This window comes from Paludibacterium paludis, assembly GCF_018802605.1.
Classification (GTDB): domain Bacteria; phylum Pseudomonadota; class Gammaproteobacteria; order Burkholderiales; family Chromobacteriaceae; genus Paludibacterium; species Paludibacterium paludis.
On record NZ_CP069161.1, the window covers coordinates 741,429 to 797,842 of the forward strand.

Here is a 56,414-nt window from a genome sequence, read left to right on the forward strand (position 1 = left end):
GACCATGGACGACGTGGCGAACGAAGCGGGGGTTTCCAAACCCAGTCTGTACAAGCATTTCAAATCCAAAGAGGAATTGGCGACCGAGGTGATGATCCGCTTGCTGGATGACGCTCTGGATTATTTGACGGGGCAGGATCCGGCGCTCGGTCCGATCGACCGCCTGCGCGACCTGTTGGCGTGGGCGTTGCGGGTCCGTCTTGACGGGGGCTTGCCGTTTCTGCCCTCGACCAGCCCGCAGGTGAGAGGCATGCTGACCCGCAACCTGCGCTACCTCAGCCGCGCGATAAAGCTGCACAAAACATTGCAGCGCATTGTCGAGCAGGCGAAACAGCAAGGCGAACTGAACGCCGACATGCCGACGGATGTGATTCTCTACAGCTACTATTCCCGGACTTGCGATCCCGCGGTCGAGTACCTGCGGGTGTATGGCAAATATGCAGATGAAGACATCATCCGGCATATGCTGAAAGTCAGTTTCGACGGTTTGTCCGCCGGATCCCGCGACGGGTGACGCCGTCGCCGGGCGGGTCAGCCGGCGCGATCGATGTCATCGGAGCGCAAGGGTTTGGTCGCGCAGACCAGAACCTGCCCGCGCCTGGAAGAATGGCGTATGAGCAAACCGCTTCTTCCCCTGCCCCTGCCCCACTACTGACGGGAAAGCCTCTCTGTTCTGGCCAGAGCCTGCCAGGCTTCTTTCGTTGACCGGTCAGGAAGGGGGCGTCCATTCCATTAACACAGCCCACCATTAAACACTGACTCCTTCAAGATGGGGCGTTTGTACCCAATGGTTAATCATCGCCCTTCCGCTCGCATGTTCGGGCCAAACCGTTGCGCTGAGGGCTCCTGCCTGGCTGCCGGACTGCTCGCGTACTCTTCGTGGGGTAACATCGGATCGATCTGAAGAGAATCTTGCCTGCGCGCTTGACCCCTGCTTGGGCTGGATAGGATAATTCTCCGTTTTTTCAACTGCTTAGTAATCGTTGCCATGCGGGCGGTGCCCAGAGTGCCGCGAGGCGCGGGGAGCCGGTGTTATCTCCCTGAAAAGACGCGTCTTTTGCGCGCCATTGCGACGAAAACAGGCGAAAATCGGTCGAAATGAACAGTCATCTGAGTGCAGCCAATCTCGCTGAAAGCCCCCTCCGCCAAGGTCATGCGGCAACATTGCCCTCCCGGCGCCTGTCCGTGGCGCCGATGCTGGACTGGACGGATCGGCACTACCGCTATTTTGCCCGGCTGATCACCCGCCACACCTGGCTCTACACCGAAATGGTGACGACCGGCGCCCTGATCCATGGCGATGCCGCGCGGCATCTGCGTTTCGATGACAGCGAACATCCGGTCGCGCTGCAACTGGGTGGGTCCGAACCGTCCGAGCTCGCGCATTGCGCGAAGCTCGCGCAATCATTCGGCTATGACGAAGTGAACCTGAATGTGGGGTGTCCATCCGAGCGTGTGCAGAAGGGCGCGTTCGGCGCCTGTTTGATGGCGGAGGCGGATCTTGTGGCCGACTGTGTCAAGGCGATGCGCGACGCCGTGGATATCGACGTGACGGTGAAGCATCGCATCGGGATCGACGCGATCGAGGACTATGCTTTTCTCGCCGGATTCGTCGAGACCGTGGCGGCGGCCGGCTGCCGCACCTTCATCGTGCATGCGCGCAATGCCATTCTCAAAGGCCTCTCGCCCAAGGAGAACCGCGAGATTCCGCCCCTCAAATACGACTACGTGTATCGCCTCAAGGCCGAGCGCCCGGATCTTGAGATCCTGATCAACGGCGGTGTGAAAACCTCCGATGACATCGAGGCGCATCTGCGCCATGTGGACGGCGTGATGGTCGGACGCGAGGCATACCACAATCCGTGGATCATGGCGGACTGGGACGCGCGTTTCTACGGCACGGAGCCCGGCGATCTGACCCGCCGCAAGGTCGCGCTGGCCATGTTGCCCTATATTGAGCGCAATCTGGCCGAGGGCCACAAGCTGCGCAACATCGCCCGCCATATCCTTGGTTTGTTCCAGGGCGTGCCGGGAGCCCGCCACTGGCGGCGCATGCTGTCGGACGCCTCGTGCCTGGAAGGCGCGGACGGACGTCTTGTCCTGAAGGCCCTTGAAGAAATCGGCCGGTGATGGTCACCGGGCGCGTGTATCGTGTATCAGGAGGTAAGGTTGTGATGAAACGGGTGATCATGGGCGTGGTTTCGGCTCTGTGGCTGTGTCTTGCGCAGGCGGCCCCCTCGGATGTCCTGCACATCTATAACTGGAGCGGATCCCTGTCCGACGACATCGTCAAGCGTTTCGAGGCGGAGTGCCAGTGCAAGGTCGTCCAGGATTTTTATGGCGACAACGAAGAAATGCTGGCCAAGCTGGCCGCGGGCGCGACCGGTTACGATATGGTGTTTCCCTCCAGCTTCGTTATCCAGGCGATGATCAAGCAGAAATTGCTGCTGCCGCTCGACAAGTCGAAGTTGCCCAATATCGCCAATATGGATCCCGCTTTCATGAAACAAGGTTGGGACCCCCAGAATACCTACGCTATTCCGACCGTCTTGTCGCTGACTTCGGTGGGCTACAACACCGAGAAGCTCAAGGCATTGAATATCGATCCGGGCAGCTGGTCGGTGGTTTTCGATCCGAAAGTCCTCGCGCGCCTGAAAGGCCGCGTGACGGTGCTCGACAGCTCGCGCGAAGTGTTCGCGGCGGCGCTGATGTACCTGGGCAAGGACCCGAACAAGGCGACCGAGGCGGACTACCGTCAGGCCCAGCAGGTCATCAAGACGGCCAAACCCTATTGGGCGGCCTTTTCCAACGCGAGCTACCTGAAAGAGCTCGCGGTCGGCGACATCTGGGTGTCGCTCGGCTATTCGACGGAGTTCTTCCAGGCGAACGAGGATGCCCGCCACGCGCGCCGCGCTTTCGCGGTGGCCAATGTGCCCCAGAAAGAGGGCAATGAACTGGGCATCGACACCATGGCGATCCTCTCGCGCGCCAAGCGCCCGGATCTGGCTCTGCGGTTCATGAACTTCATGATGGACGGCAAGAACGCCGCCCAGTTGACCAACCTGAACGGAGCGACCAACCCGGTGCGCAGCGCGCGTCCCTATTTCCGCAAGGATCTGAAAACCCATCCGGTGATCAGTCCCGATCCGGTCTCGGTCCGCAAGTGGACCGTGCTGCGCGAGCTGACCCCGGCGGAGCGGCGCCTGCTCACGCGCCTGTGGACCGAAGTCAAGGTTGCCCGCTAACAAAGACAAAGGATCGCTTGTGTTCGATACGCTCGTACTGGCCAGCAACAATGCCGGCAAACTGAAGGAATTTTCCGCTCTTCTCGCCCCGCTGGGCATCCGTGTCGTGCCTCAGGGCGAATTGGGGGTGCCCGAGTGTCCCGAGCCGCATATCACCTTTCTGGAAAACGCCCTGGAAAAGGCGCGCCATGCGAGCCGGGTGACCGGGTTGCCGGCGCTGGCCGACGATTCGGGCGTTTGCGTTGAGGCGCTTGGCGGCGCGCCGGGTGTGTATTCCGCGCGGTTCGCCGGTGAACCCAAATCCGACGCCGCCAATAATGCGCTGCTGATCGACAAATTGGCCGGGGAGTCCAACCGCCGGGCCTGGTACACCTGCGTGCTGGTGCTGGTGCGTCATGCCGAGGATCCGCAACCCCTGGTGGCCGAGGGCGTCTGGCAGGGTGAAATCGTCGATGAGCCGCGCGGCGAGGGCGGTTTTGGCTACGACCCCCACTTCTGGTTGCCGGTCGAAGGCAAAACCGTCGCCGAGTTGCCCTCCGAACGGAAAAACCGCATGAGCCACCGCGGGCAGGCGATCGATACGCTGCTGGCGCGGCTGAAAGCCATGGCATGAGCCAGGTGGCCGGCATCGCCATGCCGGGGGCGCTCAGAGAGCCGCCGCCGCTGTCGCTCTATATCCATTTCCCCTGGTGTGTGCGCAAGTGTCCGTATTGCGACTTCAATTCGCACGAAGCGAGGAACGGTTTTGACGAGAACGGGTATGTAGAGGCCTTGCTCGCCGATCTGGACAGCGCCTTGCCCGCCATCTGGGGACGTCCGGTGCGTACCGTGTTCATGGGTGGCGGGACGCCCAGCCTGTTTTCCGCGGGGGCGATGGACCGGTTGCTCGCCGGCGTGCGCGCCAGGGTGCGTCTCGATCCGGATGCGGAGATCACCCTGGAAGCCAATCCGGGAACCTTCGAGTACGAGAAATTCAAAGGTTACCGCGAAGCCGGCATCAACCGGCTGTCGATCGGCATCCAGAGTTTCGACGGCCGCAAACTCAAGGCGCTCGGTCGCATCCACGATGAAAACGAGGCATGCCGGGCGGTGGAGATCGCCTTGACCCACTTCGAACGGGTCAACCTGGATATCATGTACGCGCTCCCCGATCAGACCCTCGACGAAGCGCTGGCCGACATCCGCCGCGCCGTCGGGTTCGGGGTGCCGCATGTGTCCGCCTACCATTTGACGCTGGAGCCGAACACCCTGTTCTACCGCCATACCCCCGAAGGCCTGCCCGACGAGGAGGTGGCGGCGGATATGCAGGAAGCCATCGAAGCCGAACTGGCCGGCGCGGGTTTTCTCCATTACGAAACCTCGGCGTTCGCGCGCCCGGGGTTCGAGTGCCGGCATAACCTCAATTACTGGCAATTCGGCGACTATCTGGGCATCGGCGCCGGCGCGCATGGCAAGATCAGCAGCCACACCGGCATTGTTCGGGAGATGCGCTACAAGCAGCCCGCCGCCTGGCTCAAGGCGGTCGGGGAGGGTGCGCCCGTGCAGTCTTCGCGCAAAGTGCGGCGCGACGAGCTGCCGTTCGAGTTCATGATGAATCTTTTGCGGTTGACGGACGGCTTCGAGAACCGGCTGTTTCATGAGCGAACCGGACGGCCGCTCGCATCGATCGCGCGCGAACTGGAGAGCGCCGCCAAACAAGGGCTCATTGACATCGGCGCGGACCGGATGGCCCCCACGCTGAAGGGCCAGCGGTTCCTGAACGATTTGCTGACTCTTTTTCTACGGGATGACTCGGAGTGAGCCCCCGCCGCGCGTAGTAAAACAAACGGCCTTGTGCCGTTTTTTCACGGCGGCAAAGGGAGACCGCATCGGGCAGCCTCCGTCCGCGGCTTGACGCATCCGGGGACTCTTGGCATTCTGGAGTCCGAACTTCAAACAGTAGTTTGATATTGCCTAAGAACACACGAGGGAGAGCACGATGAAACACGCATGGAAAACCGCGGGCGCCGCGGTCATCCTGGGCCTGATGTCCCAGATCGCCCTGGCCGACTCGGCCGCCGGGGTCTGGAAGAACATCGATGACGAAACCCACCAGGCCAAGGCGCTGATCCAGATCAGCGAAGCGGGCGGCGGCGAGTTGTCCGGCAAGATCATCAAACTCCTGCACAAGCCCGACGCGGTCTGCGACAAGTGCGAAGGCGACCTGAAAGACAAGCCGGTCAACGGCATGACCATCCTGTGGGGCCTGAAGAAAGACGGCGAGAGCGCCTGGAGCGGCGGCAAGATCCTCGATCCGAAATCCGGCAAGGTCTACAGCGCCAAGATGAAACTGATCGATGGCGGCAAGAAGCTGGAAGTGCGCGGTTTCCTGGGGGTTTCCCTGCTCGGCCGCTCCCAGGTCTGGGAACGTCAGTAACCGGAAAACCCTGCGGCCCGGCCTGTGGGCCGGCACGCTGCGAAACGGAAAGTTGCCCCGGGGGACTTTCCGTTTTTATTTGTTCCGTTAAAATTCTCAGGCCATGACCTCATCCCGCGATCTTGCCGGTCTTCCCCTCGAGGTGCCACCGGCCACGGCCAAAAAATTCGAGAAGCTCGGCATACGCCGGCGCTTCGACCTTGTTCTTCATATGCCATTGCGCTACGAAGACGAAACGCATCTGTATCCCATCGGCGCGCTGCCCTATGGTCGACCGGTGCTGGTCGAGGGGGACGTCATCGCCCAGGAGGTGCAGTTCCGTCCGCGCCGGCAACTGGTGGTGCAACTGGAGGACCGTTCGGGCACCCTGGTGCTGCGGTTTCTGAACTTTTATCCGAGCCAGCAAAAACAACTGGCCAAGGGCCAGCGCATCCGCGCGCTCGGAGAGGTGAAGCGGGGGTTTTTCGGCGACGAGATGATTCACCCCAAATGCCGCGCCGTGCATGAGGGCGAACCGCTCGCCGGCGCGCTGACGCCGGTTTACCCGACGGTCAACGGACTCGCCCAGCCGGTGCTGCGTCGCCAGATCCAGAATGAACTGAAACGCCAGGATCTGGGCGAGACCCTGCCGCCCGGCGTGCGCGAGTCGCTGGGACTGGCGACCTTCGACGAGGCCGTCCATACCCTGCACGCCCCGCCTCCCGAGTTTTCCCTGAGGCAGCTCGAGGATCCGCTGCTGCCCGCCTGGCAGCGCCTCAAATTCGACGAACTGCTGGCCCAGCAACTGTCGATGCGACTTGCGTACCGCGCGCGGCGCCTTGGCATCGCGCCGGTGATCCGCGGCACCGGCGAGCTTGACCGGCAACTGCGCGCGAGTCTTCCCTTTTCGCTGACCCGCGCCCAGGAAAAGGTGCTGGCTGAAATCCGCGCGGATCTGGCGAACCCCCATCCGATGCACCGGCTCCTGCAGGGCGATGTGGGCAGCGGCAAGACCATCGTGGCGGCGGCGAGCGCATTGACCGCCCTGGAGGCCGGCTACCAGGTGGCGCTGATGGCGCCCACCGAGATTCTGGCCGAGCAGCATTTTCTGAAATTGTCCGCGTGGCTTGAGCCGCTTGGCGTGACGGTCGTCTGGCTCTCCGGCTCCATGCGCAAGAAAGCGCGTGCCGAGGCGCTGGCCTCGATCGCCTCGACGCCGGTCCTTCTCGCTGTGGGAACCCATGCGCTATTCCAGGAGGATGTGGCGTTCCGCCAATTGGGACTCGCCATCGTCGACGAGCAGCATCGCTTCGGTGTCGGGCAGAGGCTGGCGCTCAAGGAAAAAGGCCGGGAGCCGCACCAGCTGATGATGTCGGCCACGCCGATTCCGCGTACCCTCGCGATGAGTTTCTATGCCGATCTCGATGTGTCGGTGATCGACGAATTGCCCCCGGGACGAACCCCCATCGTCACCAAGCTGATAAACAGCAGCCGGCGCGACGAAGTGATCGCCTATGTCGACCGGACCTGCGCGCAAGGCAATCAGGTGTATTGGGTGTGCCCGCTCATCGAAGAATCCGAGACGCTGCAACTGCAGACCGCCGTGGATACGCATGTCCAGCTCGGCGAGGATTTGCCGGAGCGGCAAATCGGTCTTGTGCACGGCCGGATGAAGCCCGATGAAAAGGCCGCCGTGATGGCTTCCTTCGCGGCGAACGACACCCAGGTGCTGGTGGCGACCACCGTGATCGAGGTGGGGGTGGACGTGCCCAATGCCAGCCTGATGGTCATCGAACACGCCGAACGCATGGGCCTTGCCCAGCTGCACCAGCTGCGCGGGCGAGTGGGGCGGGGCGCGGCCAAAAGCCAGTGCGTGCTGATGTTCGACACTCCGTTGTCCGAGCTGGCCAAGGCGCGCCTGAAAGTGATTTATGAAAACACCGACGGTTTTGAGATCGCCCGCCAGGATCTGATGATCCGCGGTCCCGGCGAATTCCTTGGCGCGCGTCAGAGCGGGGTGCCGATGCTGCGCTTCGCCAATCTCGAAGAAGACATCGAGCTGTTGGAAAAGGCGCGCGAGCTCGCCCCCGATATGCTGGCGCGTTTTCCGCGTGAGGCGGACGCGCATCTGGACCGCTGGTTGGCCGGGCGGGAGCAGTTTCTCAAGGCCTGACCGCCCCTGCCTTTCCCCCGCGCGGGCGTTCAGTGCCCGAGCTCCAGGCGCGCGCCCACTTCCACGACCCGGTTCGGCGGTAGGCCGAAGTGCATCGCCGCGCTGCGCTCGTTCTTGCGCAGCAGAGCGTAGAACCCCAGCAGACAGCGCAAGACGCGTGACACGCGCGGGTCGGGCGCGACCACCTGCCTGCCAAGATAGAACGTGGCCTCGACCGGGGCGCTATCGGGAAGACCGAGCTGCCGGTAGGCGATGCGCAACAGGGCGGGCACATCCGCCTCTTCCATGAATCCGATCCGCAGTACGGTCTGCGCCATTCCGTCGCGCAACCACCGGGATTCGACGCGATCGCGGGCATCGGCATGCGGAATGTCGACCGGGACGACGGAGCACAGGATCACGGTCTCGTGCAGCACCCGGTTGTGCTTGAGGTGGTGCAGGAGCACAAGCGGCACACGGTCGGTGTCCTCGGCCAGAAACACGGCGCAGCCGTCGATCCGGTGCACTCCGTTCAGATTGTCCCGCGCGAGAAAATCATCGAGCGCGACGGCGCGCAGGCGTTGCTCCCTGGCAAGCAAACGCCGGCCAAAGTTCCATGTCGCCATGATGGCGCACATGCCCAGGCCAACGCACAGCGGCAGCCAGCCGCCATCGGCGATTTTGAGGGCATTGGCGCCGACGAAGGCCAGATCGATGATCAAGAGGCCGCCGGCGAGCGGAATGATCCATGCCAGAGGCCAGTTCCACTGACGACGTGCCATCACGGCGAACAGCAGCGTTGTGATGGCCATGGTGGTGGACACCGCGAGACCGAACGCGGCGGCAAGACGCTCCGACGAGCCGAAACCGATCACGATCGATAGCGTGCCGATCATCATTATCCCGTTGAACAGTGGCAGATAGACTTGGCCGACCTGCTGGCCGGAGGTATGCCGCACTTTCATGCGTGGCCACAGCCCCAACTGAATGGCCTGGCATGTGAGAGAGAACACCGCGGTGATCAAGGCCTGGGACGCGACAATGGTGGCGAGCGTGGCGAGCAACACCATCGGGTAGAGCAGGGGCGTCGGCACCATCGAGTAGAAGGGACGCGCGGCCAGCCCGGGATTGTCCAGCAGCAACGCTCCCTGACCCAGGTAGCTCAGCAGCAGGGTCGGCAGGGCGAGACCGTACCAGGCCAGCCGGATGGGGCGGCGTCCGAAATGACCCATGTCGGCGTACAGCGCCTCGGCGCCGGTCAGGCATAGCACTACCGCGCCCAGGGATTCGAAACCGCGAAAACCGTTGCGCTGGAAAAAGTCCAGCGCATGACGAGGATCGAAGGCTTGCAGAATGTCGGGCCGCGCCAGAAAACTGTTCAGGCCGAGCAGGCCGATCGCCACAAACCAGCTGGCGAGGATCGGACCGAATACCATGCCGACACGGGCGGAGCCGAAAGCCTGTACCAGGAACAGGCCGGCAAGGATGGCCGCCGTCAGGGGAACGACATAGTGCGCCAGCGATGGCGTGGCGACCCGCAAGCCTTCCACTGCGCTCAGAACCGACACGGCCGGAGTGATGAGGCCGTCGCCGTACAGCATGGCGGCGCCGGCTAGGCCGAGCAGCAGCCAGAAGGCACGACTGCCGCGCGAGTGACCTGTGTCGCCCAGAATGAGGGCGAGAAGCGCGAGAATGCCGCCCTCTCCGCGATGGCTCGCGCGCATCAGCAGCAACACGTACTTGACGCTGACCATCAGGATCAACGACCAGAGAAACAGGGAAACGATACCGAGAATGTTGTCGGGACTCGGCGCGACGCCGCGGGCCGGATGAAAGGCTTCCTGAAGCGCATACAGCGGGCTGGTGCCCAGATCGCCGAAAACGACGCCGAGGGCCGAGAGGGCGAGCAGGGGAAGAGCGGTGGCTTTGCGGGATGACGCGCTGTCTGTTGACGGCGGCGGTGGAACCGGCGGTACGGAAGGGATGACCAGAGGCATACGGAGTCCTTTGCCAGGATGTGGCCGTTGGGGTATGCGTGGAATGCTAGGCGAAGCGGTATAAACGCCGGATAAAAAAAAGCCCCGGTCTGTAGGGGACCGGGGTAAATTGGGATTGCTGCAAACAACAAAGGAGAAACCATGATGAAGCGTTTGTATATTAGCAAGATATAATTTTCTAAACAAGTGATGTATAGGGGTAAAGGCTTGATTAAAATCAAGCTTTGTGAAATCCGTTCCGAAAATGAAAAAACCGCCAGATTCCTGGCGGTTTTTCGCGAGCATGTCCGGACTCTCAGTGGATCAGCAGCGTGGCCAGATAGTAAAGGCCACCGGCCAACAGCATCGCCACGGGCAGGGTGAACACCCAGGCCAGCAGAATGGCGCGGATGGTGCTCAGCTGCAGCCCGGCGCGATCCGCCACCATGGAACCGGCCACCGCGCTCGAGAGCACTTGGGTCGTCGACACCGGCATGCCGAGGAAGCTGGCAAGCCCGATGGAAATGCCGGCGGTCATCTGCGCGGACATGCCCTGGGCGTAGGTCATGTCTTTCTTGCCGATGCCTTCGCCGACGGTCTTCACCACACGGCGCCAGCCGATCATGGTGCCGATGCCCAGCGCCATGGCGACCGACATGATCACCCAGGTCGGAGCATATTCGGTGGTGGCGGTCAGGTCGCTGCGCAGGCTTTGCAGATGGCGCTTGTCGGCGTCGCCGAGTCCCTTCACCTTGCCGGCGAGCTTGGCGACGTCGTCAAGACAGAGAATCTGCGTACGCGCATCCCAGCGTTGCTCGGCGCTCATCCGGTGATAGTCGTTGGTGCTGTTGAGCGAGCCGATCAGCTTGTCGGCGGTGGCCAGCGTGTCGCGCGGATTGCATTCGTAGCGCCCGAACTGCTTGCCGGCGACAGGTTGCGCCATCATGGCCTGCAGTTCGGTTTCGTGTTTGTTATAGAACTGCTGCAGGTGAACGGCGGCGTCGCGGGTCCGCTCCAGCTGATAGGGATTGCTTTCCAGATTCAGCACGTAGTTGGCCGGCACGATACCGATCAGCACCAGCATGATCAGGCCGACGCCCTTTTGTCCGTCGTTGGAGCCGTGCGCGAAACTCACGCTCATGGCGGACACAACGAGCAGGAAACGAGTCCAGAACGGCGGATGTTTCTTGCCTTCCACCTGCTGGCGAATGGCGGGCGTCTTGTGCACGCTGTGGGTCGGATAAAGACGGCGCATGATCAGCACAATGATGCCGGCCAGCACGAAGCCGACCAGCGGCGAACACAGCAGCGCGAGACCCACGTCGATGGCCTTGCCCCAGTTGATGCCCTGGGCCAGCGAGGTGTGATTGATCAGGCTGTTGGCCACGCCGACACCGAGAATCGCGCCGATCAGGGTGTGCGAGCTGGAGGCGGGCAGACCGAAGTACCAGGTGCCGAGGTTCCACATGATGGCGGCGGTCAGGAGCGCGAAGACCATCGCGAGGCCGCGCGTGGTGTTGACCGAGACCAGAAGGTCGACCGGCAGCAGGTGGACGATGGCGTAGGCCACGGCCAGGCCGCCCGAGAGGACGCCAAGGAAATTGAAAACACCCGAAGCGAATACGGCGAGACGCGGTTTCATCGAGTGGGTGTAGATGACCGTGGCGATGGCGTTGGCAGTGTCGTGAAATCCGTTGATGAACTCGAACGCCAGCACGAAGCCGAGGGACAGGATCAGGGTGACCGCGACTTGCGGCGAAAGCCCTGAGAGAAGTTCCAACATGGCTGATACAGAGTGGTTGCAGGAAGGCGCGATTGTTGGTGTTCGGGGCTTTTACGTCAAGCACCTTTTATAAAGTTTTTATGTGGGTGTCGCATGCGTGGCTGTTCGAGACTGTGAAACTTGACTTATGCATATGGTATTGCCGCTAAACGATACACAAGTGGCTAATTTCACAAGAAAAACCCCCGGAAAATTTCCGGGGGTGCGGATGCCGGTTTGTCAACCGAATTTGCCGGTAATGTAATCTTCGGTCGCACGCTGTTTCGGTGTGGTGAAAATCGTGTCGGTTTCGCCGAATTCGATCAGCTCGCCCAGGTACATGTAGGCGGTGTAATCGGAAACGCGCGCCGCCTGCTGCATGTTGTGGGTCACGATAGCGATGGTGTAGTCCTCCTTGAGCTCGTGAATCAGCTCCTCGATGTGCGCCGTCGATATCGGATCGAGCGCCGAGGTCGGTTCGTCGAGCAGCAGCACTTCCGGGCGCGCCGCCACAGCGCGCGCGATGCACAGGCGCTGTTGCTGACCGCCGGAGAGCGAGTTGCCCGACTGCCTGAGCTTGTCCTTCACTTCGTCCCACAGCGCCGCCTTGCGCAGCGCCCATTCCACCCGGTCGTCCATCTCCGCCTTGGACAGTTTTTCGTAGAGCTTCACGCCAAAAGTGATGTTGTCGTAGATCGACATCGGGAACGGCGTCGGTTTCTGGAACACCATGCCGACCTTGGCGCGAAGCAGGTTGATGTCCACGTCTCGGCCGAGAATGTTGTGGGTATCGAGCAGGATCTCGCCTTCGGCGCGCAGTCCCGGATAGAGTTCGAACATGCGGTTGAAGGTCCGCAGCAGCGTGGATTTGCCGCAACCGGACGGGCCGATGAATGCGGTGACCTTTTTCGGCGCGATGTCCAGATTGATGCTCTTGAGGGCGTGGAAGTTGCCGTAAAAGAAGTTCAGATTCTTGACCTGAAGCTTGATGTTGTTGTCCGTCATGTCGTCAAGCCTTAATGGGATTGGGTTTTCTGGCTGCCGAGCCAGCGGGCGAAAATGTTCAGTGTCAGTACCGACAGCGTGATCAGTGTGGCGCCGGCCCAGGCCAGATGGTGCCAGTCTTCATACGGGGACATGGCGAACTGGAAAATGACATAGGGCAGGTTGGCCATCGGCGCGTTCATGTTGGTGCTGAAGAACTGGTTGTTCAGCGCAGTGAAGAGCAGCGGCGCGGTTTCGCCGGAGATGCGCGCCACGGCCAGCAGGACACCGGTCAGGACACCCGCTTTGGCCGCGCGCAGGGTGACCGACATGACGATGCGCCATTGTGGAGCGCCCAGCGCGGCGGCGGCCTCGCGCAGACTGTTGGGCACGAGACGCAGCATGTTTTCCGTGGTGCGCACCACCACCGGGATCACCAGCAGCGCGAGGGCGAACGAACCGGCCCATCCGGAAAAGTGCTGCACCGTGGTGACATACACCTCATAGATGAACAGTCCGACCACGATCGACGGTGCCGACAGCAGGATATCGTTGATGAAGCGCGTTGCGGGGGCCAGCCAGCCGCGCTGGCCGAATTCGGCGAGGTAGACGCCGGCGAGGATGCCGATCGGGGTGCCGATGAACGTGCCGCCGGCCGTCATCAGGAGGCTGCCGACGATGGCGTTGGCGAGGCCGCCCGCGCTGCCCGGGGGAGGGGTGCTCTGAGTGAAGACGGCCAGGGAGAAACCGTTCAATCCGTACTGGATCAGGGTGAACAGGATCCAGAACAGCCAGAACAGGCCGAATGCCATCGCGGTCATCGACGCGCCCATGTTGAAGGCGTTGACCATGCGGCGCCGGCGGTAAATTGCAGTGTTCATAGTATCGTATCGGCTCGAGCTTGCTTGTGCGGGTCGTGAAATCACGGTGTCGTTCATGATGCCTCGCTCAGCTGGGTTTGCCTTCCTGTTGCTTCAGGCGCAGCAGCAGCAGTTTGGAGCACGCCAGCACCACGAAAGTGATGAAGAACAGGATCAGGCCCAGATGGATCAGGGAGGCCAGGTGCAGCTTGCCGCTGGCCTCGGCGAATTCGTTGGCGAGAGCCGAGGAAATCGAATTGCCCGGCTCGAGCAGGCTGGTGGCGAAGCGCGAGGAGTTGCCGATCACGAAAGTGACCGCCATGGTTTCCCCAAGGGCGCGGCCCAGTCCCAGCATGATGCCGCCGACCACCCCGGTCTTGGTGTACGGGAGCACGACATAGCGCACGACTTCCCAGGTGGTGGAGCCGAGTCCGTAAGCCGATTCCTTGAGCATCACCGGCACGATCTCGAACACGTCGCGCATCACCGAGGCGATGAAAGGGATGACCATGATGGCCAGGATCAGGCCGGCGGTGAACATGCCGATCCCCATCGGCGCGCCCTGGAACAGGAAGCCGATCAGGGGCAGGTTGCCGAATACATCGAGCAGGAAGGGTTCGATGTAGGTGCCGAACAGCGGCGCGAACACAAAAAGTCCCCACATGCCGTAAATGATCGAAGGAATGCCGGCGAGCAGTTCGACGGCGATGCCGAGCGGGCGCTTGAGCCAGGTCGGGCACAGTTCGGTCAGAAACAGGGCGATGCCGAAGCTGATCGGCACACCGATGAGCAGGGCGATGATGGAGGTGACGAGCGTGCCGAAAATGGGAACGACCGCGCCGAATTTCTCGGCGACCGGATCCCAGTCGGTGGTGATGTAGAAACCCGGCCCGAAAGTTTCGATGCTGGGCAGCGCCCCCTTGAGAAGGGCCAGCAGGATGCCGATCAGCGTGGCCAGAACCAAAAAGGCGAACACGCGGGTGGTGTTCCGGAACAGGCTGTCCAGCAGCATTTGCCGTTGCATTTCCTTGGGGTTACTGAACTTTTCCATGCAGGGCTCTATCCATGATTCTCAGAGAAAAAGCCGGGGAGGAGTTCCCCGGCCTCGATCGCCCGGTGACGGCGCCGCTCTGCAGGGGAGGGGCGCCTGTCATCCGGCATTGGCGATGATTATTTCACGATCGGCTTGCCGCTGGCATCACCGATATGCTTCCAGCTGTCGCGGATGACGGACTTCACGCTGTCGGGCATCGGGATGTAGTCGAGGTCGAGCGCCTGCTTGTCGCCGGTTTTGTAGGCCCAGTCGAAGAACTTCAGCACTTCGGCGCCCTGAGCCGGCTTGTCCTGCTTCTTCTGCATCAGAATGAAGGTCGCGCCGGTGATCGGCCAGGTTTGCGCGCCGGGCTGATTGGTCAGGATAAGGTAGAAGCCGGGAGCCTTCTTCCAGTCAGCATGAGCGGCGGCGGCCTTGAAGGTGTCTTCATCCGGTCCGACGAATTTGCCGTCGCGGTTCTGCAGATGGCTGTAGTTCAGCTTGTTCTGCTTGGCGTAGGCGGATTCCACATAACCGATGGAGCCATTGATGCGGGTCACGTAGTTGGCGACGCCTTCATTGCCCTTGCCGCCAACGCCGACCGGCCAGTTGACGGAGGAGTCGGCGCCGACCTTGCCGGACCATTCGCTGGAAACCTGGGACAGGTAGTGGGTGAAGATGAAGCTGGTGCCCGAACCGTCGGAGCGGTGAACGACGACGATGTTATCGGACGGCAGCGCAACGCCGGGGTTGAGCTTGGCGATGGCCGGATCGTTCCAGGTCTTGACCTTGCCAAGGTAAATGTCGGCCAGCAGCGAGCCGGTCAGCTTGAGCTGGCCGTGCTTGACTCCCTTCACATTGATCACGGGTACCACGCCGCCCACCACGGTCGGGAACTGCACGAGGCCCTTGGTTTGCAATTCTTCGGGCTTGAGGGGCTTGTCCGATGCGCCAAAGTCGACGGTCTTGGCTTCGATCTGCTTGATACCGCCACCCGAACCGATGGACTGATAGTTCATGCTGATGCCGGACGAAGCCTTGAAGGCCTCGGCCCATTTCGCGTACAGCGGGTACGGGAAGGTTGCCCCCGCGCCAGTGATATCGGCGTAGGCGGAGGAAATGAACGCGCTGCCAAGTACGACAGAGGTGACCAGACGAGTGGCGAGTTTCATGAGAGCTCCTGTTGGGTGCCATGTGTTTGTAGCACAGCATCCTAGTCGCTCAATCTTTCAGAAATATTACAAGTCGTAATACAGGCGTGCTCGCCGGCTTGAAGTTGCCGCGAAGGTGGCTATAATCGTCCGCGTCCCTTATAGGAGCGCATGATGGCAGGCAAACTGGTAATCGGTAACTGGAAAATGAATGGGCGGCGCGTGGCGTCGGAAACCCTGGTGGCCGCCATGCTGGCCGATCCGCGGATCAACCGCCCGAATGTGGGGATGGCCCCGCCTGCGCCCTACCTTGCGCTTCTTGCTGGATGGCTGGAAGGCAGTCATGTCGCCGTGTGCGCCCAGGATGCGAGCCGGTTCGCGAAGGACGGGGCCTTTACCGGCGACGTCAGCGCCGCGATGCTCGCGGACATAGGCTGTCAGTATGTATTGGTCGGGCATTCTGAACGCCGGCAGTATCATGGTGAAAGCAACGAGGTGCTGCGCGCGAAACTCGCGAATGTTCTGGAAGCCGGCCTTGTGCCGGTGCTGTGCGTCGGCGAGACCCTGACCGAACGGGAGGAGGGCCGGCACCGCGATGTGATTCGCCACCAGTTGTCGGTGCTGGAGGGCGTCGATCCCCGTCGCTGTGTTGTCGCTTATGAGCCGGTTTGGGCGATCGGTACCGGAAAAGTCGCGTCGCTCGAGCAGATCGCGCAAATGCATGCCGATATCAAATCGTGGTGCTTGCAAATCCAGAAAACCGATGTTACTATTCGCACCCTCTACGGCGGAAGCGTCAAAGCAGATAATGCCGAAGCCATTTTGTCGATCGACGATGTCGATGGCGCACTTGTAGGGGGTGCATCACTCGAAGTCGAATCGTTTGCGATGATTTGCATGGCCGCTGATAAACTGGTATAGTATGGAACTTCTCAAAACACTGATCTGGATCGTTGACCTTGTGTCGGCACTGACGATTATCGTGCTCGTCCTCATGCAGCATGGCAAGGGCGCCGATATGGGTGCGGCATTCGGCAGCGGCGCTTCCGGTAGTCTTTTTGGGGCGACGGGTTCCGCGAATTTCTTGAGCAGAACCACTGCCATCGCGGCGGTTGTGTTCTTCTCGTCGAGCTTGGGTCTCGTGTACTTGTCTGGGGGCAAGCACAGCGATCTGGGCGTGATGGCTGGAAAGGTTGAGCAAGCGGCTCCGCAAATCCCGAGCGGAGTGGCGAAAAAAGAATCATCCGGAGTAAAAATCCCGGAGTAATATAAAGTTTAACTTGTGCCGACATGGTGAAATTGGTAGACACGCTATCTTGAGGGGGTAGTGGCGAAAGCTGTGTGAGTTCGAGTCTCACTGTCGGCACCACCATTCAAAAACAGGCCGCCGGGATTCCGGCGGCCTGTTTTACTTGGAGCCAAGGGGGTATAAACCCTCTTTTTTTAGGGGTGTTCGGGAAATGCTGCAAAACTACTTTCCCATTCTGTTGTTTATCATTGTCGGCACGCTCGTCGGCGTGGCTCCCATCCTGCTTGGGTGGCTGCTCGCTCCGAATCGTCCCGATGCTGAGAAACTGTCGCCTTATGAGTGCGGATTCGAAGCTTTCGAAGACGCTCGCATGAAGTTCGACGTCCGCTATTACCTCGTAGCCATTCTTTTTATCCTTTTTGATCTCGAAATCGCGTTTCTGTTCCCCTGGGCCGTCGTGTTCAAGGAAATCGGAATGTTCGGCTTCGTGGCGATGCTCGATTTTCTGGCCATCCTCACGATAGGCTTTATCTACGAGTGGAAGAAGGGAGCGCTGGAATGGGAGTAGAAGGTATTCTCGAAAAAGGTTTCATCACCACGACCGCGGACAAGCTGATCAACTACACGCGAACGGGTTCGCTGTGGCCGATGACATTCGGTCTGGCCTGTTGCGCCGTGGAGATGATGCATGCGGGCGCAGCGCGCTACGACCTTGACCGCTTCGGCATCGTCTTCCGTCCCAGTCCGAGGCAGAGCGATCTGATGATCGTTGCCGGCACGCTGTGCAACAAGATGGCGCCCGCCTTGCGCAAGGTCTATGACCAGATGGCCGAACCGCGCTGGGTCATTTCGATGGGATCCTGTGCCAACGGCGGTGGCTATTATCATTATTCGTATTCGGTGGTGCGCGGCTGCGACCGCATCGTGCCGGTCGACGTCTATGTCCCGGGCTGTCCTCCGACGGCCGAGGCGCTGCTCTACGGCATCATCCAGCTCCAGAACAAAATCAAACGCACCAATACCATCGCCCGCTGAGGTAGAAACTTATGGCCTCCAAACTGGAAGCGCTGAAGTCGGCTGTCGAAAGGGTGCTGGGCGAGAAGCTCGTTCAAAGCACGCTTGCGCTCGACGAACTCACCATTGTCTGCAAGGCAGGGGATTATTCCGAGGTGGCGCGCCAACTGCGCGATCACGCCGACCTGTCCTTCGAGCAGTGTATCGATCTGTGCGGAATGGATTACAGCACGTACGGGGATGTTCCCTGTGACGGCCCCCGTTTCGCCGTCGTGCTCCATCTGCTTTCCCTGCGCCACAACTGGCGCCTGCGTCTTCGGGTTTACGTGCCCGACGACGATTTTCCCGTTATCGCTTCGGCGACCCCGGTCTGGAATGCCGTCAACTGGTTCGAACGCGAAGCCTTCGATCTGTTCGGCATCGTGTTCGAAGGACATCCGGATCTGCGCCGCATCCTGACCGACTACGGTTTCGTCGGCCATCCGTTCCGCAAGGACTTCCCGCTGTCCGGCCACGTCGAAATGCGTTACGACCCGACCCAGCAGCGCGTGATCTACCAGCCCGTGACCATCGAGCCGCGCGAGATCACCCCGCGCATCATTCGCGAGGAGCAATACGGTGGCTGAGATCCGCAACTACACCCTGAACTTCGGTCCGCAACACCCGGCCGCGCACGGCGTGCTGCGCTTGGTTCTCGAACTGGACGGCGAAGTGATCCAGCGCGCCGACCCGCACATCGGGCTTTTGCACCGCGGCACCGAAAAACTGGCCGAATCCAAGACCTATATCCAGTCGCTGCCCTATATGGATCGCCTGGATTACGTGTCGATGATGTGCAACGAGCACGCCTACTGCCTGGCCATCGAAAAGCTGACCGGCGTCGACGTTCCGCTGCGCGCCCAGTACATCCGCGTGATGTTCTCCGAGGTGACCCGCATCCTCAACCATCTGTTGTGGATCGGCGCGCACGCCCTCGACATCGGCGCGATGACCGTGTTCCTCTACGCGTTCCGCGAACGCGAGGACCTGATGGACTGCTACGAGGCGGTGTCCGGCGCGCGCATGCACGCGGCGTACTTCCGTCCGGGCGGCGTGTACCGCGACCTGCCCGATTCGATGCCGCAGTACACGGCCTCGAAGATCAAGAACGCCCGTGAGCTCGCGCGGCTGAACGAGACCCGCCAGGGTTCGCTGCTCGACTTCCTCGAGGACTTCACCCGCCGTTTCCCGGCGATCGTCGACGAATACGAAACCCTGCTGACCGATAACCGCATCTGGAAGCAGCGTACCGTGGGCATCGGCGTGGTCAGCCCCGAGCGCGCGATGAACCTCGGCTTCACCGGCCCGATGCTGCGTGGCTCCGGGATCGCCTGGGACCTGCGCAAGAAGCAGCCCTACGACGTCTATGCGGATCTGGATTTCGATATCCCCGTCGGCGTGAACGGCGACTGCTACGACCGCTACCTTGTGCGCATCGAGGAGTTCCGTCAGTCCAACCGCATCATCGCGCAGTGTGTCGACTGGCTGAAGAAAAACCCGGGACCGGTCATCAGCGACAACCACAAGGTCGCTCCTCCGTCGCGTGACGCGATGAAGAGCAACATGGAAGAGCTGATCCACCATTTCAAGCTGTTCACCGAGGGCATGCACGTGCCCGAGGGCGAGGCCTATGCCGGTATCGAGCACCCGAAGGGCGAGTTCGGCATTTACCTGGTCTCCGACGGCGCCAACAAGCCGTATCGTCTGAAAATCCGCGCGCCGGGCTACGCCCACCTCGCGGCGCTCGACGAAATGGCGCGTGGCCACATGATCGCCGACGTGGTGGCGATCATCGGCACGCAGGATATCGTGTTTGGGGAGATTGACCGCTGATGTTGTCCGCAGAATCCCTTGCCAAGATCGACCGCGAGGTCGCCAAATACCCGGCCGACCAGAAACGCTCCGCCGTGATGGCCTCCTTGCGCATCGCCCAGGTGGAAAAAGGCTGGCTGGCGACCGAAACCATCGAATATGTCGCCGACTATCTGGGCATACCTCCGGTGGCCGCCTACGAAGTGGCGACCTTCTACAACATGTACGACCTGCGTCCGGTGGGCAAGTACAAGCTGACCGTCTGCACCAATCTGCCCTGTGCGCTCAACGGCGGCGTGAACTCCGCCGAGTATCTGAAGCAGAAACTCGGCATCGGCTTTGGCGAAACCACCGCCGACGGCAAGTTCACCCTGGTCGAGGGTGAGTGCATGGGCGCCTGCGGCGACGCGCCGGTGCTTCTCGTCAACAACCATTCGATGTGCAGCTTCATGACCCCCGAAGCCATCGATAAGAAACTGGCGGAGTTGGAATAATGGCTATCTTCGTCAATGGCGTGATTTTCGAGAATGTCGACACCTCCGCGCCGGACTGCTGGCGGCTCGAGGCCTACCAGGCCCGCGGCGGCTATGAAGCCCTCAAGCGCATCCTGCAGTCGGGCATGGCCCAGGAAGACGTGATCGCCGAGGTGAAAAACTCCGGCTTGCGTGGCCGCGGCGGCGCGGGTTTCCCGACCGGGCTCAAGTGGAGCTTCATGCCGCGCAGTTTTCCCGGCGACAAATACGTGGTGTGCAACACCGACGAAGGCGAACCGGGCACCTTCAAGGATCGCGATATCCTGCGTTTCAACCCGCATGCGCTGATCGAGGGCATGATCATCGCCGGTTACGCGATGGGCACGCGCGCGGGCTATAACTACATCCATGGCGAGATCTTCGCCGAGTACGAGCGTTTCGAAGCGGCGCTCGACGAGGCGCGCCAGGCCGGCCTGCTCGGGGAAAACATTCTCGGCACCGGTTTCAGTTTCGACCTGTTCGCCGCGCACGGCTATGGCGCCTACATCTGCGGCGAGGAAACGGCGCTGCTCGAATCCCTCGAAGGCAAGAAGGGCCAGCCGCGCTTCAAGCCGCCGTTCCCGGCGAGCTTCGGCCTGTACGGCAAGCCGACCACCATCAACAATACCGAATCCTTCGCCTCCGTGCCGTTCATCATCCGCGACGGAGCCCAGAAGTTCCTCGAAGCGGGCAAGCCGAACAACGGCGGCACCAAGCTGTTCTCGGTGTCCGGTCACGTGAACCGTCCCGGCAACTACGAGATTCCGTTGGGCACGCCGTTCTCCGCGCTGCTCGAAATGGCCGGCGGCATGAAGGACGGCAAGAAGCTCAAGGCGGTGATCCCGGGCGGCTCCTCCGCGCCGATCCTGCCCGCCCAGATCATGATGGACTGCACCATGGACTACGACAGCATCAGCAAGGCCGGTTCCATGCTGGGCTCGGGCGCCGTGATCGTGATGAACGAGGACGTGTGCATGGTCAAGGCCCTCGAGCGCCTGTCCTATTTCTATCACGAGGAATCCTGCGGCCAGTGCACTCCGTGCCGCGAAGGCACCGGTTGGCTTTACCGCATCATTCACCGCATCGAGAACGGCGAAGGCCGTCCCGACGACCTGGAGCTGCTGGCCTCGGTCGGCAACAACATGGCGGGCCGCACCATCTGCGCCCTGGCCGATGCCGCGGTGTTCCCGGTACGCAGCTTCACCAAGCACTTCCGCCACGAGTTCGAGTACCACATCGAACACAAGACGTGCATGGTTGACCATAAATGGTGTTGACCGGTTGTCCGGTCATCTTACTTCGGGTAGCAAGACGCTATGCTTGAAATCGAAATCGACGGCAAGAAACTGACGGTTCCCCAGGGAAGCACCGTCATGGAAGCGGCCCACTCGGTGGGTACCCACATTCCGCACTTCTGCTATCACAAGAAACTGTCCATCGCCGCCAATTGCCGCATGTGCCTGGTGGAAGTGGAAAAAGCGCCCAAGCCGCTGCCGGCCTGTGCCACGCCGGTCACCGACGGCATGAAGGTGCATACGCACTCCGAACTGGCCAAGAAAGCCCAGCAGGGTGTCATGGAGTTCCTGCTGATCAACCACCCGCTGGATTGCCCGATCTGCGACCAGGGTGGCGAATGCCAGTTGCAGGACATCGCCGTCGGGTACGGCGGATCCAGCTCGCGTTATCAGGAAGAGAAGCGCGTGGTGGTGGGCAAGGACATGGGGCCGCTCGTGTCCGCAGAGGAAATGAGCCGCTGCATCCATTGCACGCGTTGCGTGCGCTTCACCGAGGAAATTGGCGGCTATCAGGAAATCGGCATGGCCAACCGCGGCGAGTTCTCGGAAATCCTGCCGTTCCTCGGCAAGACCGTGGACTCGGAAATCTCCGGCAACGTGATCGACCTGTGCCCGGTCGGCGCGCTGACCTCCAAGCCGTTCCGCTACAGCACCCGCGCCTGGGAGCTGTCGCGCCGCAAATCGGTGAGCCCGCACGACGGCCTCGGTTCCAACCTGATCGTCCAGGTCAAGCAGAACCAGGTGATGCGCGTGCTTCCGCTGGAAAACGAGTCGGTCAACGAGTGCTGGATCTCCGACCGCGACCGTTTCTCCTACGAAGGCCTGAACAGCGCCAAGCGCCTGAAGGCGCCGATGATCAAGTTCGACGGCAAGTGGCACGAGACCGACTGGCAGACCGCGCTCGATTACGTGGTCAAGGGTCTCAAGGGCTCGTCCGGCGACCGCCCGGCAAGCGAGATCGGCGTGTTGGTCAGCCCCCATTCGACCAGCGAGGAACTGTACCTCGCGCAGAAGCTGGCGCGCGGTTTCGGCATCGACAACATCGACTACCGGCTGCGCCGCAGCGATTTTTCGGCCGACGCGGCCAAGACCGGCGCCGAATGGCTCGGCTCGTCCATTGTCGAGCTGGCCGCCGCCAAATCGGTCCTCGTGGTCGGCAGCACCCAGCGCAAGGAGCATCCGCTCCTGGCCTCGCGCCTGCGCCAGTCCGTCAAGAAGGGCACCGAGCTGAACGTGGTGCATGTGGCGGCGGACGACCTGCTGACTCGTGTCCACGCGCAACTGATCGTCGCGCCGCAAGCGCTGGCGAACGCGCTCGCCCAGGTGCTCAAGGCCGTGGTGGCGCTCAAGTCCGGCGAAACCGTCATCGATCTGGCCGGCGTGACCGTCACGGGCGACGCCGAACGCATCGCGGCGAGTCTCGCCAATGCGGAATCCGCCTCGATCGTGCTGGGCAATGTCGCGCAGCATCACCCCGCTTTCGCTTCGTTGCTGGCGATCGCCCAGGAGATTGCCCGACTGACCGGCGCACGCTTTGGCGTGTTGTCCGAAGCCGGCAATTCGGTCGGCGCCGAGTTGGCCGGTGTGCTGCCCGCGCGGGGAGCCTTCGGTTCGACCGTCAAGGCCGGTCTTGACGCCGGGGCGATGATCGCTGCGCCGCGCAAGGCCTACGTGCTGCTGAATACCGATGTGGAATTCGACAGCTATGACCCGCAGGCCGCCGTGGCCGCGATGAAGTCGGCCGAAACGGTCATCGCGATGACTGCGTTTGTCTCCGAAGGTCTCTCCGACTACGCCGACGTGCTGCTGCCCATCGCGCCGTTTACGGAAACGGCAGGTTCCTTCGTCAACATGGAAGGCCGTCTGCAGACCTTCAACGGTGTGGTACGCCCGCTGGGCGAAGCCCGTCCGGCCTGGAAGGTGCTGCGCGTGCTGGGCAACATGCTTGGTGTCGAAGGCTTCGATTACACTTCGGTGGAAGAAGTGCGCGACGAATGGCTCGCCGGCCGCGATGTCGCGACCGGTCTGTCCAATGTCCTGTCCGCCGTGAAGGCCGAGGTAACGGCCGGTGCCGGTCTGACCCGGATCGGCGAGGTGCCGCTCTACCAGTCCGACGCCATCGTGCGCAACGCGGCGTCGCTGCAGGCGACGCGCGATGCGGCGTCTCCGGATGCCAGCGCGGCGCCGTCGGTGCTGGCCGCCGCCGGTGTGGCGAGCGGCGACGAAGTCGTCGTGCGTCAGGGCTCTGGCGAGATCAAGGTTCGTCTCTTCTCCGACGATTCGCTGCCTGACGGGGCGTTGCGCCTCGCCACGGCCCACGCGGTCACGGCAAGGCTTGGCGGTATGTTCGACCCGATCGAGATCAAACAGGGGTAATCATGGCGTTCTTGCAAGGCATTCTCGGGGCGGACGCGGCCTATGTCGTCTGGACCCTGCTCAAAATCATCGCCATCGTGGCGCCGATGATGATCGCGGTGGCCTATCTGACCTATGCGGAACGCAAGGTGATCGGCTACATGCAGGTGCGCATCGGACCCAACCGCGTGGGCCCGCTGGGCCTGCTGCAGCCGCTGGCCGACGGCATCAAGCTCCTGATGAAGGAGATCATCCTGCCGACCCAGTCGAGCAAGGGGCTGTTCCTGCTCGCGCCGGTGCTGTCGATCATGCCGGCGCTGGCCGCCTGGGCGGTGGTGCCGTTCACCGACCATCTGGTGCTGGCCAACGTCAACGCGTCGCTGCTGTACATCATGGCGATCAGTTCGATGGGGGTGTACGGCATCATCCTCGCCGGCTGGGCGTCCAACTCCAAGTACTCGTTCCTTGGCGCGCTGCGTTCCGCGGCCCAGATCGTTTCCTACGAACTGGCCATGGGCTTCGCTCTGGTTGGCGTGCTGATGGTGTCGGGCAGCCTCAACCTGGTGGAAATCGTTCGCCAGCAGGGCACGGGCGCCGCCGGCGGATCGATCCTGTCGTGGAACTGGCTGCCGCTCTTTCCGCTGTTCGTGGTCTACCTCATTTCGGGCGTGGCGGAAACCAACCGCGCACCGTTCGACGTGGCCGAAGGCGAGTCGGAGATCGTGGCCGGTTTCCACGTGGAATATTCGGGCATGGCTTTTGCGATCTTCTTCCTTGCCGAATACGCGAACATGATCCTGATTTCGGCCATGACCTCGATCCTGTTCCTGGGCGGCTGGCTGTCCCCGTTCCCGGAGAGCTTCGGCGTCCTGGGGGCCGCCGGCTTTGGCTGGATGGCGCTCAAAATGGCGATGGTGCTGTTCTGCTTCCTGTGGTTCCGCGCGACGTTCCCGCGTTACCGCTATGACCAGATCATGCGCTTGGGCTGGAAAGTGTTCATTCCTGTGACACTGGTCTGGATTGTCGTGCTGGGGGCATGGATGATGAGCCCGCTGTCGCTCTGGAAGTGATTCGGCGAAAGAGAAGAGCATGGAAACTATTCGCAATTTTTTCAAGACGTTCCTGCTGGTGGAACTGGTCAAGGGCCTGATGCTGACCGGGCGGCACTTCTTCGCCCGCAAGATCACCGTGCAGTTCCCCGAGGAAAAGACGCCGCTGTCGCCGCGTTTCCGAGGCCTGCACGCCCAGCGCCGCTACGCCAACGGCGAAGAGCGCTGCATCGCCTGTAAGCTGTGCGAAGCGGTGTGCCCGGCCATGGCCATCACCATCGAATCGGAACAGCGCGAGGACGGCACCCGCCGCACCAGCCGCTACGATATCGATCTGACCAAGTGCATCTTCTGCGGCTTCTGCGAAGAGGCCTGCCCGGTCGATGCGATCGTGGAGACCCACATTTTCGAATACCACGGCGAAAAACGTGGCGATCTGTACTACACCAAGCCGATGCTGCTCGCGGTGGGTGACAAGTACGAATCGGAAATCGCGGCGCGCAAGGCCGCGGATGCCAAGTACCGCTAAGGGGGGGACATGAACTTTACCAGTATTGTTTTCTACGTTCTGTCGGCCATACTGATCGTCTCCTCGTTCAAGGTGATCACGGCGAAGAACCCGGTCCACGCCGCCCTCTATCTGGTGCTGGCCTTTGTCACCAGCGCGGGGCACTGGATGCTTCTCGAAGCGGAGTTCCTCGCCATCGCCCTCGTGCTGGTCTACGTCGGCGCGGTGATGGTGCTGTTCCTGTTCGTGCTGATGATGCTCGATATCAATATCGAGAAAATGCGCGAAGGTTTCTGGCGGCATTTCCCGCTTGCCGGTGTCATCGCTCTCGTGATGGTCGCCGAAATGACCCTGGTGCTGATGCGTCCCGGCACGCAACTGGCCGCCTACCAGGCGCGCGAGCCGCTCGCCGCGGACTTCAGCAATATCCGTGAACTGGGTCTGCTGCTTTATACCCGCTACCTCTACCCGTTCGAACTGGCTTCCGTGGTTCTGCTGGTCGCCATCGTGGCCGCGATCGCGCTGACGATGCGCAAGCGCAAGGACAGCAAGTACCTGAACCCGGGCGAACAGGCCGCCGTGCGCCGCGAAGACCGCGTGCGCATTGTGAAGATGGATGCCGAAAAACCTGCCGCAGCCGGTGACGACGCCGCGGTTTCCGATCAACCTCAGGCCTGACGGCCAACAATCAAGACAAGGGGGAAACGTGCTTACGCTGACTCACTTCCTGGTGCTGGCCGCGATTCTGTTTGCCATCAGTGTGCTGGGGATTTTCCTGAACCGGAAGAACGTGATCGTTCTTCTGATGGCGATCGAGCTGATGCTGCTCGCGGTGAACTTCAATTTCGTCGCGTTCTCGCATTACCTGTCGGATACGGCAGGTCAGATCTTCGTATTCTTCATCCTGACGGTCGCGGCCGCGGAGTCCGCAATCGGCCTCGCCATTCTGGTGGTGCTGTTCCGCAATCTGCGATCGATCAATGTTGAAGATTTGGGCAGCCTCAAAGGCTAAGGCAAACCGGTTACCAAACTATAAAGCACGACAAGCATGGATATGAAGAGCTTATACCTGCTGATCGCCCTGGCCCCTCTGGCCGGCGCCATCATTGCGGGTCTGTTTGGATGGGCGATCGGCCGTCGCGCCGCTCACGTCGTCACCATTGCCGGTGTCGCCGTGTCGGCTGCCCTGTCGCTCAAGGTCCTCATGGGGTTCCTGTCGGGAACCGCCGAGGTGTTCAATGGCCCGGTCTACACTTGGCTGACCGTCGCGGGGCAGACCTACTCGGTCGGCTTCCTGGTCGATTCGCTGACGGCGATGATGCTGGTGGTGGTGACCTCGGTGTCGCTGATGGTGCATATCTACACCATCGGCTACATGCATGAGGATCCGGGCTACCAGCGATTTTTCAGCTATATCTCGCTGTTCACCTTCTCGATGCTGATGCTGGTGATGAGCAACAACTTCATCCAGCTGTTCTTCGGCTGGGAAGCGGTGGGTCTCGTCTCCTACCTGCTGATCGGCTTCTGGTTCACCCGGCCGACGGCGGTGTTCGCCAACCTGAAGGCCTTCCTCGTCAACCGCGTGGGCGACTTCGGCTTCCTGCTGGGCATCGGCTTCGTGCTGGCCTACTTCGGCGGTTCGCTGAACTACACGGATGTGTTCGCCGCCGCTCCCGCCCTGGCCGACAAGACCATCGAGATCCTGCCGGGCCAGCCCTGGTCGCTGATGTCGGTGACCTGCATCCTGCTGTTCATCGGCGCGATGGGCAAGTCGGCGCAGTTCCCGCTGCATGTGTGGCTGCCCGATTCGATGGAAGGTCCGACCCCGATCTCCGCGCTGATCCACGCCGCCACCATGGTGACGGCCGGTATTTTCATGGTGTCGCGCATGAGTCCGCTGTTCGAACTGTCCGACACGGCCCTGAACGTGGTGATGATCGCAGGCTCGATCACCGCGCTGTTCATGGGCTTCCTCGGCATCGTGCAGAACGACATCAAGCGCGTGGTGGCCTACTCGACGCTGTCCCAGCTCGGTTACATGACCGTGGCGCTCGGCGCGTCCGCGTACAGCGCGGCGATGTTCCACGTGATGACGCACGCGTTCTTCAAGGCGCTGCTGTTCCTTGGCGCGGGTTCGGTGATCATGGGCATGCACCACGATCAGGACATGCGCAATATGGGCGGCCTGCGCAAATACATGCCGATCACCTGGATCACCTCGCTGCTTGGCTCGCTGGCCCTGATCGGCACGCCGTTCTTCGCCGGTTTCTACTCCAAGGATTCGATCATCGAAGCGGTGCTGGCCTCGCATCTGCCAGCCTCCGGTTTCGCTTCGTTCGCCTTGCTGGCCGGCGTGTTCGTGACCGCGTTCTACTCTTTCCGCATGTACTTCCTGGTCTTCCATGGCAAGGAACGCTGGATGGAGAAGAAGCATGACGACCATGGACACGGCCATGACGAGCATGACCACCATCATGGTTTGGGTCCGAACGACAAGCCGCACGAATCGCCGTGGGTGGTGACGTTGCCGCTCGTTCTTCTGGCGATTCCGTCTGTGCTGATCGGTTTCTTCGCCATCGAGCCTCTGCTCTACGGTTCCTTCTTCAAGGGCGCGATCTTCATCGACGCCGCGCATCACCCGGTGATGCACGAACTGGGCGAAGAGTTCCACGGCGCGGTGGCGATGGGACTGCACTCGCTGACGACGCTGCCCTTGTGGCTCGCCATTTCCGGTGTCGCGCTGGCGTGGTTCTTCTATATGAAAGCGCCGCAGATTCCGGCCGCGATCAAGGCCAAGTGCGCGCCGGTGCACGCTCTCCTGGAAAACAAATACTATCTGGACGAGATCTACTTCGCGGTGTTCGCGAAAGGATCCCGCGCGCTGGGCACGCTGTTCTGGAAATTCGGCGATATCCTGCTGATCGACGGCCTCGTGGTCAACGGCGCGGCGAAGCTGGTCGGCGCTTTGTCCGGACTGGTACGCAAGCTGCAGACCGGCTTTATCTACACCTATGCAGCGACCATGGTCATTGGCGTTCTGGCGCTGGTGAGCTATTGGATTCTGCCGCTGGTGCTGCACTGAGCGGGCAGACACTGGGATTGAAATAACAACTTAGGTTTTGACTATGTTCACAAATCTCTTGAGTCTGGTGATCTGGGTGCCGATCGCGGCCGGGTTGCTGGTTCTGGCGACGGGAGGCGATAGCCGGGCGGCGCTGGCGCGCTGGGTCGCGCTGGCCGGATCGCTGGCCGGGTTCCTTTTCTCGCTGCCGTTGTACACAAGCTTCACCGAATTGCATGGCGGCATGCAGTTCGAGGAAATGCGCCCCTGGGTCGAGGCGCTGAACATCAACTACCACCTGGGCGTCGATGGCATTTCCATGCTGTTCGTCGTACTCAACAGCTTCACCACGGTGCTGGTGGTGCTGACCGGATGGCAGGTGATCGAAAAGCGCGTCGCGCAATACATGGCCGCTTTCCTGATCATGTCGGGCCTCATCAACGGCGCGTTCGCCGCGCTGGACGCGATCCTGTTCTACGTGTTCTTCGAAGCGATGCTGATTCCGATGTACCTGATCATCGGTGTGTGGGGCGGCCCGCGCCGCGTGTATGCCTCGATCAAGTTCTTCCTGTACACCCTGCTCGGTTCGCTCCTGATGCTGGTGGCCTTCATCTACCTGTCGCGTCAGACCGGCAGCTTCGAGATCGCCTCCTTCCAGAGCCTGCCGCTGGCCAAGGATGTGCAACTGATGGTCTTCATCGCGTTCTTCCTCTCCTTCGCGGTGAAGGTGCCGATGTGGCCGGTGCATACCTGGTTGCCCGACGCCCACGTCGAGGCGCCGACCGGCGGCTCGATGGTGCTGGCGGCCATCACCCTGAAGATCGGTGCCTACGGTTTTCTGCGGTTCGCGCTGCCGATCGTGCCGGATGCCTGCCGTATCCTGTCGCCCTTCATGGTCACGCTGTCGCTTGTGGCCGTGGTGTACATCGGCCTCGTGGCGCTGGTGCAGACCGACATGAAAAAACTCGTGGCCTACTCGTCGATTTCCCACATGGGTTTCGTCACCCTGGGTCTTTTCATGTTCTCCGGCAACAACCTCAATCCCTGGGCGGTCGAGGGCGCGCTGATCCAGATGGTGTCGCACGGTTTCGTGTCCGCCGCGATGTTCATGTGCATCGGCGTGATGTATGACCGGGTGCACAGCCGCAATATCGCCGACTACGGTGGCGTGGCCAACAAGATGCCGATTTTCGCTTCCTTCATGATGCTGTTCTCGATGGCCAATGCCGGCCTGCCTGCCACGTCGGGCTTTGTCGGCGAAGGCATGGTGGTGCTCGGCGCCGTTCAGGTGAACGTCTGGTACGCCGCGCTGGCCGCGACCACGCTGATCTTCGGCGCTGCTTACACCTTGTGGATGTACAAGCGCGTGCTGTTCGGCGCGGTGGGAAACAGCCATGTGGCGGAACTGAAGGATGTCAACAAGCGCGAGTTCCTGGTGCTGGCCATCCTCGCCGTGATGGTGCTGGGCATGGGTCTGTACCCGCAGGCGTTCATCAGCAAGATGCACCTGTCGGTCAATGATCTGATCGCTCACGTTGCCCAAAGCAAGCTCTGAGACCATTGAAGGAAACCATAATGAATTGGTCCGATTTGAACCTGATGCTGGCCCTGCCCGAGGTAGTGCTCCTCGCGGCGGTGCTGGCCATCCTGATGATCGATCTGTTTGTCCCGGAGGACCGCAAGTCGGTCACCTACGGCTTGTCCCTGCTCGCTCTGGCCGGCGTGGCGGTGGTCGAGCTGCACGGTTTTCCCTCTGCGGCGGCGACGACATTCAGCGGCATGTACATTTCCGATCCGCTCGCGTCGGTGGTGAAACTCGCGATGTACGCCGTGACCGCCGGCGTTCTGGTCTACGGCCGGCAGTACAATGCCGACCGCGGCATGGAGCGCGGCGATTACTACACTCTGACGCTGTTCGCACTGCTTGGCATGAACGTGATGGTGTGCGCGAGCAATTTCCTGACCCTGTACATGGGGCTTGAACTGCTGTCGCTCGCCCTTTACGCGCTGATCGCGATCCAGCGGGATTCGATGCCCGGAGTCGAAGCGTCGATGAAGTATTTCGTGCTGGGGGCGCTGGCCTCCGGTCTGCTGCTTTACGGTATCTCGATGGTGTACGGCGCCACCGGCACGCTCGATATCGCCGCCACGGCGAAAGCCATTCATGGTGGCAACGCCAATCTCACCCTGCTGATGTTCGGCCTGGTGTTCCTGGTGGCCGGTCTGTGCTTCAAGCTTGGCGCCGTGCCGTTCCACATGTGGGTTCCCGACGTGTATCACGGTGCGCCGACCTCGGTGACGATGATGATCGGCGCGGCGCCGAAACTTGCCGCCTTCGTCTTCGTGCTGCGTATCCTGGTTCAGGGGCTGGACGCCGTGGCCGACCAGTGGCAGGGCATGCTGGTGATCGTTTCCGTGTTGTCCATGCTGATCGGTAACGTGACCGCGATTGCCCAGACCAACATCAAGCGGATGCTGGCCTACTCGACGATTTCGCACATGGGCTTCATGCTGCTTGGCATCCTCGCGGCGACGCCGGAAGGCTACTCGGCGGCACTGTTTTACGCGATGGTCTACGTGTTCACTTCGATGGTCGGATTCGGCATCCTGATCGCCCTGTCGCGCAAGGGGTTCGACTGCCAGCAGCTGTCCGATCTCAAGGGCCTCAATCAGCGTAACAGCTGGCAGGCCCTGCTGATGTTGCTCGCGATGTTCTCGATGGCCGGCATTCCGCCACTGGCAGGCTTCTACGCCAAGTTCGCGGTGATCAGCGCCATCGCGCACATCGGCATGATTCCGCTGGCGGTATTCGCTGTGCTGATGTCGCTGATCGGCGCCTTCTACTACCTGCGTGTGGTGAAAGTGATGTATTTCGACAATGCGGACGACAGCCAACCGCTGTCCATTCGTGTGGACATGAAGCTTCTCCTGTCGCTCAATGCCATCGCCTTGCTGGTATTCGGCGTGGTGCCGGAGCGTCTGGTCGAGCTGTGTTTCAATGCCGTCAAGCAATCCCTGGTTCTGATGTAAAGGAAATGCCGTGCAAGCCAGTGTCGCCACTCTTCTGATCGTCGCCGTGCTGGCGGCCAATCTGCCGTTCATGACCAACCGCATCGCGGGAATCAAGAAAGTGGCGCACAAGGCCTTTGGCTGGCGTTTCCTCGAATGGGGCGTGCTGTATGTCGCGGTCGGCCTGTTCGCCCGTTTTCTGGAGTCGCGCCAGATGCCGGTGCAAAGCCAGGAAGCGGCGTTCTATGTCGCGACCCTGTCGCTGTTCGCCGTCTTCGCGTTTCCGGGATTCGTGATCCGCTACTGGTGGCGCAAGCGCGGCATCTGAACGCGCCGTTCTTCTGAAAGCCCGCCTCCCGGCGGGCTTCGTCTTTGTCGGGACCTTAGCCGCACAATCGGCGCATCACGCTCTCCACCGGCCCTCGGGAAAAGTATCGCGACCAGATGTTGGCGAAGCCGATCGCCGCCGCGCAATACACTCCCGCGGCGACCAGCACCTGAGGCAGGGTCTTGCCGTAGAGCCAACCGATGTTTTCCAGGGTGCCCATGCCGATCAGCACATGGGCAAGGTAAAGCGTCAACGTCATGCGTCCCGCCGGCACCAGAAAGCGTCCGAGACGCATGACGCTTCCCCGGTTGGCGACCATCAGGCTCAGACCGATGACGGAGGTGGCGACGCCACACCCCAGCAGCAGGTACAAGGGCAGGGGCGGCATCGCCGTGACGCCGAGCATATCCGCATGGGCGGGAAAATAGTGCGAGCCCAGTTTCGAGGCGCCCCAGGCGAGCAGGGCTATCGCCATTCCCCACCCTATCATGCGTTTTTGCACCCTGGCCGAGCCGAGCGGCAGGCGTCCTAGCACAATGCCCCACAGAAGGAAGGCCAGCCACGGCACGACCGGGTGCCAGCCATTGAAGAGCAGGTTGCGGACAAATCCTTGCGGCGTCCAGAAGTCCGGGTAATCGTAGGTGCTTTTTACCCAACCTTGCTCATAGTCGAACATGGCATGCAGGCCGACGAAGAGAAGGGGCAGAAGGGCTGTCAGCGCCACGAGCGCGGAGGATGGCAGAAACAGACAGCCTGTGCCGATCAGAAAATACACCGCGTAGTAGTGAATGATATCCGGCGGGAAAATGAGGGCGTTGGCCAGGCCGACCGCAGCCAGGAAGGCGGCGCGCCGCATCATGCGGGTATAGGCATCGGCCGGTTCGAGGCCGCGGGTTCCCAGCACCAGCCCGACTCCGGCCAGAACGATGAAAATCGAAGCGGCGCGGCCTTCGAGCGAACCGAACAGCAGATTCAAGCCGCGTAGCGGCCCGTCATCGGCTCCCATGGCAAGGCGGAAATTGACCAGCACCATGCCGATCAATGCCAGGCAACGGGCGAGATCCAGACCGTGCAATCGTTCGTTTGCGGTATTCATGATACGCTCCCGTGAAATGAAGACAGGGTGTCCGGCAATGGCGCGCGTCCGAGATCGTCGTCGGGCGCATATCGGGCGGATGGCTCCGGGAGGGGAGATCATCCCCGCCGGAGCGGTCTGCGGGATGGCGGGATCGCAATCGGGCACGGCGGCGATTGTACGAAGGGGAAACTTAAGAAAACCTTTGCGTGCCAGCCCCCTGTCAGGGGGCATGGCGAGGTATTGACAGGGTGTCAGTAAAAGCGCGGCTGACCGGCGGGACGGGTCTTGAAACGCTTGTGCAGCCAGAAATACTGATCGGGGATTTCGCGAATGCGGTCTTCGAGGAAGGCATTCATGCGCCGGGTATCGGCTTGGGTATCGTCGGTCGGAAAATCTTCCCACGGAGGGTAGAACTCCAGTTCGAAGCGGTCGCCGATGCGGCGCGCGATGGCCGGCACCACGCGGGCGCGGGCGAGCTTGCTGATGCGGGACAGGCCGGGGATGGTCGCGGCGTCGGTGCCGAAGAACGGCACGAAAATCGAGTCGCGCGGCCCGAAGTCCTGATCCGGCAGATAGAGGAACGGGGTATGGTCCTTGCGCATCGCCTTGATGATCGAGCGTAATCCTTCCTGGCGCGACACGATGTAGACATTGTTGAAGCGCTGGCGACCCTGGTAGATCTGCGCGTCCAGCACATCGTTCTTTTGCTGGGAATAGACACTGACGAGCGGCAGGTACTGGTTGAGGGCGTAGCAGCACATTTCGAATCCGACAAAATGCGGGTAGAAAAGGATCACATCCTCGCCCTTTTCCCGCAGCGCGGTGACATGCTCCAGACCCTTGATGTCGACAAGCCGGCGCAGCCGCTCGGGGGAACTCCACCAGGCGACCCCGTATTCCAGCGCCAGCCGGATCATGTAGCGGAAGTTGGCGCGGATGAGGCGCTTGCGTTCGGCGCGCGTCATCTGCGGGAAACACAGTCTCAGGTTAATCAGACCGACACGGCGGCGCTCACGGGCGAGCCAGTAGGCGAGGGTGCCGAGCAGCCAGGCGATCGCGCCGATCGCGCGCATCGGCAACAGGCGCAAGAGCCACAAAACAGCAAAGACGAATTTCATCGGGACACTTCCGGTTGGGCCGGCGCATCGACGCCGGCCGGGCATTTGTAGCGGTTATAGCTCCACAGGTATTGGGCCGGGAACTCGCGGATCAGGCGCTCCACCTCTCTGTTGAGCACAGCGGCGTCGGCTTCCCGATCACCGGAGAAAGACGCCGCCATCGGGCGGATATGGACGGCGAACCCCTGCCCGCGCGGCAGCCGTTCACCGACGAACATCAGGACATCGACCTTGTCCACTTGCGCCAGACGCGGCACCAGGGTCATGGTGTAGGCGGGGCGCCCGAAGAACGGGGCCCACACGCCTTCGCCGTTGCCTGGCACCTGATCCGGAAGAATAATGGTCGCTTCACCCGATTTGAGGGCTTTCATCAGTGTTCTCACCCCGGCCCCTGTCGCCGGAGCGGTTTTTCCGTTGCCGCGCGCGCGGCCCGCGTTCATCACCGGTTCGAGCCAGGCGAGCTTCGGCGGCCGGTACATGGCGGTCAGGCCGAACGGCAGCCGGTGACTGATGTAGCGGCCCGCGATGTCATAACTGCCAAGATGAGGGGTGACGAAGACGATGCCGTGCCCGCGGGCGAGCGAGGCCTCGACATGCTCCCAGCCTTCGCAGCGTTTGACCAGACGGGCGATGGCTTCCGGCGACCTGCACCAGGCAATGGCCAGCTCCACCGCGCCCTTGCCGGTTTCGCCGGCCGCCTGTTTGACGAGTCCGGGTAAAACCTGATAGGTTTGGCAGATTTTACTTGCCTTCAAATTATCATTGAGCCTGGCGCGGTAACCGCGCGAGGCGCGATAAGTGAGATGGCCCAGCAGGGCGCCCAGCGACTGCAGAACGGGTAGGGGCAGCCGCGCCAGGAGCGTCAGGAGCCAACGGACCAGGGTTGCCATGGTGAATCCACTGTGTCAAAGCGGTCTATTCTACCACTACTGTTTTAGGGTTGATCCGGGAACGAAATCAAAATGAGCGAATATCTGTTTACTTCCGAATCGGTATCCGAAGGCCATCCTGACAAGGTGGCGGACCAGATTTCCGATGCCATCCTCGATGCCATCCTGAGCGAAGACAGGCACGGCCGCGTGGCGGCCGAAACGCTGGTGAACACCGGGCTTGTGGTGCTGGCCGGCGAGATCACCACCACGGCCAACGTCGATTACATCAAGGTGGCGCGCGAAACCATCAAGCGCATCGGTTACGACAATTCCGAACTGGGCTTCGATTACCACGGCTGCGCCGTGATGATGTGCTATGACCGCCAGTCTCCCGACATCGCCCAGGGCGTCAACGAAGGTGAAGGCGTGGATCTGGACCAGGGCGCCGGAGACCAGGGGCTGATGTTCGGCTATGCCTGCGACGAGACGCCGACCCTGATGCCGTTCCCGATCTATTATGCCCATCGCCTGATGCAGCGTCAGTCCGACTTGCGCAAGGATGGTCGCCTGCCTTGGCTGCGTCCGGATGCCAAGAGCCAGATCACCTGCGTGTACGACAGCGAGACGGGTCTGCCCAAGCGTATCGATACCGTGGTCCTGTCCACCCAGCACAACCCGGAAATCGATCACAACACGCTGACCGAGGCCGTCATCGAGGACATCATCAAGCCGGTGCTGCCACCGGACATGCTGACCGCCGAGACGCGCTTTCTGATCAATCCGACCGGCCGCTTTGTCATCGGCGGACCGATGGGCGATTGCGGCCTGACCGGCCGCAAGATCATTGTCGATACCTATGGCGGCGCCGCGCCGCACGGTGGCGGGGCGTTCTCCGGAAAGGATCCGTCCAAGGTGGACCGCTCGGCGGCCTATGCCGGACGCTACGTCGCGAAAAACATCGTGGCGGCCGGTCTCGCCCGCCAGTGCCAGATCCAGATCTCCTACGCTATCGGTATTTCGCAGCCGACCTCGATCGCCGTCGACACCTTCGGCACCAATGCGATTCCGAACGAGAAGATCGTCGAATTGGTCAAGCGTCACTTCGATCTGCGTCCGAAAGGCATCATCCAGATGCTCGATCTCTTGCGCCCGATCTACAGCAAGAGCGCGGCATACGGCCATTTCGGCCGCGAAGAGCCGGAGTTCAGCTGGGAGCGCACCGACAAGGCCGCCGCGTTGCGCGCCGACGCCGGCCTCTGATTGTTCGTTGTCTCCGACCCCGCCCGGTATGGTTCGCCCTGCCGGGTTTTTTCTTGCCGGTACGGCATTAGCTTATGTCATAACTGTCGTGGATTGCCCGAGAAATTGCTTTATACTCATGGCAGTTCCGGCGTCCCTTTCAGCGGACGTCTCCCGGGAAGCGCTGCAAGACATGATGTCCCAGGCCCGGTATCGAACGGCGCTTGCCTGACAACCCCGCCGGAGGCGGGCTGCGGGTAAGCGCACCCCTTCCGGCTTCGTGCAAGGATTTGACGATGGCTGATTTTTCCGATTTCAAGGTGGCCGATATTGCGCTTGCGGACTGGGGCCGCAAGGAACTGAATATCGCCGAGACCGAAATGCCCGGCCTGATGGCGCTGCGTGAAGAGTATGCCGCGAGCCGGCCCCTTGCCGGCGCCCGCATCGCCGGCTCCCTGCACATGACCATTCAGACCGCGGTGCTGATCGAAACGCTGGTGGCGTTGGGCGCCGAAGTGCGCTGGGCATCGTGCAATATTTTCTCGACACAGGATCATGCCGCCGCCGCCATCGCCGCCGCCGGCATTCCCGTGTTCGCGCACAAAGGCGAGAGCCTCGACGAATACTGGGAATTCAGTCACCGGATTTTCGACTGGCCGGCCGATTCCGCCGCCAATATGATTCTCGATGATGGCGGCGATGCCACCTTGCTGCTAATGCTCGGTTCCCGCGCGGAACAGGACCGCAGCGTGATCGCCAAGCCCGGCAACGAGGAGGAAGTCGCGCTGTTCGCCGCGATCGCCCGTTACCTCGACAAGGATCCGGCCTGGTATTCGACGCGTCTCGCCAACATCCGCGGCGTGACCGAAGAGACCACCACCGGCGTGCATCGTCTCTACCAGCTGGAAAAGGACGGCCGCCTGCCGTTCCCCGCCTTCAACGTCAACGACTCGGTGACCAAATCGAAATTCGACAATCTTTACGGTTGCCGTGAATCGCTGGTGGACGGCATCAAGCGGGCCACCGATGTGATGATCGCCGGCAAGGTCGCCGTGGTCGCCGGTTACGGCGATGTGGGCAAGGGCTGCGCGCAGAGCCTGCGCGGGTTGGGCGCGACGGTCTGGGTGACCGAGATCGACCCGATCTGCGCGCTGCAGGCGGCCATGGAAGGCTACCGCGTGGTGACCATGGACTGGGCCGCCGACAAGGCCGACATCTTTGTATCGGCCACCGGCAATGTCAATGTGATCGGCCATGAACACATGAAAGCGATGCGCAATCAGGCTATCGTCTGCAATATCGGCCACTTCGATTCGGAGATCGATGTGGCGAGCCTGCGCCAGTATCGCTGGGAGCAGATCAAGCCGCAGGTCGACCATATTGTATTCCCTGACGGCAAGCGCATCATCCTGCTCGCCGAAGGACGTCTGGTGAACCTTGGCTGCGCCACGGGCCATCCGAGCTTTGTGATGTCCAACTCCTTCACCAACCAGGTGCTGGCGCAGATCGAGCTGTTCACGCGTGGCGATGCGTATGGCAAAAAAGTGTACGTCTTGCCCAAGCATCTGGACGAGAAGGTGGCACGGCTTCACCTGACGCGCATCGGTGCCGAGCTGACGGTGCTGAACGATGCCCAGTCGGCCTACATCGGCGTGCCCAAGGAAGGACCGTACAAACCGGATCATTACCGTTACTGACAAAACGGTGCCGCTCCGCGCTTATGCCGCGGAGCGGCAAGCATAACAATACGCAAAGGCGGATCCAGAGGACATCATGACAGCGGCAAAACGGACCTTCAGTTTCGAATTCTTTCCTCCCCGTACACCGCAAGGCGTGGAAAAACTGCGCACCACCCGGCGCCAGCTTGCGCAACTGGGGCCGGAGTTTTTCTCGGTGACATTCGGGGCGGGCGGTACCACCCGGGACGGCACGCTTGCCACCGTGCTGGAAATCCGCTCTGAAGGGCAGGCGGCCGCCCCGCATCTGTCCTGCATCGGCTCGACCCGCGACGGGGTGAGCGCCATTCTCGACGAGTACCGCGAAAACGGCATCCGCCATCTGGTCGCGCTGCGCGGCGATATTCCGTCCGGGATGGTGGAAATCGGTGATTTCCGTTACGCCAACGAGCTGGTGTCCTTTATCAGGGAAAATTACGGCGACCAGTTTCATATCGAAGTCGCCGCCTATCCGGAATTTCATCCGCAAGCGCGTTCCGCCGAAGAGGATATGGATAATTTCGTTCGCAAGGTGAAGGCCGGAGCGAACTCAGCCATGACCCAGTATTTTTTCAATGCGGACTCGTATTTTCGTTTCGTCGACGAAATCCAGTCGCGCGGGGTCGCGATTCCCGTCGTTCCGGGGATCATGCCAATCTCCAATTTCGGTCAGCTGTGCCGCTTTTCCGATATGTGCGGCGCCGAGGTTCCGCGATGGCTGCGCCTGAGGATGCAGGCCTATCTCGACGACACCGCATCGATACGGACGCTGGGCCTGGACGTGGTGACGGAACTTTGCGACCGGCTGCTGGCCCAAGGGGCTCCCGGACTTCATTTTTATACATTGAACCAAGCGGGCCTGGTCTCCACCATCTGGCAGCGCCTGGGACTGTAACCCAAGGAAACCCTGTTCTTTCATGAGCGCAACGACCTCGACTTCGCCGGCGCATCCGTCGGCCTCCTCCCGGTTGGGGCGGTTGATTTTTCTCAGCCGCTGGCTGCAACTGCCGATTTACCTTGGCCTGATCGTGGTGCAGGGGGTGTATGCCTGGAAATTCCTGGCGTCGCTCTTCCATTTGCTGACCAGTCTGACCGATCTGTCGGAAACCGACATCATGCTGTCGGTGCTGGGTTTGATCGACGTGGTGATGATCGCCAATCTGCTGCTGATGGTCACCGTTGGCGGTTATGAAACCTTCGTGTCGCGGTTGCGCATCGATGACCATCCGGACCAGCCCGAATGGCTGGACCATGTCAACGCCTCGGTGCTCAAGGTCAAGCTGTCGATGGCCATCATCAGCATTTCCTCGATCCATTTGCTGCAGACCTTCATCAATGCGGCGCGCATGGAGGAAAAAACCATCATGTGGCAGCTTTTCCTGCATCTGGCCTTTCTCGTTTCGGCGGCCGCGATCGCCTTCACCGACAAACTTCTGTACTCCACCGTTCACAAGAATCACTGAGCGACGCCCGCGGAGGGTTCGGGCTGACCACCCGATACACTCCGCGGCAGGCTCAGCGGCATGCCTGGCCTCCCCGCGTAAAACACCAGCAACTCGACCGGCTCGTTCCCCGCGATGCCGCGGTGCGTCGCGCCGGCGAGTTCTCCGAAGGCCTGTCCACGGGTGACGGTTTTTTGTTCCCCGGTCGCCTGCTTTTGCAGGTGCAGGGTGCCGGAGAGCACAACCGCCGCGTTCGGCATCGGATGCGCGTGCCATGCCAGCGCGGCGTGCGGTGCAATGGTGATGCGCAGAACCGACAATTCGGGCTTGCCAGCCGGGTAATGCCCGTATTCGGCACCATCCCAGGAGGCGCCCGTATTGAGCAGGGTCTCGCTCTGAACGGGGGACGTGTCGTCGGCCTGCACGGCGCATGGCGCAAGGCAGAGTGCGACGACATGCGCCGTGGCAAGAAAACGGGTCGTCGGCATGATTGGCCCTCCTTCAGGGGACGCAGTCAGGTAAGACTGAAAACGGCATCATTCAGTATATGGATGCCGGCCACCGCTTAAGTCAAGCCCGGGCGGACATCCACGCGGCCGATGGACGGTTTTTGAAAGTGGGCGCGAAGGAGGGAACCGTACACTACGGGCTGTCTACGATTCGCAAATAAAGGTTGTTCCGAAGATGGCAATGTGCTCCCCTTCCTCTTACACTTCACGGCTCTTGGCAGGGCGGTCTTTCATTCCCTCATGGCTGAGCCGCTTTGCCTCGTCGGTAAGGCGAGCGGCGGCATCGTCGCATTTCATGTCCTCGTCGCCCGACGATGCGGCTCCGCTCGCCAATGGCGGCCCGTGCGATGGATTGTCCCGCCAGCTTGTCTCTACCCAAGGCCAAGGGTCCAAGCTTTTTGGCTGGGAGGAGGCTCCATCCAGTGCGTCGTCGGTGCTTCGCCGTCTCCAGGCCGGCAGTCGTGGCGTAGCGATGGACCGCAGAGCCGCCGATCTGATGTGCGAAGGGCTCGCCGGCATGGCGAATAAGGAGGTGCGGGACTATCAGGCCTCGATCGGCGCACTGCGGTACAAGGATCTCGGCAGCCTGAATGACACATTTTGTAAACCGACCAAGATGTTCCGCTGTTTTTTTCTCTCCGCGCTCGAGTGGGGAGCCCGTTCCAGTAACCTTGCTGCTCCGGATCAATGTCTGAAAACCTATCGGCAAATGGTGCAGCAGCTAAAACAAACCAGTATCCAAAAGTTCGAGGACATGCGGCCCTCCCGGCTTCAACGCATGCGCGGCTGGTTTTCTTCGGGGCAGGCCCGCTGCATTCGGGAGCGAAACGCGCGGATCGATCGGGAGATCGAGTCGATACGCCAACTGGCGAGCCAATTGTCGGTTGGCGAGAACGATGGTGTGGCGTTGGTGGCATTCTGGCAGGAGGCACAGCAAACCCTGACCAGCGGCAAATCGGTCGATGAGCAGTTCAAAGAGATCGCGCGGAAAGCTCAGAAGCTTTGCGCCGGCGCCTCGGACGAGTTCAGGGACGAGATCGACGGTATTATCCGGGAGGCTCTGTCGCGGGTGCCGGGATTCGAAACGTTATCCCGGGATCTCCGCGCCTGACCGTACTCAGCCGCTGCTTTGCCGCAGATGATCGAGCGGCAGGGCGGTGGTTCGTTTGAACTCCTTGAGCACGAAGCTGGATTTGATGTCTTCGATACCCGGGTGCTGAAGCAGTTCGTTCATCACAAAGCGCGAAAAGTGCTCCATATCCTCGAAGTAAACCTGTAAGAGATAGTCCATTTCCCCTGTCATCGCGTAACAGTTGATGACTTCCGGCCAGCGTTGCACCGCTTCCAGAAAACTTTCCGCATGCGTGTTGCCGCGCTTCTCCAGGACGACGCGGACGAAAGCCTGCAAACCCAGTCCGATGCGTGACGGATCGAGCAGGGCGACGTAACGGCGGATCACGCCCGAGTCCTCGAGCTGCTTTAAGCGCCGCAGACAGGGAGAGGGGGAGAGGGCGACTTTCTCGGCGAGTTCGACATTGCTCAACCGCCCGTTTTGCTGCAGCTCGGCGAGAATTCGCAAGTCTGTCTTGTCCAGCGTTAATGTTGGCATGTTTTGTCGTAAATCAAGAAACGTTTGAAATATTGTTCCCAGTTTTACGCGATGGGTGCCATGAACGCAAGAAAATTGCGGCCGTCTTTCCTTAGAATAAAAAGCCTAAAATCCCCTTGGCATGGCTCTGGCGCGAATGCGCCGTGGGGCTGGCACGGGATGACATAACGAGAGCGACAAGAGAAAGAGGAGAACCATCATGAAAATGGAAGCCATGCCGGCCAACCCGCTGGCCACCGACGGTTTCGAGTTCGTCGAATACACGGCGCCCGATGCGGCGGGTATCGCCAGACTGCGCGCACTGTTCCTTTCGCTGGGATTCGTGGAGGTGGCGCGTCATCGCAGCAAGGATGTCGGCCTGTTCCGGCAAGGGGACATCAATTTCATCCTGAACGGCGAGGCGCGCGCCCCGTTCAGCGAGTTCGCGAGCGAACACGGGCCGTCCGCTTGCGCCATGGCCTGGCGCGTCGCCGATGCCACCAGGGCCTACGATTATGCGATCGCGCATGGCGCGAAGCCTTATCCGCATCCGGTCGGCTTCATGGAGCTGAACATTCCCGCGGTGGAAGGCATCGGTGGCTCGGCCCTGTATTTTGTCGACAAGCGCAATGGTCTTAGCATCTACGATGTGGATTTCGTTCCGGTCGACGGCGCGGATCAGCACCCGGCCGGTGTCGGTCTGAAAGAGATCGATCACCTGACCCACAATGTGCGCCGCGGCAATATGGCCACCTGGGGCGGCTTCTATGAAAACATCGGGAATTTCCGGGAAATCCGTTACTTCGATATCGAAGGCAAACTCACCGGCCTTGTGTCGCGCGCGATGACCAGCCCGTGTGGCAAGATCCGCATTCCGATCAACGAATCCTCCGACGACAAGAGCCAGATCGAGGAATTCCTGCGCGAATACAACGGCGAAGGCATCCAGCATATCGCGCTGTCGACCGACGATATCTTCCACACGGTGGAAACACTACGTGCGGCGGGTGTGCGTTTTCTTGACACCCCTGACAGCTATTACGATCGCACCGACGCCCGCGTACCGGGGCATGGCGAGGATCTGGAGCGCTTGCGCCGCAACCGCATCCTCATCGATGGCGCGCCGGTGGAGGGCACGGGCATCCTCCTGCAGATCTTCACCGAAACGGTGATCGGGCCGATTTTCTTTGAAATCATTCAGCGCAAGGGCAACGAGGGATTCGGCGAGGGCAACTTCAAGGCGCTGTTCGAGTCCATCGAAGAGGATCAGATCAAGCGCGGCGTGCTCAAGGCCGACTGATAGCGAGGGACGCATCATGCGCAAATGGATAGCCTATCCGCACAAGGAAGGAACCGTGTCCCGACAGGCCCACGCGGATCTGCCGGCGAACGCCGTTTACGAGCGGGAGGTCGGCCGCAGCGGATTTTTCGGGCCGGCCGCCCATTTGCATCACAAGCACCCTCCCACAGGTTGGTCCGGGTGGGAGGGACCATTGCGGCCGCGCGCCTACGATCTGAACGAGCTGCCGCAAGAGGGCGGCTGCCCGTGGGACGCTGCGCCGGTGCTGTCGAATGCGCACTGCAAGATGCGCATCTGGCGCACCGGATGTGCCATGGATCATCTGGTGCGCAACGCCGACGGCGACGATCTGCTGTTCGTGCACGCAGGCAGCGGTGAACTGTTCTGCGATTACGGGCGTCTGAGCTACCGGGACGGCGACTACCTGCTGATCCCGCGCTCGACGATGTGGCGCCTCGAGCCCGACACCGCGACCACCTTGCTGATGATCGAGGCGACGGGCGGCGCCTACCAGTTGCCCGAGCGGGGCATCGTCGGCCCTCATGCGGTGTTCGACGAGGCGATGCTGGAGGTGCCCGCCATCGACGAGGCGTTTCTCGCCCAGCAGACCGAGACGCCATGGCGCGTCGTGATCAAGCGGCGCGGAGCGCTCTCGACGGTGACCTATCCTTTCAGTCCGCTAGATGCCATCGGCTGGCACGGCAATTTGTCGGTATGCCGGCTCAACTGGCGCGATATTCGCCCGCTGATGAGCCACCGCTACCATTTGCCGCCGTCCGCGCACAGCACCTTTGTCGCCGAGCGTTTCGTGGTATGCACCTTCGTTCCCCGGCCGATCGAATCGGATCCGGGAGCGCTCAAGGTTCCGTTCTATCACAATAATGATGACTACGATGAGGTGATCTTCTATCACGCAGGAGATTTCTTTAGCCGTGACAACATTCGCCCCGGCATGCTGACCTTCCATCCGAGCGGGTTTACCCACGGACCGCACCCCAAGGCCTTCGCCGCCGGTCAGGCTCATGCCAGGACCTTCACCGACGAGGTGGCGGTGATGGTCGATACCCGGGATGCCGTCGATCCGGACAGTGCATTGGCTGCCGTCGAATGGCCGGGGTATGTGGACAGCTGGAAATCCGTGACTCCCTCTTCTGAATAAAGACACCGATATGAAACTCGCCACCTATCGCAATGACAACCGCGACGGCCGACTGATGGTGGTCAGCCGGGATCTGAGCCGCGCCATCGAGGCCGGCGAACGCGTGCCAACCCTGCAGTACGCGCTCGACAACTGGGGGCGCGCAAGCCCCATCCTGGAAGAGCTGTATGCCGCCCTGAACCGGGGCGACGCAGCCGGCAGCGTGGCATTCGACGCGGAGCGCTGCGCGAGCCCGCTGCCGCGCGCTTACCAGTGGGCGGACGGCAGCGCCTACTTGAATCATGTGGAGCTCGTACGGCGCGCGCGGGGAGCCGACGTGCCGCAAAGCTTCTACACCGATCCGCTGATGTATCAGGGCGGCTCGGACGCATTCCTCGGTCCGCGCGATGCGATTGCCTTGCGGGATCCTGCCTGGGGGCTGGATTTCGAAGGCGAGGTGGCGGTGGTGACGGACGACGTGCCGCTTGGCGCGACCGTGGAGATCTGCGCCGGGGCGATCCGCCTGCTGATGCTGGTCAACGATGTCAGCCTGCGCGGTCTGATTCCGGGCGAACTGGCCAAGGGGTTCGGTTTCTTCCAGAGCAAGCCCGCCAGCAGCTTTTCTCCGGTGGCGGTGACGCCGGACGAACTGGGGGCGGCCTGGTCCGCGGGCAAGGTGCACCTGCCGCTGCTTGTCGAGTACAACGGCGCCTTTTTCGGCAATCCCGACGCCGGCGTGGAAATGCAGTTCTCGTTTCCGGAACTGGTGGCGCATGTCGCGCGCACCCGGGAGTTGTGCGCGGGCTCCATCATCGGTTCGGGCACCGTGTCCAACAAGGATCGCCACCGGGGCTCCTGCTGCCTCGCCGAAGTGCGCATGATCGAGACCATCGAGGAGGGGGCGCCGCGTACACCGTTCATGAAGGCGGGCGACCGTGTGCGCATCGAGATGAAGGATGCGTCGGGGAACAGCATTTTCGGGGCGATCGACCAAATGGTGGTGGCTCATGACTGAACGGGTGCTGTATGGCTACTTTCGCTCATCGGCGGCGTACCGGGTGCGTCTGGCTCTGAATCTCAAGGGTCTTGACTACCGCCAGGAGGCGGTCAACCTGCTCAAGGGCGAGCAGCAGGCTCAGCATTACCTCGGCATCAATCCTCAGGGCCTCGTGCCGGCGCTGGCGGACGGTCCGATCGTGCTGACCCAGTCGCTGGCGATCTGCGAATACCTTGACGAGGCTTATCCCGCTACTCATCGGCTCTTGCCGGGCGATGCCGCGCAGCGGGCCGCCATCCGCGCCATTGCCCTGGCCGTCGCATGCGACATTCATCCGCTCAATAACACGAGGGTGCTCAAGTATCTGACCGCCGAGCTGTCGCTCGACGACGAAAGTCGCGATGCCTGGTATCGCCATTGGGTGACCAAGGGGCTGGGCGTGATCGAACGCATGGTTGAGGGCTCGGCGGGTCGCTATGCGATCGGCAACAGTGTGACGCTCGCCGATGTGTGTCTGGTTCCGCAGCTTTTCAATGCGTGGCGATTCAATGTGGATACCTCCCGCTGGCCCACCCTGGAGCGTATCGATGCCGCGCTGGCGGAGCTCCCGGCGTTCCGTTCCGCGCACCCGTCCCAACAGGCTGATTTCGTGGGGTAAATTTTTTTTACGACGATTTTGTGAAAAAAATATCGCCAAAATGCTTGACCGGCATGATTAGCTCTGGTTAAATGGCGACCTCTGACAGCGACACAGCGCTGAAACAGAAACGGCCAAGTAGCTCAGTTGGTAGAGCAGCGGATTGAAAATCCGCGTGTCGGTGGTTCGATTCCGCCCTTGGCCACCATAATTTTTAGCACCCAACCATTATATTGGTTGGGTGTTTTTACGTGCGTTGTGCGCTCAGTGTGAGTGCATTCCTGCGGGTGCAGGTCCCGCCTTAAGCTGATTACAGCGAATAAAGTGAAGCGCAACTACATGAGGGTGACCGAATGTGGGGAGGAAGCGTGGAGCCATAAACTGCGAACCGATGGACTAGGCTCTGTTTGCTAAGGCCCTCAAATATCGTCGTATCATGGCAATGTGAATGCTCGCCAAATAATGTAGCGCCAGTTTTTCGTAGCGTGTCGCTACGGCGCGCGCTTCTTTGAGCCAGCCAAGACAGCGTTCGATCACGTTGCGCCGCCTATACTGTCAATCAGCGTCGAATTTTGACCACCTGTCAGCGTTGAATTTTGACCAGGCATCAGGCCGCTTTCCGACGCTTTTTGAACCGGTAGGAATCATTCCCCGTCTCCAGAATGTCGCAGTGGTGCGTCACCCGATCCAGCAGCGCCGTCGTCATCTTCGCGTCGCCGAACACACTCACCCATTCCCCGAAGCTCAGGTTTGTCGTCACGATCAGGCTCGTCTTCTCGTACAGCTGGCTGATCAGGTGAAACAGCAGCGCGCCGCCTGATTCCGGAAACGGCAAGTAGCCCAGTTCGTCCAGTATCACCGCGTCCATCAGCGCCAGCTGACGCGACAGGTGCCCGGCTTTGCCGACCCGCTTTTCCTGCTCCAGCAGATTGACCAGATCCACTGCGTTATAGAACCGTACCCGCTTGCCCTGATGAATCGCCGCCACGCCCAGCGCCGTCGCCAGGTGGGTTTTGCCCGTCCCGGTTCCGCCCACCAGAATCAGGTTGCGCGCTTCTGCCAGGTAGTCACCGCTGGCCAACGCGGTCACGCGCTCTGCCGATAGCGGACTTTCCGACCAGTCAAAGCCCGTCAGATCCCGGTGGTGCGGGAAGCGCGCGGCTTTCATCTGGTAGCTCAGGCTGCGCGCTTGCCGGTCAGCCTGCTCCGCCTCCAGCAGACGCAGCAGCATCGCCTCGACGGTCAAAGCCTGGCGGCCGGTTTCGGCCATCAGCTCGCCCCAGGCGCTGGCCATCCCGTACAGCTTCAGCGCTTTCAGTTTGTTCAGATGATCAGTCATGGCAGCCCTCCAGCAACTGGTCGTAACGCGCGCAGTTCGCCGCCGGCGCTTCTTTCAGCTGCAAGTTCTCCATCACGCTCAACGCTGCCGGACGGGCAGGTTCGGTCAGCCGGCGCAGCTCATTCAGAATGATGGGCGCGCTCATCGCCTTGTGTTCCAGCGACAGCTGGCAGGCCACCTCCAGCGCGTCCAGACCGGTTTCTCGCGCTGCCAGCAGCAGATCGGCAAAGGCCCGATCGCCTTTGGCCTGTTTCATCAGCGTCTGGCGCACGGTTTTAATCGCCGCCGGCAGTACCCATTCGACGAAGGGCCGGCCATGCCGCAAGGCGCCAGGCTTGGTTTGCAGGATCGGCACGTAGTGCCGAAGCGCCGGTCGTGGCAGGCGATTTCGGCGCCGTCCGCGACAGCGCGAATCTGGCCGGCGCTGATGCGCACAGACACCACCTTGCCCGCCCATTGTGCCGGCAAGCTGTAACGGTTGCGGTCTATCGTCACCAGGCAGGTGCTGGAGACGCGCAATGCCTGCTCCACATAGCTGTCGAACGGCATGGTGATGGGCGTCAGATGCTGCCGCTCGTCTGCCCAGGCTTCGGCTACCGTCACCGGCAGGTCCGGATGTTTGCGTTGCCCCAGTTCGCGGCAACGTTGCGCCAGGTGGGCATTGAGCGCCGTGAAGTCGGCAAAGCGCGGGGTGGGCGTGAACAGCCATTCCCGGATATTGCCGACCTGATTCTCCACTTGCCCTTTTTCCCAGCCCGAAGCCGGCGTGCAAGCTACCGGCTCGAACAGGTAGTGATTGGCCAAAGCCAGGTGCCGGCTGTTGAAACGGCGGGACTTGCCGGTAAAGATGGCGTCCACCACCGTCTTGAGGTTGTCGTAGATCACCTTGCGTGGCGCGCCGCCTAAGAAGGCGAAAGCCTGGACGTGGGCATCCAGCACCATTTCCTGGGTTTCGCGCGGATAGGCGATGACGAAAGGCTGGCGACTATAGGCCAATCGGAAGTGCGCCAGCTTGATGGTCTGGGTAATGCCGCCGAGTACCACCTGTTCGTAGCTCCAGTCGAATTGGCAGATCTCGCCCGGCGCGAAGAGCAGCGGGACGAAGGCCTGCTTCGGCGTGAGGGTGCCGGGCTTGGAGGCCTTCCAGGCTTTGACGTGGCGCTGAATGCTGTCGTAGGCGCCCCGGTACCCCTCGGCCTGCAGGCATTCGAACAGACGACGGGCGGTACGCCGCTGTGCCTTGGGCAGATGGCTATCGTGCTCAAGCCAGGCGTTCAGCGTGTCCATGAAGGCGCCGAGCCTGGGGCGGCGGGGTTGGCGCTGATATTGCGGGGCGGTGGTGGTCTTGAGGTATTTCTTGACGGTGTTGCGGGAGAGGTTGAGGGAGCGGGCAACAGCGCTGATGCTCTCGTTGCCCACCAGGTGGCGGCGGCGGATCTTGCCGATGGTTTCCATGCAAATCACTCCAGGTTTGCCCTCGCCAAAAGGCGAAGTGTGGCACATGCCCGGGGTGGTCAAAATTGGACGCTGTTTACCCCGGGAACCTGGTCACTTTTGCACGCTGTTTAACAGCGCCGTTGTGTTGTCAGCCAGTCATGCAATATCGCGAGGCGTGGCTTGCTGTGTTCTTGCCGTACCGCTCGGCGTCGTTCCGGCGGACTGCCCCGGATGGCGGTTTCAATGTCGTACAGGGCCCCGATCTGCTCGAGCGCTTCACGGGTCAGGTCGCAGGCGCGACTGGTGTGCAGATCGTGGAACTTGCGGCGCACATGCGCCCAGCAGGCCGCCTCCACTATCGTGCCATCCTGGTACAGCTCATTGAAGCCCGCATAGGCATCGGCCTGCAGGACGCCCTTGAAAGACTTCAGGTGGGCGCGCGGGTGCAAGCCTTGCCGGTCCGGCGAGTAGGCGAACCACACCGCGGGCGGAGCCTTGCCGCCGCTGGGCCGGTCGTCGCGAACGTAAGTCCACAGCCGTCCGGTCTTGGTTTTACCCCGTCCCAGCGCCAGCACCGGCACCGGCGTATCGTCGGCATGCAACTTGTCTCCACTCAGCACATGCTGACGCAGGGTGTCGGTCAGTGGGCGCAGCAAGCGGCTGCAGCCACCGACCCAATCGGCCAGCGTCGCATCATCCAGTTCGACGCCTTCCCGTTGGTAGATCTGGCTCTGCCGATAGAGCGGCAGGTGATCCCCGAACTTGCTCATCAGCACATGGGCCAACAAGCCGGGGCCGGCGAAGCGGCGAGCGATGGGGCGAGAGGGAGCGGCGGCCTGACTCATGCCTTCGCAGCACGAGCAGGTGTATTTGGGGCGCACATGGCGTACGACACGGAAGCTCGCCGGCACATACTCGAGCACTTCCGCGCTGTCTTCGCCGATCGGGTGCCAGTCACCGCCGCACGCGGGGCAAGCCGGTGCTTCGGGTTGATGGATCAGCACCTGGCGCGGCAGGTGCGGCGGTAAAGGCTTGCGCGTCGGACGCCGTGCCGTTGTCGTGGCCGGGAGGGCCGTGACTGACAGCGTCTCGGCTTCATCGGCTTGCAGCTCTTCCAGTTCCAGCTGCAATTGCTCGATCTGGCGCACCAGCTTCTCCGAGCGGCGACCGAACAGCATGCGACGCAGCTTGGCGATCAGCAGAGTGAGGCGCTCAATTTCGTGGGTGCGGGAAGAAACGGACTCTTGCCATTGCTGGACCTCCGCCGCCATGGACAGGACCAACGCCTTGAGTGCGTCGATATTGTCGGGTAGCGAGTGTGTGGTCAGCATGTAGACATGCTGCCAGAGCCAAGGGTGGGCGCGAAACTGTCGATTCAGACAGTCTCGGGCGCCCAACTGCGCCGTGGCTGGCGCCAGTCGATGCCCTCGAGGAGCATCGCTAACTGTGCGGTGGTCAGATAAACACAGCCGGATTCTGCCGCAGGCCATATAAAACGGCCGTGCTCGAGTCGTTTGCAAAACAGACAGAGGCCATCTCCCGACCACTAAAGCAGCTTGATGCGATCTCCGCGGCGCCCCCGGAACACGAGCACATGGCCGGAGAACGGATTCTGCTCGCGGGTATCCTGGACAAGGCTGGCCAACCCATCGAAACCGCGGCGCATGTCGGTGTGGCCGGCGATCAACCAGACTTGGGTTCCGGTAGGCAAGCCGATCATGCGCCGAGCTCCCGCAACAGCAAACGTAAGGTATCCGGGTCGGGTCGCCCCTGGATGCGCACCCGTCCCTTCGGCAAGAACAGTTCGACCTCGCCGATGGCGGCCGGTGCGGGAGCATTCGGCTCATCGCGGATCTGCACGGGCAACAACACGGGTGAGGCAGGTTGAGGTAAGGGAAGCAGCTCGCCGGTCTTGTACTGATGGCGCCAGTTGAACAGCACGTTGGCGTTGAGGTCATGCTCGCGAGCCAACCGCGACACGGAAACTCCCGGCTGCAGGGAGGCCTCGACCAGGCGCAGCTTGAAATCGAGCGGGAAGTTCGGCCGACGGGGGGGCTTCTTCCTTGGCGGAGAGGTATCCAAAAAATGATGTCCATGAAAAATTTGATGGACATCATTCTCACTGAATTATGGTGGGAATCCAGACGGTGCTGGCCGGGTGCTTACCAGGAATCTCATCCATTAGCCAGTTACAAATGCGCATTCTGTCTGCGCTGAAGGTCAAAAAACCGACTGCCAGCAAGCAATTGCCCCTTCTGTAGTGGAGCGTTTTGAACACCACTATAGAAGAATCAAAGGCTTACGTGATTAGCTGTTGAACTCGGGCGGCCAGGCTCATGAGTCCCGGTATTTTGAACTCTTGCTTGAGGCCATCCGGATTTGCCGTCGGAGCGGAATGGTACGGCAACGACCGCAAAGGGTGGCTGGTGACAAGGGGTACAGCCATCGACGGATTCGTCAATGGCGGCGTAAGCGGGGAATACAGGCCGTCATTCCCGAGCGTAAAGACCAGAGAGCCCACCGTCGGGGCCGACCGCCCAAGTTCGAACGGTAACAGTATAGGCGGCGCAACGTGATCGAACGCTGTCTTGGCTGGCTCAAAGAAGCGCGCGCCGTAGCGACACGCTACGAAAAACTGGCGCTACATTATTTGGCGAGCATCCACATTGCCATGATACGACAATATTTGAGGGCCTTAGCAAACAGGGCCTAGTCCCTCACCTCCTGATCGCTAGGCAAACAGGGATCCGGCCTGCCAGCCCCCAACCACAACGCTGCCAACACCAGTGGCAAATACGCCACCATCACAAACACCGTAACTCCGGCCGGCCATTGTACGCACGACCAAGCCCAAGGACCTAGCCACAATCCATTTACTGTTGCCACGAGCAACGTGACAGAGCGATGGCCAGCCTTGCGGTCTCCCTGCCACCGGCGAGATAAGCGTTGGTAGGCATGACTACGATGCGCTTCATACCAGCGCTCCCCGCGCAGTATGCGAGTGAGTAGCGTGACGGTTGCATCAGTCACAAAAACAGCAGCCAGCACTAACCATACAGCATAATTCAACCATCCAGCTTGAACAGAAAGCAGAGCCAAGGCGAACACCATGAACGCCAGCCACGTGCTGCCCACGTCCCCCATGAAGATTTTAGCGGGGGGCCAATTGAGTAGCAGAAAACCCACCGTTGCTGCAGCTACGCACAACATCCACATCCAAATAGGACTTTGAATCGCACTCGGTTCAGTCCATACAGCTAACGCCCCACCAACTAGCAAAATAAATACCACCTGTACCCCGGCAATACCGTCGATACCATCCATGAAATTGAACAGATTGATCCACCACACGCCAACCAGGAGCAAGAACCCAAACAGGATCCAGCCAGTTACCTTAAACTCCAATACTCCGCTCAAGACCAATTCAGGCAAATCACCAAATATAATCAGCGCCCCAGCACAAACGACTACCTGCACACCTAACCGCACCCGTGCAGACAAGTGCTCCATATCGTCGCGCAACCCCACTGCAGCCAACACGGCTGCAAGTCCCAGCACCCCACCACCGACAATCCAGCCAAAGAACAACACCAAACCGACACCGGCAAGACTTCCTGCGGCCACAATGCCCAGACCACCGCCATTTGGAGTAGGTTGCAAATGAGATGAGCGGTGATTAGGCAATTGTATCAAGCGCAGGATCTCAGCACGGCGCAGTACCCACGCCGCCGCCGCCCAGGCAAGCAGGGCGATCGTTGTAAGCAGGGTCATCATGGTCGCCATCAGGCTCATTTCGGCAGGTCCTTGGCCGTCAGCACAAAAGCCCTTGGCTTAAACCCCAAATCACGTACTGCATCTGAGTGGTCGAACACCAAGTCCCGATTCATGCGCACGGCTATGACCACCGACCAATGCCGATAACGCGGTAAGCAGCGTAACATAGTCACAGCCACGCGAAAGGCCCACAGGGGTGCATTGACTAAGCGCGCAGGCCGGTCCAGTACGGCAAATACACGGGCCACCATTTCACGGTAAGGTACGGTTTCACCCCCGGAAATGTTGTATGCGCAGTTTGCCGCTGCCTTCGCCTGCAAAGCCGCAACACAAGCGATGGCCACGTCTTCGGCATGGATTGGTTGGCGCAGACCCTGTGCAGCACCGAGCAAAGAAAAGAAACCAAACCGGCGAATGAAGGACGCCATCTCGCTGATGTTCTTGTCCCGGCCTAGGCCATAAATCATCGTTGGCCGTAAAATCACCCACTCTATTCCTCGGCTTTCAGCCCACGCCTGCACCCGAATCTCGCCCTCAACCAGCTTTGCAGCGATGTCGCTCTCAGCCCAATCGTCAGAGCCGATTTTCGTGAAGCGACTGGTGGAGGACAGCGCCACCAAGCGGCGAGCGCCACAGGCCTCGATGAACGCAAAGTAATCTGGCAATACCCAGATGGGGGCCACGCAAATCCATTGACTGATAGGGTCCGTTATATTGGGACTTTTGATTTGAGGTGCAGTTAACACGCGCCACTCGACAGTGCCTCCTTGCGTTACTAATCTTTTTTCACGACTGAAGGCGATGGCATGACATTCAAGCTCCGCCAGTCGTGCAAGAAGACAGCCACCAACGAGACCACTTGCGCCTAATACGCCGACCTTGGAATCAGACACGCGTGCCCCCTTTGACCGCACTTGTTAGCTGTACCAACACCCGCTGCGCGGCGAAGTACGTGGATACCAAGCCAAAGCGCAACCAGACTCCCAACACAACCAGCCACCAAAGCGGACCCGGGTACAGCTTTCTGAAGAACTTGTTGTAGAAACGTAACATGCCATAGTGCTTGTGCCACTCCACAAAAAACGGCCGACTTCGACTACATGCTCCCCACACGTGGATCACCCTAGCATCGGGAACGAAGACAACAAGCCAATTGTTCAGCCGAAACCTCATGCACCAATCCAAGTCCTCACAATGGAGAAAATACGATTCGTCCCACAACCCCACATCATCTAGCGCTTCACGCTTGACCAGCATGCAGGCTCCGGAAATAGCCTCAACGGCCACCGGACTATCAGGTAACGGCTCCTTATGAAGCAAAAAATCTGAGCATAGTGAAGGTAGCCACCGCCCTAGACGCGACAGGCCAAAAGCGCGCATAAACGCGCGCCTAGGAGTAGGAAACACGCGCCGCCCACCTGGCTGCTCGGAGCCATCCGGGTTACACAGCAAACCGCCCACCATGCCAATCGTGGAGTCACTGTACAGCACTTCCATCATGCGTTGCAGCGCCCCCTGCCCAAGCACGCTGTCAGGGTTCAAGAACAATAAGGCGTTAGCTGACGAACTGTGCACCCCCACGTTGCATGCGGTCGAGAAGCCAAGATTCTTGCTATTCTCTAGAATGCGAAGCCGCTGATCAGCAATAGTTGACGTGAGGTGAGCCAGACTCTCATCGTGAGAATTGTTATCCACCACGATAACGCGCTGCACACCGTCTGCCAAGACAGACCGCACACAATCAGCAAGGAGTTTTCCTGCGTTGTAATTCACAATTATGGCATCACAGCTACGCATTTTTACTCCGCTTAGCAAGCTTCAATTGCAAATATAGTTTTTTAATCACATTGGCCACACGAAAAGCTAAGAGCAATGCAGTTCGATGAAGCGGACTGATACCTTTGGCACTCTCAATAGCCTCGGACCACTGCACACGACGGATAAACTCTATCAATTTCTTACGCTTATTAGGCAGAATAATAGATAGCAATATATCCACCAAGGATGGATATTCGTTTCTCTTAAAAATTTCTCCATAGCCAAATACATCGTGTTGCGGTGTATGTAAAAAAATATTTACTAGCCCATCTGGTGGGGTTTTGCGCAACGAAGTCCAAACATGCAAGGCCATTACCTGCAATTCATTGCTAGAAACCACATATCGTTTGAGATATGACTCCCAGTGCTGCGCTGCAAGCAAAACCCCATCCTGAAACACCCCTACAAACTCATCGTAAGCCTCATTTTCTTCTTGATTAACTTGGCGTTGGGGGATCGTGCAACTATCCTTTATATTACTATAACCAATTACACTTCCGTGCGGAGAATTACAAAGCAGCTCCATAGCTGCAAAATTCGCGAAAAGCGCAGAAGGTTCATTGGACTTATTCTCATCTGGCCCATAGGCCGCTTTGACAACATTCGATGGCTGGGTATTGATTACTCGACGCAAACCCAAATACATCCCAAAAAAATGCACATCGGGCATTAGCAGTGCAATATTGTCTTGAATGGTTCCCCTCCAGCCAATATCGACGACGCCGACCCGTGAACTAGAACAAATACCGTTTAGCGTCAAATAGCTCCTCAACAGATTGGCTCGGGATTCAGAAGCATTCTTAACGGCCTCAACAAATGTCGGTGTCTCAAACAACCGGCGCAGTAAAGGGCTGCTCTCGGGATTGCTGATAACTTCCGTTTCCCTCAGACCCAATGCGCCAAGTAATTCCAAAAATGGCTCGATCGGCAAACCCAATGTCGTAAACAACCCGGAAACGCTCTGCACCTTGAACAATGACCATATGCGAGACATATCCTGAAAAAGAGAATCGCTCGCTAAGGGGATAAACGTACTCAGGCGACTGACCGCAAGGATATCAGCAGGAGGTAGGTCGTGCCCGGCAAGTCGATGCTGCGGAAAAATAGCTGAGAAGACTTTATGGAAAAATTCACCTTCGCGGGTGAAGAAGTACAGACGGTCAAGCTTATTAAGAATAGCCTGCTCCCCTATCCAAAGCGCGAATCCAATGAACAAAGGTGCGGCCTCGGCGCCCAAGCACAGGGCAGCAGCCTGTTTCGACGACAAACCTTTGCTTGACTCCCTAGCGATAAAGGAGCACTCCCCACATACATGGTCAAATAATGCCCCCCTCGATGAAAACAAACGCTCTCGCGCCAAGCGTTCTTTGTGGGCGGACTCGGGCTGATAATGCAGGCCATTTATGCCGAGAGCACGCGGTGACGACACATCTGACCATTCGTTGTCACCGATATGTACGTGCTGCTCTGGTGCGATAGCATGCAGCGAGTGTACATACTGGAAAATCTGTCCGGTACGTTTATTGAGTCCAACATCGCAGGACGAAAGCCCCTCGGGGGCTAACGTGGCCAGTCCTTTGGCTGCAAGCAAGCGGCTGACCATTTCAGCACTCATATAGAAGTCGGACAAGAACAACGTCTTCTCAGCCTCATGCGAACGCAAGAAGAGTAAGATCTCGGGGTCGGGATAAGATCTGGCGATCTCGACGCCTAGCTCGAATTCCACAAGAAGCGCCGGTAGCCCTACCTGCCCTGAGCAGGGAAACACGGTATCGACCCACTGAGTCAGGACCGCAGTGATCTCATACTCATCATCTTTACCGCAGGTCCTGGCCTGTTTGGCGATCACGCGTTCCTCATCTAGGCGAGCCCTATACAGCGCCCAGCAATCACGAAACTGCGGTTTGAGTTGATCTGACCAGCCCAAAAAAAGGTGCTGGGCGGTCGCCAGTTTGATGCATTCCGGATGACAGTCACGACGCAATAGAGTGTCCCAGACATCTATCGTTCGAAGCTTGTAATTCATTAGCTCATCCATCCCTACTAATTCAGTAGTCTGGTTCTGACTATCCGGGCCCCCCATCCTAGGAGTTTGCGCAATACTGGATGTAGTCGGTTTAGGCTAGCATTTCCTGGTGCATTAACACGACAAGTAACCTCGACGGGAAGACGTGCAGTTTCTGGTGACGACTTAATCATAGGGTTCGAATAACGTCGCAGTACATCCTCCACCGATGGGGTAGCTCCCTCTATCACGTGATTAATCACTGTCACAAATTCCTGAACCTCATCCACACTTGGCTGTTGTCGCCCTTTTCTAGCACCTACCGGGCTGTCACTGTCCTTTAAGATCGTCAATACGCCCTCTGCAATACTTTCTGGTGTTGGCTCACAAAGGATGCCCATTGATTCCCGAAAGTCATAAAGCATAGAGTCCCCCCAGAGCTCTACCACAGGCAATCCTGCGGCAGCCATCTCAAATGGAACCCTCGACGGGTTGGATGCACTTAGGCAGAGCCCGACACTGCATCTGTTATAAAGTCTATTGCAATCTTTAGGGCTTATTAATCCCATGTGAGTATGCGAAAACCATACATTACGAGCTTCCGACTTATGACTTCCGT

Annotated in this window: 55 protein-coding genes, 2 tRNA genes, 3 pseudogenes and 1 riboswitch (2 of these 61 cut by a window edge); of the genes and pseudogenes, 37 read left to right on the forward strand and 23 right to left on the reverse strand. The window is 60.5% G+C overall.

What is annotated here, in order from left to right; translation table 11 throughout:
- The 7 genes from JNO50_RS03270 to recG all read left to right on the forward strand — a co-directional run.
- Positions 1–514, forward strand: the 3' portion of a protein-coding gene (locus JNO50_RS03270) for a TetR/AcrR family transcriptional regulator (protein WP_189533356.1). It extends 110 nt beyond the left edge of the window; the window shows 514 of its 624 coding nt (coding positions 111–624); the start codon falls outside the window, past its left edge; it ends in the stop codon at positions 512–514.
- A gap of 680 nt (positions 515–1,194) precedes the next feature.
- Positions 1,195–2,130, forward strand: coding sequence for a tRNA dihydrouridine(20/20a) synthase DusA (gene dusA / locus JNO50_RS03275; protein ID WP_229804618.1), 936 nt, complete (start codon positions 1,195–1,197; stop codon positions 2,128–2,130).
- 44 nt (positions 2,131–2,174) lie between these two features.
- Positions 2,175–3,245, forward strand: coding sequence for an ABC transporter substrate-binding protein (locus JNO50_RS03280; RefSeq protein ID WP_189533352.1), 1,071 nt, complete (start codon positions 2,175–2,177; stop codon positions 3,243–3,245).
- 19 nt (positions 3,246–3,264) lie between these two features.
- Positions 3,265–3,858: an RdgB/HAM1 family non-canonical purine NTP pyrophosphatase gene (gene rdgB, locus JNO50_RS03285; protein WP_189533350.1), complete on the forward strand. Its 594-nt coding sequence runs from the start codon at positions 3,265–3,267 to the stop codon at positions 3,856–3,858.
- Entirely contained in the window at positions 3,855–5,045 is a 1,191-nt protein-coding gene (gene hemW, locus JNO50_RS03290; protein WP_189533348.1) for a radical SAM family heme chaperone HemW, read from the forward strand. Before rdgB ends, hemW begins: the two co-directional genes overlap by 4 nt.
- A 178-nt stretch (positions 5,046–5,223) precedes the next feature.
- Positions 5,224–5,661 carry a DUF2147 domain-containing protein gene (locus JNO50_RS03295; protein ID WP_189533346.1) on the forward strand — a complete coding sequence of 146 codons (438 nt, stop codon included), beginning with the start codon at positions 5,224–5,226 and terminating at the stop codon, positions 5,659–5,661.
- Between the two features lie 103 nt (positions 5,662–5,764).
- Complete coding sequence (gene recG / locus JNO50_RS03300; RefSeq protein WP_189533345.1) at positions 5,765–7,813, forward strand: ATP-dependent DNA helicase RecG; 2,049 nt, start codon at positions 5,765–5,767, stop codon at positions 7,811–7,813.
- Positions 7,814–7,842: 29 nt separating this feature from the next.
- On the opposite strand, the gene JNO50_RS03305 is transcribed toward recG, so the two are convergent.
- The 6 genes from JNO50_RS03305 to pstS form a co-directional block, all read right to left on the reverse strand.
- A complete protein-coding gene (locus JNO50_RS03305) occupies positions 7,843–9,789 on the reverse strand; it encodes a potassium transporter Kup (RefSeq protein ID WP_189533343.1) in 1,947 nt (648 codons plus the stop codon).
- Positions 9,790–10,084: 295 nt separating this feature from the next.
- A complete protein-coding gene (locus JNO50_RS03310; protein ID WP_189533341.1) occupies positions 10,085–11,551 on the reverse strand; it encodes an inorganic phosphate transporter in 1,467 nt (488 codons plus the stop codon).
- A 219-nt stretch (positions 11,552–11,770) separates the two neighbouring features.
- A complete protein-coding gene (gene pstB / locus JNO50_RS03315) occupies positions 11,771–12,535 on the reverse strand; it encodes a phosphate ABC transporter ATP-binding protein PstB (RefSeq protein ID WP_189533339.1) in 765 nt (254 codons plus the stop codon).
- Between the two features lie 11 nt (positions 12,536–12,546).
- Positions 12,547–13,395 (reverse strand): phosphate ABC transporter permease PstA, encoded by an 849-nt coding sequence (gene pstA, locus JNO50_RS03320; RefSeq protein WP_189533337.1) that lies wholly within the window; start codon positions 13,393–13,395, stop codon positions 12,547–12,549.
- A 67-nt stretch (positions 13,396–13,462) separates the two neighbouring features.
- Entirely contained in the window at positions 13,463–14,425 is a 963-nt protein-coding gene (gene pstC / locus JNO50_RS03325) for a phosphate ABC transporter permease subunit PstC (RefSeq protein ID WP_189533335.1), read from the reverse strand.
- Positions 14,426–14,544: 119 nt separating this feature from the next.
- Positions 14,545–15,579: a phosphate ABC transporter substrate-binding protein PstS gene (pstS, locus tag JNO50_RS03330; protein ID WP_189533333.1), complete on the reverse strand. Its 1,035-nt coding sequence runs from the start codon at positions 15,577–15,579 to the stop codon at positions 14,545–14,547.
- Between the two features lie 150 nt (positions 15,580–15,729).
- Here pstS and tpiA point away from each other — a divergent pair, with 150 nt between their 5' ends.
- The 18 genes from tpiA (at position 15,730) to JNO50_RS03420 (ending at position 31,789) form a co-directional block, all read left to right on the forward strand.
- Positions 15,730–16,479: a triose-phosphate isomerase gene (tpiA, locus tag JNO50_RS03335; protein WP_229804612.1), complete on the forward strand. Its 750-nt coding sequence runs from the start codon at positions 15,730–15,732 to the stop codon at positions 16,477–16,479.
- A 1-nt stretch (position 16,480) separates the two neighbouring features.
- Complete coding sequence (gene secG, locus JNO50_RS03340; protein ID WP_189533331.1) at positions 16,481–16,825, forward strand: preprotein translocase subunit SecG; 345 nt, start codon at positions 16,481–16,483, stop codon at positions 16,823–16,825.
- 17 nt (positions 16,826–16,842) lie between these two features.
- A tRNA-Leu gene (locus tag JNO50_RS03345) sits at positions 16,843–16,927 on the forward strand.
- A 91-nt stretch (positions 16,928–17,018) separates the two neighbouring features.
- Positions 17,019–17,375: an NADH-quinone oxidoreductase subunit A gene (locus tag JNO50_RS03350; RefSeq protein WP_189533329.1), complete on the forward strand. Its 357-nt coding sequence runs from the start codon at positions 17,019–17,021 to the stop codon at positions 17,373–17,375.
- A complete protein-coding gene (locus JNO50_RS03355; RefSeq protein WP_189533327.1) occupies positions 17,366–17,842 on the forward strand; it encodes a NuoB/complex I 20 kDa subunit family protein in 477 nt (158 codons plus the stop codon). Before JNO50_RS03350 ends, JNO50_RS03355 begins: the two co-directional genes overlap by 10 nt.
- A gap of 11 nt (positions 17,843–17,853) precedes the next feature.
- Positions 17,854–18,447: an NADH-quinone oxidoreductase subunit C gene (locus JNO50_RS03360; RefSeq protein ID WP_189533325.1), complete on the forward strand. Its 594-nt coding sequence runs from the start codon at positions 17,854–17,856 to the stop codon at positions 18,445–18,447.
- Positions 18,440–19,693 carry an NADH-quinone oxidoreductase subunit D gene (locus JNO50_RS03365; protein WP_189533323.1) on the forward strand — a complete coding sequence of 418 codons (1,254 nt, stop codon included), beginning with the start codon at positions 18,440–18,442 and terminating at the stop codon, positions 19,691–19,693. The genes JNO50_RS03360 and JNO50_RS03365 overlap by 8 nt, the downstream gene beginning before the upstream one ends.
- The gene (gene nuoE, locus JNO50_RS03370) at positions 19,693–20,166 is read left to right on the forward strand and encodes an NADH-quinone oxidoreductase subunit NuoE (protein ID WP_189533321.1); all 474 of its coding nucleotides are present in this window, start codon (positions 19,693–19,695) and stop codon (positions 20,164–20,166) included. The genes JNO50_RS03365 and nuoE overlap by 1 nt, the downstream gene beginning before the upstream one ends.
- On the forward strand, positions 20,166–21,461 hold the full coding sequence (nuoF, locus tag JNO50_RS03375; RefSeq protein ID WP_189533319.1) for an NADH-quinone oxidoreductase subunit NuoF: 1,296 nt from the start codon (positions 20,166–20,168) through the stop codon (positions 21,459–21,461). Before nuoE ends, nuoF begins: the two co-directional genes overlap by 1 nt.
- A 39-nt stretch (positions 21,462–21,500) precedes the next feature.
- Positions 21,501–23,855 (forward strand): NADH-quinone oxidoreductase subunit NuoG, encoded by a 2,355-nt coding sequence (gene nuoG, locus JNO50_RS03380; protein WP_189533317.1) that lies wholly within the window; start codon positions 21,501–21,503, stop codon positions 23,853–23,855.
- A 2-nt stretch (positions 23,856–23,857) separates the two neighbouring features.
- A complete protein-coding gene (gene nuoH / locus JNO50_RS03385) occupies positions 23,858–24,904 on the forward strand; it encodes an NADH-quinone oxidoreductase subunit NuoH (protein WP_189533315.1) in 1,047 nt (348 codons plus the stop codon).
- Between the two features lie 28 nt (positions 24,905–24,932).
- A complete protein-coding gene (gene nuoI, locus JNO50_RS03390; RefSeq protein ID WP_215796554.1) occupies positions 24,933–25,412 on the forward strand; it encodes an NADH-quinone oxidoreductase subunit NuoI in 480 nt (159 codons plus the stop codon).
- 9 nt (positions 25,413–25,421) lie between these two features.
- Positions 25,422–26,069, forward strand: coding sequence for an NADH-quinone oxidoreductase subunit J (locus JNO50_RS03395; protein WP_189533311.1), 648 nt, complete (start codon positions 25,422–25,424; stop codon positions 26,067–26,069).
- 28 nt (positions 26,070–26,097) lie between these two features.
- Complete coding sequence (gene nuoK / locus JNO50_RS03400) at positions 26,098–26,403, forward strand: NADH-quinone oxidoreductase subunit NuoK (RefSeq protein WP_189533308.1); 306 nt, start codon at positions 26,098–26,100, stop codon at positions 26,401–26,403.
- Positions 26,404–26,439: 36 nt separating this feature from the next.
- Complete coding sequence (gene nuoL / locus JNO50_RS03405; RefSeq protein WP_189533306.1) at positions 26,440–28,473, forward strand: NADH-quinone oxidoreductase subunit L; 2,034 nt, start codon at positions 26,440–26,442, stop codon at positions 28,471–28,473.
- A 43-nt stretch (positions 28,474–28,516) separates the two neighbouring features.
- Positions 28,517–30,007 (forward strand): NADH-quinone oxidoreductase subunit M, encoded by a 1,491-nt coding sequence (locus JNO50_RS03410; RefSeq protein WP_189533304.1) that lies wholly within the window; start codon positions 28,517–28,519, stop codon positions 30,005–30,007.
- A 20-nt stretch (positions 30,008–30,027) separates the two neighbouring features.
- The gene (nuoN, locus tag JNO50_RS03415) at positions 30,028–31,482 is read left to right on the forward strand and encodes an NADH-quinone oxidoreductase subunit NuoN (protein WP_189533302.1); all 1,455 of its coding nucleotides are present in this window, start codon (positions 30,028–30,030) and stop codon (positions 31,480–31,482) included.
- A gap of 10 nt (positions 31,483–31,492) precedes the next feature.
- Positions 31,493–31,789 carry a DUF2818 family protein gene (locus tag JNO50_RS03420; RefSeq protein ID WP_189533300.1) on the forward strand — a complete coding sequence of 99 codons (297 nt, stop codon included), beginning with the start codon at positions 31,493–31,495 and terminating at the stop codon, positions 31,787–31,789.
- Between the two features lie 55 nt (positions 31,790–31,844).
- On the opposite strand, the gene JNO50_RS03425 is transcribed toward JNO50_RS03420, so the two are convergent.
- The 3 genes from JNO50_RS03425 to JNO50_RS03435 form a co-directional block, all read right to left on the reverse strand.
- Entirely contained in the window at positions 31,845–32,885 is a 1,041-nt protein-coding gene (locus tag JNO50_RS03425) for a DUF418 domain-containing protein (protein ID WP_189533298.1), read from the reverse strand.
- Between the two features lie 233 nt (positions 32,886–33,118).
- Complete coding sequence (locus JNO50_RS03430) at positions 33,119–33,985, reverse strand: lipid A biosynthesis lauroyl acyltransferase (RefSeq protein ID WP_189533296.1); 867 nt, start codon at positions 33,983–33,985, stop codon at positions 33,119–33,121.
- Positions 33,982–34,875, reverse strand: coding sequence for a lysophospholipid acyltransferase family protein (locus JNO50_RS03435; protein WP_189533294.1), 894 nt, complete (start codon positions 34,873–34,875; stop codon positions 33,982–33,984). The genes JNO50_RS03430 and JNO50_RS03435 overlap by 4 nt, the downstream gene beginning before the upstream one ends.
- A gap of 72 nt (positions 34,876–34,947) precedes the next feature.
- Between JNO50_RS03435 and metK the strand changes: the two genes are divergently transcribed.
- The 4 genes from metK (at position 34,948) to JNO50_RS03455 (ending at position 39,274) form a co-directional block, all read left to right on the forward strand.
- Positions 34,948–36,117: a methionine adenosyltransferase gene (gene metK, locus JNO50_RS03440; RefSeq protein ID WP_189533292.1), complete on the forward strand. Its 1,170-nt coding sequence runs from the start codon at positions 34,948–34,950 to the stop codon at positions 36,115–36,117.
- Between the two features lie 152 nt (positions 36,118–36,269).
- A riboswitch (S-adenosyl-L-homocysteine riboswitch) is annotated at positions 36,270–36,329 on the forward strand.
- A gap of 63 nt (positions 36,330–36,392) precedes the next feature.
- Positions 36,393–37,793 carry an adenosylhomocysteinase gene (gene ahcY / locus JNO50_RS03445; RefSeq protein ID WP_189533290.1) on the forward strand — a complete coding sequence of 467 codons (1,401 nt, stop codon included), beginning with the start codon at positions 36,393–36,395 and terminating at the stop codon, positions 37,791–37,793.
- A 76-nt stretch (positions 37,794–37,869) separates the two neighbouring features.
- Positions 37,870–38,706, forward strand: coding sequence for a methylenetetrahydrofolate reductase [NAD(P)H] (gene metF, locus JNO50_RS03450; RefSeq protein ID WP_189533288.1), 837 nt, complete (start codon positions 37,870–37,872; stop codon positions 38,704–38,706).
- A gap of 22 nt (positions 38,707–38,728) precedes the next feature.
- A complete protein-coding gene (locus JNO50_RS03455; protein WP_189533286.1) occupies positions 38,729–39,274 on the forward strand; it encodes a TIGR00645 family protein in 546 nt (181 codons plus the stop codon).
- Here the strand turns inward: JNO50_RS03455 and JNO50_RS03460 are convergent.
- The gene (locus JNO50_RS03460; protein WP_189533284.1) at positions 39,268–39,741 is read right to left on the reverse strand and encodes a cupin domain-containing protein; all 474 of its coding nucleotides are present in this window, start codon (positions 39,739–39,741) and stop codon (positions 39,268–39,270) included. The two genes, JNO50_RS03455 and JNO50_RS03460, sit on opposite strands and share 7 nt — an antisense overlap.
- A 316-nt stretch (positions 39,742–40,057) precedes the next feature.
- On the opposite strand from JNO50_RS03460, the gene JNO50_RS03465 reads away from it, so the two are divergent.
- Positions 40,058–40,873, forward strand: a complete 816-nt coding sequence (locus JNO50_RS03465; RefSeq protein WP_189533282.1) for a hypothetical protein — start codon at positions 40,058–40,060, stop codon at positions 40,871–40,873.
- Between the two features lie 6 nt (positions 40,874–40,879).
- Here the strand turns inward: JNO50_RS03465 and JNO50_RS03470 are convergent, their stop codons facing one another.
- A complete protein-coding gene (locus JNO50_RS03470; protein ID WP_189533280.1) occupies positions 40,880–41,371 on the reverse strand; it encodes an Lrp/AsnC family transcriptional regulator in 492 nt (163 codons plus the stop codon).
- A 199-nt stretch (positions 41,372–41,570) separates the two neighbouring features.
- Here JNO50_RS03470 and hppD point away from each other — a divergent pair, with 199 nt between their 5' ends.
- From hppD to JNO50_RS03495, 5 genes are all read left to right on the forward strand, one after another.
- Entirely contained in the window at positions 41,571–42,650 is a 1,080-nt protein-coding gene (hppD, locus tag JNO50_RS03475) for a 4-hydroxyphenylpyruvate dioxygenase (RefSeq protein WP_189533278.1), read from the forward strand.
- A 16-nt stretch (positions 42,651–42,666) separates the two neighbouring features.
- A complete protein-coding gene (locus JNO50_RS03480; protein ID WP_189533276.1) occupies positions 42,667–43,809 on the forward strand; it encodes a homogentisate 1,2-dioxygenase in 1,143 nt (380 codons plus the stop codon).
- Positions 43,810–43,819: 10 nt separating this feature from the next.
- Positions 43,820–44,803, forward strand: a complete 984-nt coding sequence (locus JNO50_RS03485) for a fumarylacetoacetate hydrolase family protein (RefSeq protein ID WP_189533275.1) — start codon at positions 43,820–43,822, stop codon at positions 44,801–44,803.
- Positions 44,796–45,443: a maleylacetoacetate isomerase gene (gene maiA, locus JNO50_RS03490; protein WP_189533273.1), complete on the forward strand. Its 648-nt coding sequence runs from the start codon at positions 44,796–44,798 to the stop codon at positions 45,441–45,443. Before JNO50_RS03485 ends, maiA begins: the two co-directional genes overlap by 8 nt.
- Positions 45,444–45,554: 111 nt before the next feature.
- A tRNA-Phe gene (locus tag JNO50_RS03495) sits at positions 45,555–45,630 on the forward strand.
- A 188-nt stretch (positions 45,631–45,818) separates the two neighbouring features.
- Here the strand turns inward: JNO50_RS03495 and JNO50_RS03500 are convergent.
- The 7 genes and pseudogenes from JNO50_RS03500 to tnpA all read right to left on the reverse strand — a co-directional run.
- Positions 45,819–45,977: pseudogene (locus tag JNO50_RS03500) on the reverse strand (transposase); the annotation flags it as partial.
- A 52-nt stretch (positions 45,978–46,029) separates the two neighbouring features.
- Positions 46,030–46,761, reverse strand: a complete 732-nt coding sequence (istB, locus tag JNO50_RS03505) for an IS21-like element helper ATPase IstB (RefSeq protein ID WP_189533268.1) — start codon at positions 46,759–46,761, stop codon at positions 46,030–46,032.
- A complete protein-coding gene (locus JNO50_RS03510; RefSeq protein ID WP_215796476.1) occupies positions 46,754–47,032 on the reverse strand; it encodes a hypothetical protein in 279 nt (92 codons plus the stop codon). The genes istB and JNO50_RS03510 overlap by 8 nt, the downstream gene beginning before the upstream one ends.
- Complete coding sequence (gene istA, locus JNO50_RS03515; protein ID WP_215796477.1) at positions 47,017–48,216, reverse strand: IS21 family transposase; 1,200 nt, start codon at positions 48,214–48,216, stop codon at positions 47,017–47,019. Before istA ends, JNO50_RS03510 begins: the two co-directional genes overlap by 16 nt.
- Positions 48,217–48,347: 131 nt before the next feature.
- Positions 48,348–49,529, reverse strand: a pseudogene (gene tnpC, locus JNO50_RS03520) (IS66 family transposase); the annotation flags it as partial.
- Positions 49,530–49,573: 44 nt separating this feature from the next.
- A pseudogene (tnpB, locus tag JNO50_RS03525) lies at positions 49,574–49,918 on the reverse strand (IS66 family insertion sequence element accessory protein TnpB).
- Positions 49,915–50,280, reverse strand: coding sequence for an IS66-like element accessory protein TnpA (gene tnpA, locus JNO50_RS03530; RefSeq protein WP_189536827.1), 366 nt, complete (start codon positions 50,278–50,280; stop codon positions 49,915–49,917). Before tnpA ends, tnpB begins: the two are co-directional and overlap by 4 nt.
- A 277-nt stretch (positions 50,281–50,557) precedes the next feature.
- On the opposite strand from tnpA, the gene JNO50_RS19215 reads away from it, so the two are divergent.
- Together JNO50_RS19215 and JNO50_RS19220 are read left to right on the forward strand one after the other, a co-directional pair.
- A complete protein-coding gene (locus JNO50_RS19215) occupies positions 50,558–50,752 on the forward strand; it encodes a transposase (protein WP_189536829.1) in 195 nt (64 codons plus the stop codon).
- Between the two features lie 18 nt (positions 50,753–50,770).
- Positions 50,771–50,911: a transposase gene (locus tag JNO50_RS19220; protein ID WP_189536831.1), complete on the forward strand. Its 141-nt coding sequence runs from the start codon at positions 50,771–50,773 to the stop codon at positions 50,909–50,911.
- Here JNO50_RS19220 and JNO50_RS03545 read toward each other — a convergent pair.
- The 5 genes in view from JNO50_RS03545 to JNO50_RS03565 are tightly spaced (at most 17 nt apart) and all read right to left on the reverse strand, a layout consistent with a single transcriptional unit that may run on beyond the window.
- On the reverse strand, positions 50,908–51,990 hold the full coding sequence (locus JNO50_RS03545; RefSeq protein WP_189536833.1) for an MraY family glycosyltransferase: 1,083 nt from the start codon (positions 51,988–51,990) through the stop codon (positions 50,908–50,910). The two genes, JNO50_RS19220 and JNO50_RS03545, sit on opposite strands and share 4 nt — an antisense overlap.
- Positions 51,987–52,865, reverse strand: a complete 879-nt coding sequence (locus tag JNO50_RS03550) for an SDR family oxidoreductase (RefSeq protein WP_189536835.1) — start codon at positions 52,863–52,865, stop codon at positions 51,987–51,989. The genes JNO50_RS03545 and JNO50_RS03550 overlap by 4 nt, the downstream gene beginning before the upstream one ends.
- The gene (locus tag JNO50_RS03555) at positions 52,858–53,769 is read right to left on the reverse strand and encodes a glycosyltransferase family 2 protein (RefSeq protein WP_189536837.1); all 912 of its coding nucleotides are present in this window, start codon (positions 53,767–53,769) and stop codon (positions 52,858–52,860) included. The genes JNO50_RS03550 and JNO50_RS03555 overlap by 8 nt, the downstream gene beginning before the upstream one ends.
- The gene (locus tag JNO50_RS03560; RefSeq protein WP_189536839.1) at positions 53,762–55,816 is read right to left on the reverse strand and encodes a hydrolase; all 2,055 of its coding nucleotides are present in this window, start codon (positions 55,814–55,816) and stop codon (positions 53,762–53,764) included. The genes JNO50_RS03555 and JNO50_RS03560 overlap by 8 nt, the downstream gene beginning before the upstream one ends.
- A gap of 17 nt (positions 55,817–55,833) precedes the next feature.
- On the reverse strand, positions 55,834–56,414 hold the 3' portion of the coding sequence (locus tag JNO50_RS03565; protein WP_215796479.1) for a rhamnosyltransferase WsaF family glycosyltransferase. It continues 550 nt past the right edge of the window; 581 of the gene's 1,131 nt are visible here — the last part of the coding sequence; its start codon lies off the right edge, out of view — the gene reads right to left on this strand; it ends in the stop codon at positions 55,834–55,836.

What these genes read in the sequence shown, in the direction of transcription:
- JNO50_RS03560 (WP_189536839.1), bottom strand. Translation starts at nt 55,816, where the DNA reads ATGAATTACAAGCTTCGAACGATAGATGTCTGGGACACTCTATTGCGT.
- JNO50_RS03295 (WP_189533346.1), top strand. Translation starts at nt 5,224, where the DNA reads ATGAAACACGCATGGAAAACCGCGGGCGCCGCGGTCATCCTGGGCCTG.
- JNO50_RS03435 (WP_189533294.1), bottom strand. Translation starts at nt 34,875, where the DNA reads ATGGCAACCCTGGTCCGTTGGCTCCTGACGCTCCTGGCGCGGCTGCCC.
- JNO50_RS03465 (WP_189533282.1), top strand. Translation starts at nt 40,058, where the DNA reads ATGTCCTCGTCGCCCGACGATGCGGCTCCGCTCGCCAATGGCGGCCCG.
- JNO50_RS03410 (WP_189533304.1), top strand. Translation starts at nt 28,517, where the DNA reads ATGTTCACAAATCTCTTGAGTCTGGTGATCTGGGTGCCGATCGCGGCC.
- metK (WP_189533292.1), top strand. Translation starts at nt 34,948, where the DNA reads ATGAGCGAATATCTGTTTACTTCCGAATCGGTATCCGAAGGCCATCCT.
- JNO50_RS03470 (WP_189533280.1), bottom strand. Translation starts at nt 41,371, where the DNA reads ATGCCAACATTAACGCTGGACAAGACAGACTTGCGAATTCTCGCCGAG.
- istB (WP_189533268.1), bottom strand. Translation starts at nt 46,761, where the DNA reads ATGACTGATCATCTGAACAAACTGAAAGCGCTGAAGCTGTACGGGATG.
- hppD (WP_189533278.1), top strand. Translation starts at nt 41,571, where the DNA reads ATGAAAATGGAAGCCATGCCGGCCAACCCGCTGGCCACCGACGGTTTC.
- nuoG (WP_189533317.1), top strand. Translation starts at nt 21,501, where the DNA reads ATGCTTGAAATCGAAATCGACGGCAAGAAACTGACGGTTCCCCAGGGA.
- nuoH (WP_189533315.1), top strand. Translation starts at nt 23,858, where the DNA reads ATGGCGTTCTTGCAAGGCATTCTCGGGGCGGACGCGGCCTATGTCGTC.
- pstB (WP_189533339.1), bottom strand. Translation starts at nt 12,535, where the DNA reads ATGACGGACAACAACATCAAGCTTCAGGTCAAGAATCTGAACTTCTTT.
- recG (WP_189533345.1), top strand. Translation starts at nt 5,765, where the DNA reads ATGACCTCATCCCGCGATCTTGCCGGTCTTCCCCTCGAGGTGCCACCG.
- ahcY (WP_189533290.1), top strand. Translation starts at nt 36,393, where the DNA reads ATGGCTGATTTTTCCGATTTCAAGGTGGCCGATATTGCGCTTGCGGAC.
- istA (WP_215796477.1), bottom strand. Translation starts at nt 48,216, where the DNA reads ATGGAAACCATCGGCAAGATCCGCCGCCGCCACCTGGTGGGCAACGAG.
- pstC (WP_189533335.1), bottom strand. Translation starts at nt 14,425, where the DNA reads ATGGAAAAGTTCAGTAACCCCAAGGAAATGCAACGGCAAATGCTGCTG.
- JNO50_RS03545 (WP_189536833.1), bottom strand. Translation starts at nt 51,990, where the DNA reads ATGAGCCTGATGGCGACCATGATGACCCTGCTTACAACGATCGCCCTG.
- JNO50_RS03355 (WP_189533327.1), top strand. Translation starts at nt 17,366, where the DNA reads ATGGGAGTAGAAGGTATTCTCGAAAAAGGTTTCATCACCACGACCGCG.
- pstA (WP_189533337.1), bottom strand. Translation starts at nt 13,395, where the DNA reads ATGAACACTGCAATTTACCGCCGGCGCCGCATGGTCAACGCCTTCAAC.
- JNO50_RS03280 (WP_189533352.1), top strand. Translation starts at nt 2,175, where the DNA reads ATGAAACGGGTGATCATGGGCGTGGTTTCGGCTCTGTGGCTGTGTCTT.
- JNO50_RS03425 (WP_189533298.1), bottom strand. Translation starts at nt 32,885, where the DNA reads ATGAATACCGCAAACGAACGATTGCACGGTCTGGATCTCGCCCGTTGC.
- metF (WP_189533288.1), top strand. Translation starts at nt 37,870, where the DNA reads ATGACAGCGGCAAAACGGACCTTCAGTTTCGAATTCTTTCCTCCCCGT.
- JNO50_RS03555 (WP_189536837.1), bottom strand. Translation starts at nt 53,769, where the DNA reads ATGCGTAGCTGTGATGCCATAATTGTGAATTACAACGCAGGAAAACTC.
- JNO50_RS03395 (WP_189533311.1), top strand. Translation starts at nt 25,422, where the DNA reads ATGAACTTTACCAGTATTGTTTTCTACGTTCTGTCGGCCATACTGATC.
- JNO50_RS03310 (WP_189533341.1), bottom strand. Translation starts at nt 11,551, where the DNA reads ATGTTGGAACTTCTCTCAGGGCTTTCGCCGCAAGTCGCGGTCACCCTG.
- JNO50_RS03360 (WP_189533325.1), top strand. Translation starts at nt 17,854, where the DNA reads ATGGCCTCCAAACTGGAAGCGCTGAAGTCGGCTGTCGAAAGGGTGCTG.
- nuoF (WP_189533319.1), top strand. Translation starts at nt 20,166, where the DNA reads ATGGCTATCTTCGTCAATGGCGTGATTTTCGAGAATGTCGACACCTCC.
- secG (WP_189533331.1), top strand. Translation starts at nt 16,481, where the DNA reads ATGGAACTTCTCAAAACACTGATCTGGATCGTTGACCTTGTGTCGGCA.
- nuoL (WP_189533306.1), top strand. Translation starts at nt 26,440, where the DNA reads ATGGATATGAAGAGCTTATACCTGCTGATCGCCCTGGCCCCTCTGGCC.
- JNO50_RS03485 (WP_189533275.1), top strand. Translation starts at nt 43,820, where the DNA reads ATGAAACTCGCCACCTATCGCAATGACAACCGCGACGGCCGACTGATG.
- JNO50_RS03305 (WP_189533343.1), bottom strand. Translation starts at nt 9,789, where the DNA reads ATGCCTCTGGTCATCCCTTCCGTACCGCCGGTTCCACCGCCGCCGTCA.
- JNO50_RS03430 (WP_189533296.1), bottom strand. Translation starts at nt 33,985, where the DNA reads ATGAAATTCGTCTTTGCTGTTTTGTGGCTCTTGCGCCTGTTGCCGATG.
- JNO50_RS03460 (WP_189533284.1), bottom strand. Translation starts at nt 39,741, where the DNA reads ATGCCGACGACCCGTTTTCTTGCCACGGCGCATGTCGTCGCACTCTGC.
- maiA (WP_189533273.1), top strand. Translation starts at nt 44,796, where the DNA reads ATGACTGAACGGGTGCTGTATGGCTACTTTCGCTCATCGGCGGCGTAC.
- tpiA (WP_229804612.1), top strand. Translation starts at nt 15,730, where the DNA reads ATGATGGCAGGCAAACTGGTAATCGGTAACTGGAAAATGAATGGGCGG.
- JNO50_RS03455 (WP_189533286.1), top strand. Translation starts at nt 38,729, where the DNA reads ATGAGCGCAACGACCTCGACTTCGCCGGCGCATCCGTCGGCCTCCTCC.
- hemW (WP_189533348.1), top strand. Translation starts at nt 3,855, where the DNA reads ATGAGCCAGGTGGCCGGCATCGCCATGCCGGGGGCGCTCAGAGAGCCG.
- JNO50_RS03350 (WP_189533329.1), top strand. Translation starts at nt 17,019, where the DNA reads ATGCTGCAAAACTACTTTCCCATTCTGTTGTTTATCATTGTCGGCACG.
- nuoE (WP_189533321.1), top strand. Translation starts at nt 19,693, where the DNA reads ATGTTGTCCGCAGAATCCCTTGCCAAGATCGACCGCGAGGTCGCCAAA.
- nuoN (WP_189533302.1), top strand. Translation starts at nt 30,028, where the DNA reads ATGAATTGGTCCGATTTGAACCTGATGCTGGCCCTGCCCGAGGTAGTG.
- dusA (WP_229804618.1), top strand. Translation starts at nt 1,195, where the DNA reads ATGCTGGACTGGACGGATCGGCACTACCGCTATTTTGCCCGGCTGATC.
- JNO50_RS03480 (WP_189533276.1), top strand. Translation starts at nt 42,667, where the DNA reads ATGCGCAAATGGATAGCCTATCCGCACAAGGAAGGAACCGTGTCCCGA.
- pstS (WP_189533333.1), bottom strand. Translation starts at nt 15,579, where the DNA reads ATGAAACTCGCCACTCGTCTGGTCACCTCTGTCGTACTTGGCAGCGCG.